The organism is Paraburkholderia sp. SSBN10T (assembly GCF_056619545.1).
The window spans coordinates 57672-113426 of sequence record NZ_JBWQQI010000012.1 but is presented as its reverse complement, the minus strand read 5'-3'; the positions used below and the strand labels follow the sequence as shown (position 1 = coordinate 113426).

At 64.0% G+C, this 55755-nt stretch carries 54 protein-coding genes (1 of these 54 cut by a window edge); 19 read left to right on the top strand and 35 right to left on the bottom strand.

The genetic code is table 11. From position 1 onward, the window contains the following. The 8 genes from AC1ECK_RS19560 to AC1ECK_RS19525 all read right to left on the bottom strand — a co-directional run. On the bottom strand, positions 1–564 hold the start of the coding sequence (locus AC1ECK_RS19560; RefSeq protein WP_480321763.1) for a glutamate-5-semialdehyde dehydrogenase. It extends 708 nt beyond the left edge of the window; only the first 564 of its 1272 coding nucleotides appear in the window; its start codon is at positions 562–564; the stop codon falls past the left edge of the window. Positions 565–656: 92 nt separating this feature from the next. Continuing rightward, positions 657–1775 (bottom strand): DNA polymerase III subunit delta, encoded by a 1119-nt coding sequence (gene holA / locus AC1ECK_RS19555; protein ID WP_480321761.1) that lies wholly within the window; start codon positions 1773–1775, stop codon positions 657–659. 49 nt (positions 1776–1824) lie between these two features. Beyond that, positions 1825–2376, bottom strand: a complete 552-nt coding sequence (locus AC1ECK_RS19550; RefSeq protein WP_480321759.1) for an LPS-assembly lipoprotein LptE — start codon at positions 2374–2376, stop codon at positions 1825–1827. An 87-nt stretch (positions 2377–2463) separates the two neighbouring features. Next, positions 2464–5055 carry a leucine--tRNA ligase gene (gene leuS / locus AC1ECK_RS19545; protein WP_480321757.1) on the bottom strand — a complete coding sequence of 864 codons (2592 nt, stop codon included), beginning with the start codon at positions 5053–5055 and terminating at the stop codon, positions 2464–2466. Positions 5056–5243: 188 nt separating this feature from the next. Beyond that, positions 5244–5675 (bottom strand): ExbD/TolR family protein, encoded by a 432-nt coding sequence (locus AC1ECK_RS19540; protein ID WP_480321755.1) that lies wholly within the window; start codon positions 5673–5675, stop codon positions 5244–5246. 81 nt (positions 5676–5756) lie between these two features. Then, complete coding sequence (locus tag AC1ECK_RS19535) at positions 5757–6419, bottom strand: MotA/TolQ/ExbB proton channel family protein (RefSeq protein ID WP_480321753.1); 663 nt, start codon at positions 6417–6419, stop codon at positions 5757–5759. A 64-nt stretch (positions 6420–6483) separates the two neighbouring features. Then, positions 6484–7281, bottom strand: coding sequence for a 4-hydroxy-tetrahydrodipicolinate reductase (gene dapB, locus AC1ECK_RS19530; RefSeq protein ID WP_480321751.1), 798 nt, complete (start codon positions 7279–7281; stop codon positions 6484–6486). A 182-nt stretch (positions 7282–7463) separates the two neighbouring features. Next, entirely contained in the window at positions 7464–8270 is an 807-nt protein-coding gene (locus AC1ECK_RS19525; protein ID WP_480321749.1) for an outer membrane protein assembly factor BamE, read from the bottom strand. Between the two features lie 162 nt (positions 8271–8432). On the opposite strand from AC1ECK_RS19525, the gene fur reads away from it, so the two are divergent. Further along, positions 8433–8861, top strand: a complete 429-nt coding sequence (fur, locus tag AC1ECK_RS19520; RefSeq protein WP_090686699.1) for a ferric iron uptake transcriptional regulator — start codon at positions 8433–8435, stop codon at positions 8859–8861. A gap of 284 nt (positions 8862–9145) precedes the next feature. On the opposite strand, the gene AC1ECK_RS19515 is transcribed toward fur, so the two are convergent. From AC1ECK_RS19515 to AC1ECK_RS19505, 3 genes are all read right to left on the bottom strand, one after another. Beyond that, a complete protein-coding gene (locus AC1ECK_RS19515) occupies positions 9146–9682 on the bottom strand; it encodes an ureidoglycolate lyase (RefSeq protein ID WP_480321746.1) in 537 nt (178 codons plus the stop codon). A 26-nt stretch (positions 9683–9708) separates the two neighbouring features. Further along, positions 9709–10719 (bottom strand): allantoicase, encoded by a 1011-nt coding sequence (alc, locus tag AC1ECK_RS19510; protein ID WP_480321744.1) that lies wholly within the window; start codon positions 10717–10719, stop codon positions 9709–9711. A gap of 124 nt (positions 10720–10843) precedes the next feature. Next, positions 10844–12172 (bottom strand): C4-dicarboxylate transporter DctA, encoded by a 1329-nt coding sequence (locus AC1ECK_RS19505; protein ID WP_480321742.1) that lies wholly within the window; start codon positions 12170–12172, stop codon positions 10844–10846. Between the two features lie 227 nt (positions 12173–12399). On the opposite strand from AC1ECK_RS19505, the gene AC1ECK_RS19500 reads away from it, so the two are divergent. After that, complete coding sequence (locus AC1ECK_RS19500) at positions 12400–13110, top strand: FadR/GntR family transcriptional regulator (protein WP_480321740.1); 711 nt, start codon at positions 12400–12402, stop codon at positions 13108–13110. Between the two features lie 82 nt (positions 13111–13192). Here the strand turns inward: AC1ECK_RS19500 and gap are convergent, their stop codons facing one another. Both gap and tkt read right to left on the bottom strand, forming a co-directional pair. Next, positions 13193–14203: a type I glyceraldehyde-3-phosphate dehydrogenase gene (gene gap, locus AC1ECK_RS19495; protein WP_480321738.1), complete on the bottom strand. Its 1011-nt coding sequence runs from the start codon at positions 14201–14203 to the stop codon at positions 13193–13195. Between the two features lie 98 nt (positions 14204–14301). Then, positions 14302–16323 (bottom strand): transketolase, encoded by a 2022-nt coding sequence (gene tkt / locus AC1ECK_RS19490; protein WP_480321736.1) that lies wholly within the window; start codon positions 16321–16323, stop codon positions 14302–14304. A 264-nt stretch (positions 16324–16587) separates the two neighbouring features. Here tkt and speE point away from each other — a divergent pair, with 264 nt between their 5' ends. From speE to AC1ECK_RS19475, 3 genes are all read left to right on the top strand, one after another. Next, positions 16588–17457 (top strand): polyamine aminopropyltransferase, encoded by an 870-nt coding sequence (gene speE / locus AC1ECK_RS19485; protein WP_480321734.1) that lies wholly within the window; start codon positions 16588–16590, stop codon positions 17455–17457. A 159-nt stretch (positions 17458–17616) separates the two neighbouring features. Then, positions 17617–18030, top strand: coding sequence for a VOC family protein (locus AC1ECK_RS19480; RefSeq protein WP_480321732.1), 414 nt, complete (start codon positions 17617–17619; stop codon positions 18028–18030). Positions 18031–18049: 19 nt separating this feature from the next. Further along, the gene (locus tag AC1ECK_RS19475; RefSeq protein WP_480321730.1) at positions 18050–18790 is read left to right on the top strand and encodes a 16S rRNA (uracil(1498)-N(3))-methyltransferase; all 741 of its coding nucleotides are present in this window, start codon (positions 18050–18052) and stop codon (positions 18788–18790) included. Positions 18791–19019: 229 nt separating this feature from the next. On the opposite strand, the gene AC1ECK_RS19470 is transcribed toward AC1ECK_RS19475, so the two are convergent. The 3 genes from AC1ECK_RS19470 to AC1ECK_RS19460 all read right to left on the bottom strand — a co-directional run bounded on the left by AC1ECK_RS19470 (position 19020) and on the right by AC1ECK_RS19460 (position 22710). Beyond that, positions 19020–19589, bottom strand: a complete 570-nt coding sequence (locus AC1ECK_RS19470; protein WP_480321728.1) for a barstar family protein — start codon at positions 19587–19589, stop codon at positions 19020–19022. Positions 19590–19596: 7 nt separating this feature from the next. Then, on the bottom strand, positions 19597–20013 hold the full coding sequence (locus AC1ECK_RS19465; protein WP_480321726.1) for a ribonuclease: 417 nt from the start codon (positions 20011–20013) through the stop codon (positions 19597–19599). A gap of 357 nt (positions 20014–20370) precedes the next feature. Continuing rightward, positions 20371–22710, bottom strand: coding sequence for an NADP-dependent malic enzyme (locus AC1ECK_RS19460; protein WP_480321724.1), 2340 nt, complete (start codon positions 22708–22710; stop codon positions 20371–20373). Positions 22711–22886: 176 nt separating this feature from the next. On the opposite strand from AC1ECK_RS19460, the gene thiL reads away from it, so the two are divergent. The 4 genes from thiL (at position 22887) to AC1ECK_RS19440 (ending at position 25576) form a co-directional block, all read left to right on the top strand. After that, positions 22887–23882, top strand: a complete 996-nt coding sequence (gene thiL / locus AC1ECK_RS19455; RefSeq protein WP_480321722.1) for a thiamine-phosphate kinase — start codon at positions 22887–22889, stop codon at positions 23880–23882. Further along, the gene (locus AC1ECK_RS19450) at positions 23872–24465 is read left to right on the top strand and encodes a phosphatidylglycerophosphatase A family protein (protein ID WP_480321720.1); all 594 of its coding nucleotides are present in this window, start codon (positions 23872–23874) and stop codon (positions 24463–24465) included. The genes thiL and AC1ECK_RS19450 overlap by 11 nt, the downstream gene beginning before the upstream one ends. A gap of 26 nt (positions 24466–24491) precedes the next feature. Next, positions 24492–24992: a CinA family protein gene (locus AC1ECK_RS19445; protein ID WP_480321718.1), complete on the top strand. Its 501-nt coding sequence runs from the start codon at positions 24492–24494 to the stop codon at positions 24990–24992. Between the two features lie 65 nt (positions 24993–25057). Further along, positions 25058–25576: a cupin domain-containing protein gene (locus AC1ECK_RS19440; RefSeq protein ID WP_480321716.1), complete on the top strand. Its 519-nt coding sequence runs from the start codon at positions 25058–25060 to the stop codon at positions 25574–25576. Positions 25577–25623: 47 nt separating this feature from the next. Here the strand turns inward: AC1ECK_RS19440 and pyrF are convergent, their stop codons facing one another. The 16 genes from pyrF to mpl form a co-directional block, all read right to left on the bottom strand. Further along, positions 25624–26439: an orotidine-5'-phosphate decarboxylase gene (gene pyrF / locus AC1ECK_RS19435; RefSeq protein ID WP_480321714.1), complete on the bottom strand. Its 816-nt coding sequence runs from the start codon at positions 26437–26439 to the stop codon at positions 25624–25626. 145 nt (positions 26440–26584) lie between these two features. After that, a complete protein-coding gene (locus AC1ECK_RS19430; RefSeq protein WP_480321712.1) occupies positions 26585–27649 on the bottom strand; it encodes an aldose 1-epimerase in 1065 nt (354 codons plus the stop codon). A 220-nt stretch (positions 27650–27869) separates the two neighbouring features. Further along, the gene (locus AC1ECK_RS19425; protein ID WP_480321710.1) at positions 27870–28817 is read right to left on the bottom strand and encodes an SMP-30/gluconolactonase/LRE family protein; all 948 of its coding nucleotides are present in this window, start codon (positions 28815–28817) and stop codon (positions 27870–27872) included. Continuing rightward, positions 28814–29614 (bottom strand): SDR family NAD(P)-dependent oxidoreductase, encoded by an 801-nt coding sequence (locus AC1ECK_RS19420; protein ID WP_480321708.1) that lies wholly within the window; start codon positions 29612–29614, stop codon positions 28814–28816. Before AC1ECK_RS19420 ends, AC1ECK_RS19425 begins: the two co-directional genes overlap by 4 nt. A gap of 40 nt (positions 29615–29654) precedes the next feature. Beyond that, on the bottom strand, positions 29655–30671 hold the full coding sequence (gene araH / locus AC1ECK_RS19415) for an L-arabinose ABC transporter permease AraH (protein WP_480321706.1): 1017 nt from the start codon (positions 30669–30671) through the stop codon (positions 29655–29657). A gap of 64 nt (positions 30672–30735) precedes the next feature. Next, on the bottom strand, positions 30736–32265 hold the full coding sequence (gene araG / locus AC1ECK_RS19410) for an L-arabinose ABC transporter ATP-binding protein AraG (RefSeq protein WP_480321704.1): 1530 nt from the start codon (positions 32263–32265) through the stop codon (positions 30736–30738). 196 nt (positions 32266–32461) lie between these two features. Continuing rightward, positions 32462–33460 (bottom strand): arabinose ABC transporter substrate-binding protein, encoded by a 999-nt coding sequence (locus AC1ECK_RS19405; RefSeq protein WP_480321702.1) that lies wholly within the window; start codon positions 33458–33460, stop codon positions 32462–32464. Positions 33461–33658: 198 nt separating this feature from the next. Next, entirely contained in the window at positions 33659–34435 is a 777-nt protein-coding gene (locus AC1ECK_RS19400; protein ID WP_480321700.1) for an SDR family oxidoreductase, read from the bottom strand. Then, a complete protein-coding gene (locus tag AC1ECK_RS19395) occupies positions 34432–35112 on the bottom strand; it encodes a 2-dehydro-3-deoxy-6-phosphogalactonate aldolase (protein WP_480321698.1) in 681 nt (226 codons plus the stop codon). Before AC1ECK_RS19395 ends, AC1ECK_RS19400 begins: the two co-directional genes overlap by 4 nt. A 35-nt stretch (positions 35113–35147) precedes the next feature. Next, positions 35148–36287, bottom strand: a complete 1140-nt coding sequence (locus AC1ECK_RS19390; RefSeq protein ID WP_480321696.1) for a 2-dehydro-3-deoxygalactonokinase — start codon at positions 36285–36287, stop codon at positions 35148–35150. Next, positions 36284–37231, bottom strand: a complete 948-nt coding sequence (locus AC1ECK_RS19385) for an IclR family transcriptional regulator (protein ID WP_480321694.1) — start codon at positions 37229–37231, stop codon at positions 36284–36286. Before AC1ECK_RS19385 ends, AC1ECK_RS19390 begins: the two co-directional genes overlap by 4 nt. A gap of 1125 nt (positions 37232–38356) precedes the next feature. Beyond that, positions 38357–39079: a monofunctional biosynthetic peptidoglycan transglycosylase gene (mtgA, locus tag AC1ECK_RS19380; protein ID WP_480321692.1), complete on the bottom strand. Its 723-nt coding sequence runs from the start codon at positions 39077–39079 to the stop codon at positions 38357–38359. Positions 39080–39116: 37 nt separating this feature from the next. Continuing rightward, on the bottom strand, positions 39117–39974 hold the full coding sequence (gene aroE, locus AC1ECK_RS19375) for a shikimate dehydrogenase (RefSeq protein ID WP_480321956.1): 858 nt from the start codon (positions 39972–39974) through the stop codon (positions 39117–39119). A gap of 101 nt (positions 39975–40075) precedes the next feature. Continuing rightward, positions 40076–42190 (bottom strand): ribonuclease catalytic domain-containing protein, encoded by a 2115-nt coding sequence (locus AC1ECK_RS19370; RefSeq protein WP_480321690.1) that lies wholly within the window; start codon positions 42188–42190, stop codon positions 40076–40078. A gap of 130 nt (positions 42191–42320) precedes the next feature. Then, complete coding sequence (locus AC1ECK_RS19365; protein WP_480321688.1) at positions 42321–42923, bottom strand: YqiA/YcfP family alpha/beta fold hydrolase; 603 nt, start codon at positions 42921–42923, stop codon at positions 42321–42323. Continuing rightward, a complete protein-coding gene (mpl, locus tag AC1ECK_RS19360) occupies positions 42920–44389 on the bottom strand; it encodes a UDP-N-acetylmuramate:L-alanyl-gamma-D-glutamyl-meso-diaminopimelate ligase (protein ID WP_480321686.1) in 1470 nt (489 codons plus the stop codon). Before mpl ends, AC1ECK_RS19365 begins: the two co-directional genes overlap by 4 nt. Positions 44390–44660: 271 nt before the next feature. Here mpl and AC1ECK_RS19355 point away from each other — a divergent pair, with 271 nt between their 5' ends. From AC1ECK_RS19355 to AC1ECK_RS19310, 10 genes are all read left to right on the top strand, one after another. Beyond that, positions 44661–45314, top strand: a complete 654-nt coding sequence (locus AC1ECK_RS19355; RefSeq protein ID WP_480321684.1) for a UDP-N-acetylmuramate--alanine ligase — start codon at positions 44661–44663, stop codon at positions 45312–45314. Positions 45315–45324: 10 nt separating this feature from the next. Then, positions 45325–45876: a TlpA family protein disulfide reductase gene (locus AC1ECK_RS19350; protein ID WP_480321682.1), complete on the top strand. Its 552-nt coding sequence runs from the start codon at positions 45325–45327 to the stop codon at positions 45874–45876. 194 nt (positions 45877–46070) lie between these two features. Then, on the top strand, positions 46071–46526 hold the full coding sequence (aroQ, locus tag AC1ECK_RS19345; RefSeq protein ID WP_480321680.1) for a type II 3-dehydroquinate dehydratase: 456 nt from the start codon (positions 46071–46073) through the stop codon (positions 46524–46526). A 69-nt stretch (positions 46527–46595) separates the two neighbouring features. Next, positions 46596–47063, top strand: coding sequence for an acetyl-CoA carboxylase biotin carboxyl carrier protein (gene accB, locus AC1ECK_RS19340; RefSeq protein ID WP_480321677.1), 468 nt, complete (start codon positions 46596–46598; stop codon positions 47061–47063). Between the two features lie 221 nt (positions 47064–47284). Then, on the top strand, positions 47285–48652 hold the full coding sequence (gene accC / locus AC1ECK_RS19335) for an acetyl-CoA carboxylase biotin carboxylase subunit (protein ID WP_090686734.1): 1368 nt from the start codon (positions 47285–47287) through the stop codon (positions 48650–48652). Positions 48653–48655: 3 nt separating this feature from the next. Continuing rightward, complete coding sequence (gene prmA / locus AC1ECK_RS19330) at positions 48656–49558, top strand: 50S ribosomal protein L11 methyltransferase (protein ID WP_480321675.1); 903 nt, start codon at positions 48656–48658, stop codon at positions 49556–49558. Between the two features lie 48 nt (positions 49559–49606). Then, a complete protein-coding gene (locus AC1ECK_RS19325; RefSeq protein WP_480321673.1) occupies positions 49607–50812 on the top strand; it encodes a zinc-ribbon and DUF3426 domain-containing protein in 1206 nt (401 codons plus the stop codon). Positions 50813–50892: 80 nt separating this feature from the next. Then, entirely contained in the window at positions 50893–51393 is a 501-nt protein-coding gene (gene tpx / locus AC1ECK_RS19320; RefSeq protein WP_480321671.1) for a thiol peroxidase, read from the top strand. A gap of 112 nt (positions 51394–51505) precedes the next feature. Beyond that, on the top strand, positions 51506–52444 hold the full coding sequence (locus tag AC1ECK_RS19315) for a carbohydrate kinase family protein (protein WP_480321669.1): 939 nt from the start codon (positions 51506–51508) through the stop codon (positions 52442–52444). A 28-nt stretch (positions 52445–52472) separates the two neighbouring features. Beyond that, positions 52473–52949: an outer membrane lipoprotein gene (locus tag AC1ECK_RS19310; protein WP_480321667.1), complete on the top strand. Its 477-nt coding sequence runs from the start codon at positions 52473–52475 to the stop codon at positions 52947–52949. A gap of 258 nt (positions 52950–53207) precedes the next feature. Here the strand turns inward: AC1ECK_RS19310 and AC1ECK_RS19305 are convergent, their stop codons facing one another. The 3 genes from AC1ECK_RS19305 to AC1ECK_RS19295 form a co-directional block, all read right to left on the bottom strand. Continuing rightward, entirely contained in the window at positions 53208–53780 is a 573-nt protein-coding gene (locus tag AC1ECK_RS19305) for a histone H1-like DNA-binding protein (protein ID WP_480321665.1), read from the bottom strand. A gap of 30 nt (positions 53781–53810) precedes the next feature. Beyond that, entirely contained in the window at positions 53811–54128 is a 318-nt protein-coding gene (locus AC1ECK_RS19300; RefSeq protein WP_480321663.1) for a hypothetical protein, read from the bottom strand. Between the two features lie 102 nt (positions 54129–54230). Continuing rightward, positions 54231–55487 carry a ribonucleotide-diphosphate reductase subunit beta gene (locus AC1ECK_RS19295; protein ID WP_480321661.1) on the bottom strand — a complete coding sequence of 419 codons (1257 nt, stop codon included), beginning with the start codon at positions 55485–55487 and terminating at the stop codon, positions 54231–54233. Between the last annotated feature and the right edge of the window lie 268 nt (positions 55488–55755).

Here is a 55755-nt window from a genome sequence, read left to right as displayed (position 1 = left end):
TGCGGCGCGATCCGACGTCCCCACCACTTGCACCGCGTCTTGCGACAAACAGGCCGCTTCGAGACCTTCGCCGATCAGCCTGGCAAGCGCCGTGTTGCATTCGAGCGCTTCCGAACCGCCGCGCAAGATCGTTGCGTTACCGGACTTCAGGCACAACGCGGCCGCATCGATCGTCACGTTCGGACGCGATTCGTAGATGATGCCGATCACCCCCAACGGCACGCGCATCTGCCCGACCTGGATGCCGCTCGGCCGGTACTTGAGATTGCTGATTTCGCCGATCGGATCCGGTAGCGCCGCGACCTGGCGCAGTCCCTCGACCATCGTCTTCAACGCTTTATCGGACAGCGTGAGGCGGTCGATAAAGGCCGCGTCGTGTCCCTTGTCGCGCGCCTTGGCCACGTCACGCGCATTGGCTTCTTTCAGTTGCGCGGCCTCGCGTTCGATCGCGCACGCCACGGCTTCGAGCGCGGCGTTCTTCGCCGCCGTCGACGCCCGCGCCATCGCACGCGAAGCTTGACGGGCGCGGCGACCGAGGTCGGTCATGTACTGGTCGATATCCATGGTGAGTCTCGTGTTGCCGCAGCTTCAAATGCGGCGGACAGGCAAAATTAGCGAATGATCAAACGATTGTAAGCCGGGTTGCGGCTGCCTGCTCAAGCCGGCCGGCGAGCTGGTGCGGCGAAACCGGGCCGCGCCGGCGGCGAAATGGGTGCAGACTTCGAAGGTGAGGCTACCGTCATCGCCAGTTCGAAGAGCCCGTCCCATGGATCGGGCGGCGGATCATTGCGATGGTTGCCCGGCGTGCCGCCGGAGAGCCCCTTCACCTGCCGGTCGAGCTTCGCGGCAAGCGCAAGCCCTTGTTCCAGCGCCGCTTCGGTCACGCGCGAGAGCGCGGGTCCGATCAGCCGTTCACGCGGCCCCCAGACGCGGTTTTCGCGCGTCAGCATGGCGAGCGGCTTGCCCGCCGCGGCACCGCGCTTGATCCGCAACAGCGTGCGCACTTCCTCGACGACCGCCCACAGCACCAGCACCGCGGCCTCGCCTTCGCCGCGCAGGCCGTCGAGCATGCGCGCGAGCCGGCCGACATCGCCCGCCAGCATCGCCTCGTTCAGCTTGAAGACGTCATAGCGTGCAACGTTGAGCACGGCATCCTGAACCTGCTCGAAGCTCAGCGCACCGGCCGGATACAGCAGCCCGAGCTTCTGGATTTCCTGATGGGCCGCGAGCAGGTTGCCTTCCACGCGCTCCGCGATGAACTGCAATGCACGCCGCCCTTCCTCGCCGGCCGCCACGCGCTGGCCCTGCTGCGAGAGTCGCTGACCCACCCAGTTCGGCAACTGCGCGCGCTCGACAGGGTCGATTTTCAGCGCGACGCCAGCCTCGACCAGCGCCGTGAACCACGCGGCCTTTTGCGTGGCCGAATCGAGACGCGGCAACGTGATCATCGTCAGGACATCGGGATTGACCGCGGCAGCGAGTGTCTTCAGCGCATCCGCACCGTCCTTACCCGGCTTGCCCGACGGAATCCGCAGCTCGACCAGTTGCTTATCGCCGAACAGCGACATCGACTGGCTCGCACCAAGCAGCGCGCTCCAGTCGAAGCCTCGCTCGACCGTGAACACCGAGCGATCGGTATAGCCGGCCGCTCGCGCTGCCGCGCGAATCCGGTCGCCCGCTTCCTGCGCGAGCAGGTGCTCGTCACCGTACACGACGTACAGGCCGGCGAGTCCCTTCGCGAGGTGCGTTTCGAGCGCGTCAAGTCGCAGTTGCATGGCTACAGGTCAACAGGAATGGCAGGGGCGCGGCAAGCGCAAAGCGCGCTCAAAGCGGCGGCGGCGGCAACGGTGCGCGTGGCGCAACCGCTGGCGCACCCTGCCCCGGCGCGGGATGCAGCGAGTGCACCACAGACAGACGGCGCGTCAACTGATCGACGGCGTCGTTCTGCATGTCCGCGAACAGCAGGTCCGATTCCGCGGATTTCGCCTGTGAGTACTGGTCGCTATAGGTCATGGCGCGATTCAGGGAGATCACGCTGCCCGGAATCAACACCGTACCGTCCGTGCTAGTGAGCGTGTAGCTCAGCGTGTAGTTCATTTGATACTCTTCGACGACGCCGAGCGAGTTCATCGTCAGCACGCTGGTGCCGCGACCTTCGGACACGCGCAGAATCGCGTCGGCATTCGACGTCGAACTGACGATCACGGTGTCGCTGCCTCCCTGCACCTGGCGGGTGAAACGTCCCAGGAACGAGGGCGGAGCGCCGACCACGGCAAGCCGCTTGAACGGATAGTCCTGCTGGCCGCGTAGCTGGAAGCCACAGGCGGACAGCATCATCACCCCACACGCCAGCGTCAAAAACGATCTGCGAGTCACATTAGCTCCTGGTTCGCAGTAAATCCTGTACTGCCTTGGCGCGCCGCCGCGACTGCCGGCAGCGGCCTGCTCATTTCCAACCGAATCTCAGACCACGACGTTCACGAGACGGCCCGGCACGACGATGATCTTCTTCGGCGCATTGCCTTCGGCGAACTTGACGAACATCTCGTGGGCGAGCGCCGCCTGCTCGATCGCGTCCCGCGGCGCGTCCTTCGCGACCTTGACCGCGCCGCGCACCTTGCCGTTCACCTGCAGCACGAGTTCGATCTCGGCCTGTTCCAGCGCCTTCTCGTCGACCTTCGGCCAGGCTGCGTCGAGCAGCGTACCGAATTCGTCGGCATAGCCGAGTTCCTGCCACAACTGGAACGTGGCGTGCGGCACGACCGGGTACAGCACGCGCAGCAGCACCCCGTAGCATTCGCGCAGCACGGCAGGCTGAGCGCCCTTGGCGCTGTCGAGCGCGTTGAGCATCTTCATCGCCGCCGACACCACCGTGTTGTACTGCAAACGCTGGTAGTCGAAATCGGCCTGCTTCAGCACGCTGTAGATTTCGCGGCGCAGCACCTTGTCGGTTTCCGCGAGCTGCGCGGCGTCGAACGAAGCGCGTTCGCGCAAGGCCGCTTCGTTCGCATGGCCGAAACCCCACACGCGGCGCAGGAAGCGGCTCGCGCCTTCCACGCCCGCGCCCGACCATTCGAGCTGCTGCTCGGGCGGCGCCGCGAACATCACAAACAGCCGCGCGGTGTCGGCGCCGTACTGGTCGATCAGCACCTGCGGGTCGACGCCGTTGTTCTTCGACTTCGACATCTTCTCGACGCCGCCCAGCACCACCGGCTGGCCGTCCGCAATCGCGGTAGCGCCGATCGGGCGGCCCTTGTCGTCATGCGTGACGGTAACCTCGAGCGGGTTGTACCAGGTCTTCTTGCCCGCTTCGTTTTCGCGGTAGTACGTCTCATTGAGCACCATGCCCTGCGTGAGCAGGTTCCTGGCCGGTTCGTCGAACTTCACCAGACCCATGTCGCGCATCACCTTCGCCCAGAAGCGTGAATACAGCAAGTGCAGGATCGCGTGTTCGATGCCGCCGATGTACTGGTCCATCGGCGCCCAGTAATCGGTGCGCTCGTCGACCATCGTCTTCGCATCCGGCGCGGCATAGCGATAGAAATACCACGACGAATCGACAAAAGTGTCCATCGTGTCGGTTTCGCGCTTTGCAGCCGCGCCGCACGTCGGGCACGTGCAGTTCACGAACGCTTCGGACTTCGCGAGCGGGTTGCCCGTGCCGTCCGGCACGAGGTCTTCCGGCAGCACGACCGGCAAGTCCTGCTCCGGCACCGGCACGTCGCCGCAAGCAGGGCAGTGGATGATCGGAATCGGCGTGCCCCAGTAGCGCTGACGCGAAACGCCCCAGTCACGCAGGCGGTAGGTGATCTGCTTGTCGCCGAGGCCGAGATCCTTCAGGTCGCTCGCGATCGCATCGACGGCCTGCGTGTAGGTCATGCCGTCGTACTTGCCGCTGTTGACCAGCGTGCCGTCCTTGTCGCCGTACCATTCCTGCCAGGCTTCGGTCGAGAATTCCTTGCCTTCGACGGCCACCACCTGCCTGACCGGCAGATCGTATTTCTTCACGAACGCGAAATCGCGCTCGTCGTGGGCCGGCACGCCCATCACGGCGCCTTCGCCATAGCTCATCAGCACGTAGTTGCCGATCCACACTTCGACCTGCTCCTGCGTCAGCGGATGCGTGACGTAGAAACCGGTGCCCATGCCCTTCTTTTCCATCGTCGCGACATCCGCCTCGGCGACACCGCCGCGCTTGCATTCTTCGATGAAGGCCTGCAATTCCGGCTTGTCCTGGGCGAGGCGCGTGGCGAGCGGGTGCTCTGCGGCCACCGCGCAAAAGGTCACGCCCATGATCGTGTCGGCCCGCGTGGTGAACACGCGCAGCACTTTCTGCTCGCCGTCGATCTCGTACGGGAAGCCGAAGTTCACGCCGAAGCTCTTGCCAATCCAGTTCTGCTGCATGATCTTGACGCGCTCGGGCCAGCCGAGGCCTTCGAGGTCGTTCAGCAGTTCGTCGGCGTACTGCGTGATCCGCATGTAGTACATCGGGATCTCGCGCTTTTCGACCAGCGCGCCCGAACGCCAGCCGCGCCCGTCGATCACCTGCTCGTTGGCGAGCACGGTCTGGTCGACCGGATCCCAGTTCACCGTGCCGGTCTTCTTGTACGCAATGCCCTTTTCGAGCATCTTCAGGAACAGCCACTGGTTCCACTTGTAGTAATCGGGGCTGCAGGTCGCGACTTCACGCGACCAGTCGATGGCGAGACCCATCGACTGCATCTGCTTCTTCATGTACGCGATGTTGTCGTACGTCCACTTGGCCGGCGGCACGTTGTTGGCCATCGCGGCGTTTTCCGCCGGCATGCCGAACGCGTCCCAACCCATCGGCATCAGCACGTTGTAGCCGTTCATCCGCAGATAGCGGTACATCACGTCATTGATCGTGTAGTTGCGCACGTGTCCCATGTGCAGCTTGCCCGACGGATACGGCAGCATCGAGACGCAGTAGAACTTGGGCTTGTCGGTGGTTTCCGTTGTCTTATAGGCGTCGCTGGCGCGCCATTGCCCTTGCGCGGCGGATTCGACGTCGGAGGGAACGTATTTTTCGTGCATGGTGTGATGGGATCGCTGGGTTCGGTGCTTTCGCACCGGGCCTGGTGCTCTGCTTGATGAAATGGCGTCGTTTCCCCTTTTGCAGGGGAAAACGCTGATTATACCGTTCGCCGCCGGGTCTGCCGCGCGCCGCGCAGCGGGGCTGCGGCGGCTTTTGAGCTCAGGGCCGGCGGTTGCCCAGCATGCGGCTAGTGGCTAAGCACGGGCGGCGGCGGGTCCGTCACGAAGCCGATGCGCTCGAGCCCCGCCTGCTGCGCCGCGCCCATCACCTGGGCGATAACTTCGTAGCGTGTCGAGCGCTCGGCGCGTAGCTGAATCTCCGGCTGCTCCTGCTCTTTGCCCGCAACGACGAAGCGTGCGCGCATCTGCTCGAGCGTCAGGCCATTGCCGTTCCAATAGATCTTTCCGGCGGCGTCGATGGAAAGCGTGATGGTCTGCGGCGTTTGACGCGCCGGCTCAGCGGCGACTTTCGGCAAGTCGAGCCGGATCGCATGGGTGAATAAAGGCGCGGTAATGATGAAGATCACCAGCAGCACCAGCATCACGTCGATCAGCGGCGTCATGTTGATCTCCGCCATCGGCGCCGCGGTTTGCCGTTTTTCGAGTCCGCCGAATGCCATCTCGACCTCCTGCCTGAGTAAGCGCTGAATTGGGCTGAACTGAACCGAGCTGCCTTGACCTGATTCGACCTGCGGCGCCGCTCAGGCGGGCGCGCAGACGTAGGCGTGCAGGTCGTGCGCGAAACCGTCCAGTTCCTCGGACAACTGCCGCACCATGCGGCCGAGCACGTTATAGGCGAGCACCGCAGGAATCGCGACCACGAGGCCGAAAGCCGTCATGATGAGCGCCTCTCCAACCGGCCCGGCGACGTTTTCGATCATCGCCTGGCCGCTTGCGGCAATGCTGCCGAGCGCGTGATAGATGCCCCACACGGTGCCCAGCAAGCCGACAAACGGGGCGGTGCTGCCCACCGACGCCAGCAGCACCTGACCGAACTCGAGCCGCCGCTGCGAGACGGTCAGCGCCTGACGCAGCGCTCGCAGCACCCGTTCGCTGCGCTCGACGCGCGCGAGCAGCGCGCCCGGGATATCCACTTCAGCGGCGTGCAGGGCCGCTTCGGCGAGCGGCGTGAAGACCCGCTCGCTATCCACACGGCGCAGCGCCGCAACGCCGTCCGACAAGGTGGGCGCCTGCCAGAACTGGGCAATGGCGCGCGCCGCCTGGCGCTTTGCGCGGACCAGTATCCAGCTCTTGACGATCAGGAAGCACCAGCTCGCCACCGACATGGCCAGCAGCAGATAGGCTACGGCATGGGTAATCGTATCGCTGGATTGCAGGTAGTGAAGAATGCCGGTGCCTGCCATTGGACCTCGCCGTCGGAAAGGAGGCGCCGCGTGAGTTTGCGGCGCACGCGGGACAGATACGCGCTCAGCGCAGGCCGAGCACGTCCTGCATGTCGAACAGGCCGGTTGCGTGGCCTTCGAGGAAGCGCACTGCGCGCAACGCGCCTTGTGCATAGGACAGCCGGCTCGCCGATTTGTGCGTGATCTCGATGCGCTCGCCGATGCCCGCGAACAGCACGGTATGGTCACCGACAATATCGCCGCCGCGAATCGCCGAGAAACCGATGGTGGACGGATCGCGCTCACCGGTGACGCCTTCGCGGCCGTACACCGCGCAGTCGTCGAGATTGCGGCCGAGCGCCCCGGCGATCACTTCGCCCATCGCCAGCGCGGTTCCGGACGGCGCGTCGACCTTGTGGCGGTGATGCGCCTCGATGATCTCGATGTCGTAGCCGGTCGCAAAGTGGCGCGCAGCGTATTCGAGCAGCTTCAGCGTGACGTTGACGCCCACGCTCATGTTGGCTGCAAACACGATGCCGATCTTCTCGGCAGCGGCGCGCAGTTGCGCCTTCTGCTCATTGTCGAAACCGGTGGTGCCGATCACCATCTTGACGTTGTGGCGCTGCGCAGCCGCGAGATGCTCGAGGGTGCCTGCGGGACGCGTGAAATCGATCAGGTAGTCGGATTCGGCAAACACCTTTTCGATGTCGTCCGTCAGCAGCACGCCTGTCTGCTTGCCGAGGAACGCCCCGGCGTCCTGGCCGAGTTGCGCCGAGCCGGCGCGGCCGAGCGCGCCGGAAAGCTTGACGCCAGAATCGTTCAGTACGGTTTCGATCAGCATCCGGCCCATACGGCCCGATGCACCGGCAATGGCAATGTTCATGGCAGTCAGGTACGAAAAACGACGCAAAAAGCGACGCGAAGCGCGCCGCGGAAAACACCCAAACGGGCGTCAAAACGAGGACCGTAGCGGGCAGCCCCCCCGGACGCCACGAAAGGCGGAAGCCAATACAAATGACGGGCTCGCGCGAAGCACGCGGCCCGTCATTGTCAGGGACAGCGTATTTAGCTACCCGTTCCCGAAGCCGCCGCAGGGGACGACGTCAGCGGTGCGTTGTAGGTCGGTCCGTTGTTGCTCTGCGAGCCAGCCGGTCCAACCGGATTGCTTTCCTGCTCGTTGTTCGGCACGGTAGGCGCCGGCCGCGTGAACTGGAACTGCGGCTGACCCGGCGCGGTAGCGTTTTGCGGCACACCACCGTTCGACGGCGGTGTATTCGCCCGCACCGACGGGGTGATCTTGCCGGTTGGCGCCTGCACGGCGTCGGTCGCGCGGTTGGCCGCCTGAGCGGCTTCAGCGTTCGGGTCCATCGACTGCGCAGCCGCCGCGGCGGGGGTGGCCGGCGGCGTAGCCGCCGCGGCCGATGCGGAAGCCGCGACGGGCGCGCTCGCTGCCGCTACCGGAGCGGCGGCCTTCTTGCCGCGCTTGTCACCGTCGATTTCAGCGAGCAGTTCGAGATTGGACGGCAGGTCGTCGCCGCCCGACCAGCTCGCGACGCGATCACCCGCGAAATTCACGACAAAGTCACGCTGCTGCACGACGCTCGTGTTGCCGCGCTTGAAATAGAACACGTAGTCCCAGCGGTCTGCGTGGAACATGTCTGCGAGAAGCGGCGTGCCAAGCAACTGGCGCACCTGGTCGCGCGACATGCCGACCTGCATCTGGGCAGCCGCCTCAGCCGAGACGAAATTGCCCTGCACAACGGTAATCCGATATGGCGTGATGCTTTGGGCGATTCGCTGCGTTACGCTGTCGTAGGTCGAGCATCCGGCAAGCACCGCGACAGTCGCTGCAGCAATCAAGGTACCCCGCATGCGGCTCCCCCGGTAGATCAATAGAGATTTTGAAATCATTTCACTCACCGTGCGGGCCCTGCCTGTGGCGAGCCGCGCGAGTTTCGTTGCATCGAAGATGACCTGAACAGCGAAAACACATTACTATTAGAACCCTGCATTGTACTCTAGGGATCCCTTGTCATGACCAATCCAACCGATCTGAAAAATATCGGGCTCAAGGCGACCCTACCGCGCCTCAAGATCCTGGAGATTTTCCAGCACAGCCCGGTGCGTCACCTGACCGCTGAAGACGTCTACCGTAACCTGCTGCACGAAGAACTCGATATCGGTCTCGCCACCGTCTATCGCGTGCTGACGCAGTTCGAGCAGGCAGGGTTGCTGTCGCGCAGCAACTTCGAATCCGGCAAAGCCGTATTCGAGCTGAACGAAGGCACCCACCACGATCACCTGGTGTGTATCGATTGCGGGCTGGTCGAGGAGTTCTTCGACCAGGAAATCGAGACCCGCCAGCAGGCTATCGCCAAAGAACGCGGATTCAAGCTGCAGGAGCATGCGCTCGCGCTGTACGGCGCCTGCACGAAGGAAAAATGCCCGCATCGCAAGCATTGATGGGCATTATCGTCGCGTGCCGTAGGGTCCGCGAGCCGCACAGGTAAGAAAGAGAAACCCGGTCATCGAAAGTCGACCGGGTTTTTTTACGCCTGGGCGGACAGAGGTGCTGTTGGGGGCGGTCGGGCGGCTTGCCGCGCAAGGCGACGCCCGGTAAGAAGCGGTAAACGTCGCAAGGGGCCGAACCGTGAGTGATCGTGAGCCGGACCGCAGCCCGAGCAGACGGGCTCATCAGCGCCCGCCGGTTACTGCCCGATTATCGACCGCTAAGCGCGCTCGCCCACTTAGCTCATGATGGCCTGCGCCGGAGCCCGCGCCTCCACACCATCCGGTCCGCCCATGAGCCGCCACGTGTCCGCCAGCACAATCTCGTCGCAATTGGGCTGCTCGCCGCCTCGATCCACCACCACGAAGTCGCTGACTCGCTCGAGCGCGAGCAGCGGGTGGTGCCAGACCCCCTTTGCATAGTTGACGCCCTGCCAGCCCTCGCTCCAGAACGCGCGCATCTGCGCCGGATCGAACTCGCCCGCCGGCGCCACCACCACGAGGTAGCGGGCCGCCGCAAGCGGAAGAAAAGCCTGGCTGCCGAGCGGGTGCCGCTCCATCATGGCAATCTCGACCGGCAGCGCGCGCGGTTGCGCGCGAAACAGGTTGATCAGCGGCCGGCCGCCCTGCTCGACCACGTCGACCCTGGCAAGATCGTGGTAGCGCTCGGTCGTGCCGCCGTTGATCGCGAAGTGGCGCGCGCCGTCCAGTTCGATCACGTCGCCGAACGGCGCGAAGGCCGCGCGCGTCAGGCGTTCCATCTGCAGGATCTTCATCGCAGCGTCTTCCTTGCCATCTGCGGTTACGCCAGTTCGCCCCACAGACGCAGGCGCGACACGCCACCGTCCGGGAAGATATTGAAACGCACATGGGTAACCGGACCAAGCGCGGCCAGTTCGGCTTCAAACGGATGGACATGGTCCATCTGCAGTTTCTGCTCGCCCATCAGCACCGGCCAGAACATGGCTTGGGTAGTCAGCGAATCGTCCGTGCCGCCCGTCACGCTCGCCGCCTGCAGCGAGCAGCGGTCCGGGAAGTTGCCCTTGAAGTAAGCGGTGTCCACTTCGACCTTGCGAATCACGCCCGGCCGCGCCAGCGCGACGATCGCCCAGTCGTCGCCCGGCTCGCGGCGGCGGCGCGTTTCCCAGCCGTCGCCCATGTTGACGCCGCGTCCCGGCATCAGCATCTGCGAGGCCGCGCCGAAATGCTGGTTGTTCGCGGCGACGAGGTAAGCGCCGTTTTCGATCGCCGCCAGGTCGACGAGGCTGCCGCGCTCGACGCGCTCCCAGTCGCGCTTCGGCTGTCCATAGACACGCAGGCGCGCCAGACCGCCGTCCGGATACAGGTTCACGCGCAAGTGGGTGAAAGCGCGCGTATCGCTGACTTCGACGTAATGGTGTTGATTGCCTTGCAGCGTCATCGCCGGCACGACCACTTGCCAGTCGGCGTTGTCGGGCGGCATCTCGCCGTCGGCGTAGCACCCCTCCAGGGAAGCGGCGGGCGGGAAATTGCCGGTGAAGTGGCTCGTGTCCAGATCCACGCCATGGATCACTCCCGGCCGCGCGAGCCGGACAACGCAATAGTCGTGTCCGGTGGTACGCTTGCGGCGCGTCTCCCAGCCGTCCATCCATTTGCCGTGATCGTCGTACTTGCCGGGAATGAACACGGCCGGCTGCGGATCGAGCATGCGCTCCTTGGGTGCGAAGAATTCGTCGCTGGCGTAGAGCGCCTGCGCGCCGAGCCGCGGGTCGGCCAGATTCATGTAACGGCGAGTAAAGGCGGGAGCGTTGGGGTCGAGGATTGGGGTAGCCATGATCTCGGTCTAACGGTAAGAGGATGAAAGCCGGCGGGCGCGACTGCGGCTATCGCCTGTACTGCATGCAGTGCTGAGCCTGCCGGGCGGACGGATGGCGCGTTAGGTTGGATCGCGCCGTGAATCAGATTGCGTGCACGGGATCGGCGGAAACCTCCGGGACATTCGTTTCTTCGCCGGCAGGAACATAGAGGTACGCGGCTTCCCGGTTCAACACGCTGCGGGCGCGAGCCTTGTCGATGTCGTTTTCCCAGGCGGCCACCACTACCGTGGCGACGCAGTTGCCGATCAGGTTGGTCAACGCACGGGCAATGCCGACGAACCAGTCCACCGGCAGGATCAGCACCAGACCCAGCACCGGGATCGCAGGAATCGCGGAGAGCGTCGCGGCGAGAATCACGATCGCCGAACCGGGAATACCGTGCGCGCCCTTCGAGGTCACAAGCGACACCAGCACCACCACAATCAGGTCGTGCAACGAAAGCGGCGTATTGGTGGCCTGGGCGATGAAGATCACCGCGAGCGTCAGATAGATCGAGAAGCCGTCCAGATTGAACGAGTAGCCGGTGGGGATCACGAGGCCGACGGTCGAATCCTTCACGCCCATCCATTCGAGCTTGCGCATCACCTGCGGCAACACGGCATCGGACGATGCGGTGCCAAGCACGATCGACATCTCTTCGCGCAGATAGCGGATCAGCTTGAAGACGCTGAAGCCGGCCAGACGCATGACAAGGCCCAGCACAACCACGACGAACACGATGCAGCTTGCGTAGAACACGACCACCAGCAAGCCCAGTTGCTCGAGCGAGGCAACGCCATAGGTACCGGTGGTGAAGGCGATCGCACCGAGCACGCCGAGCGGCGCCAGCTTGATGATGAAGCTCATCACGCGGAAGAACACCTGCGCCAGTTCGTCGATCAGGCTGCTGACCTTCTGCGCCTTGCCGCCGAGTAACGACAGCGCCGAGCCGAACAGCACCGAGAACACGAGGATCTGCAGGATGTCGCCGGTGGCGAACGCGTTGAATGCCGTGTCGGGAATAATCTTCAGCAGAAACCCTGCGGTGTCCTTCAGATCTTTGGTGTGCTCGGTGTAGGTGGTCAGCGATGCGGCATCGAGCGAATGCAGATCGATGTTCATGCCGGCACCGGGACGCGTGACATACGCCAGCACCGCGCCGATCAGCAGCGCGATCGTCGTCATGAACTCGAAGTAGACCACCGCCTTCAGGCCGACCCGGCCTACTTTCCTCAGATCGCCCGCGTGCGCCATGCCGCTCACCACCACGCAAAACACGATCGGACCGATCACCATCTTGATGAGCTTGAGAAAGCCGTCGCCGAGCGGCCGCAACGATTGGGCGAAATGCGGAAACAGCGCGCCGATCACGATGCCCGCTACAAGAGCGATCACCACCCGGCCAAACAGCGAATTGAAAAACTTCAACACGGCCTTCTCCCGGTTACGAATTTCATCTGTTCATACTGGTCCGACCAGTACTGTTATGGCGAATAGTAGGAAGCCGATATAGTCGCGTCAAGGCGGAAATTAATAGTGTTTACCCGCCTGATCTCCCGGTGTTTTGGCGGTTTTATGTCAGACGATTGATTCCGCAATGCGGGCGCTGGAAGCGAGGATTACAATGCCGGTCAGACCACGCGATTCAGCCGAGGATCATGAAGAACGTCCCGCACACCGTCACCGACTCCGCCATTGCCACGATCCGCGAACGGATTGAGGGCGGCGTGTATCCGGTAGGCAGTCTGTTACCCGCGCAACGTCAGCTCTCCGAAGAACTCGCGATTAGCCGCGCATCGCTGCGTGAGGCGCTCTCGACGCTCGAGGCGCTCGGCATGCTGATGATCCGCCCCGGCAAGGGTGTGTACGTCGAAAGCGCGCAGGCGTCCGCCGCGAACCCGTGGCGTTTCGCGGAACAGTCGTCCCTGCCGGATACGTATCAGATGCGCTTCGCGCTCGAAGGCTTCGTGGCACGCATGGCGGCACTGGCAGTCAGCGACGCCGACCTTGCGTGGTTCGAGCAGAACATCGACGCGATGCACGGTGCGCTCGCCAGCGACGAGCTCGACGAAGCGGCGCAACTCGACTTCGACTTCCACATGCGCATTGTGAGCATCGCCGGCAATGCGGCGATCGAGTCGATCCTGCGCAGCAGTTCGGACATCATGAAAGAGAGTCAGCGCATGCCGTTCTTCAAGCGCGAACTGGTGCTCTCCACTTACCGCGAGCATCGCGAGATTCTCGATGCGCTAAAGGCACGTGATTCCGCTGCTGCCGGCAAAGCAATCGAGATGCATATCACCAATGCCGCGCAGCGCGCAGGCGTGTACTTTCCGGTGCCGAAGGCCGACAACGCCCGGCAACTGTAGAAGCACGCAAGAAATCGCAGGCAAAAAAACCGCTCCGAAGAGCGGTTTTTCATGTGCGGCGCGCGAGGCGCAGCGGTACGGATTACTTCGCGTTGGCGAGCGCGACAGCCGTGTCCAACATGCGGTTCGAGAAACCCCACTCGTTGTCGTACCAGCTCGACACCTTCACCAGACGGCCCGACACCTTGGTCAGCGTCGCGTCGAACGTCGACGAAGCCGGGTTGTGGTTGAAGTCGATCGACACCAGCGGCGCCTTGTTATAGCCGAGGATACCCTTCAGCGCGCCTTCCGAGGCTTCCTTCATGATCGCGTTGACTTCATCCACGGTCGTGTCGCGCGAAGCGATGAACGACAGATCGACGATCGACACGTTGATGGTCGGAACGCGAATCGCATAGCCGTCCAGCTTGCCGTTCAGTTCCGGCAGCACGAGGCCGACAGCCGATGCGGCACCCGTCTTCGTCGGGATCTGGCTGTGCGTGGCCGAGCGCGCGCGGCGCAGATCTTCGTGATACACGTCGGTCAGCACCTGGTCGTTCGTGTACGCGTGGATCGTGGTCATCAGACCGTTTTCCAGACCGATCTTGTCGTTCAGCGGCTTGACGAGCGGCGCCAGGCAGTTGGTCGTGCACGAGGCGTTCGAAATGACCGTGTCCGATGCCTTCAGCACGTGATGGTTCACGCCGTAGACGATCGTTGCGTCCACATCCTTGCCGCCCGGTGCGGAAATGATGACCTTCTTGGCGCCGCCCTTGATGTGCGCGCTGGCCTTTTCCTTGGTCGTGAAAAAGCCCGTGCATTCCATCACGACGTCGACGCCCAGCTCGCCCCACGGCAGTTCGGCCGGGTTACGGTTAGCCAGCACGCGGATGCGGTCACCGTTGACGACGAGGTAGTCGCCGTCCACCGACACTTCGCCCGGGAACTTGCCGTGGGCTGTGTCGTATTGCGTCAGGTGGGCATTGGTGTTGGCATCGCCCAGGTCGTTGATGGCGACGATCTGGATGTCGTGCTTCTTGCCGTTTTCATAGAAGGCGCGCAGCGTGTTGCGGCCGATCCGGCCGTAGCCGTTGATTGCGACGCGAATCGTCATGGTCTATCTCCTGATGGCAGAAAAAAATACGTCCATGTTGGTCTGCTGGGCCGGTTCCCGCCGGGCGTGGGGCGCACGCGGCGGGAGCCGGACACGCATCAGCCCAGTGCGGCTTTAGCCGTCTCTACGACATGCTCGACGGTGAAGCCGAAATGCTTGAACAGCACGCCAGCCGGGGCCGATTCGCCGAACGTGTCGATGCCGACCACGCCGCCTTCCAGACCCACGTACTTGCGCCAGAAATCCGTCACGCCCGCTTCGATCGCGACGCGGCGCACGCCCTTCGGCAGCACGCGTTCGCGGTATTCGGCGTCCTGCTTGTCGAACACGGTCGTGGCCGGCATCGACACCACACGCGCGGCGATTCCTTCACGCGCCAGCGGCTCGACCGCCTTCAGCGCCAGTTCGACTTCCGAGCCGGTGGCGATCAGGATGATCTTGCGCGCGACGATCTCGTCGTTCCAGTCGCGCAGCACGTAGCCGCCCTTGGCGATGTTGACGATCTGCGCGTCGGTGCGCTCCGAGAACGGCAGGTTCTGACGGCTGAAGATCAGGCACGACGGGCCGTGATATTCGACCGCCTGGGTCCAGGACACGGCGGTTTCGACCGTGTCGGCCGGACGCCAGACGTTCAGATGCGGAATCAGACGCAGGCTGGCGACATGTTCGATGGACTGGTGAGTCGGGCCGTCTTCGCCGAGGCCGATCGAGTCGTGCGTGAACACGAAGATCGACGGCGCTTTCATCAGCGCGGCGACGCGCAGCGCATTGCGGCTGTAGTCCGAGAACGTCAGGAAGGTGCCGCCGAATGCCTTGAAGCCGCCGTGCACCGCCACGCCGTTGATCGCGGCGCTCATGCCGAACTCGCGCACGCCGTAGTTGACGTAGTTACCGGCTGCGTGGCCTTCCGCGTTGACGCGCACCGGCTTGGCGGCCTTCCAGTTGGTCAGGTTCGAACCGGTCAGGTCGGCCGAGCCGCCGAGCAGTTCGGGCAGAACGGTCGAGAGGCCTTCGATGGCTTGCTGCGATGCTTTACGGGTCGCGACGGTTTCCGCGCGCTCGTTCGCGCCGGCGATGATGGCCTGCGCCTTCTCCGCCCAATCGGCCGGCAGTTGCTTGGCCATACGGCGCGTGAATTCGGCGGCTTCTTGCGGATACTTGGCCTGGTACGCCGCGAACGCCTTGTTCCACTCGGACTCATTGCGCGCGCCCACTTCCTTCGCGTCCCATGCCGCATAGACTTCCTGCGGAATCACGAACGGCTCCCACTTCCAGCCGATCGCCTCGCGCGTGGCGGCGATTTCCTTGTCGCCGAGCGGCGCGCCGTGCGAATCGTGGCTGCCGGCCTTGGTCGGCGCGCCTTCGCCGATCACGGTCTTGCAGCAGATCAGCGTCGGCTTGTCCGACAGCTTGGCTTGCTTGATGGCCGCGTCCACGGCGTCGACGTTATGACCGACCACGTTCGGGATCACGTTCCAACCGTATGCCTCGAAGCGCTTGGGCGTGTCGTCGTGGAACCAGTGCACCACTTCGCCGTCGATCGAGATGCCGTTGTCGTCGTAGAACGCGATCAGCTTGTTCAGCTTCAGCACCCCTGCGAGCGAGCAGGCTTCGTGCGAGATGCCTTCCATCAGGCAGCCGTCGCCGACGAACACGTACGTGTGGTGGTCGACGATCTTCGCGTCCGGCTTGTTGAATTCCGTGGCGAGCAGCGACTCGGCGAGCGCCATGCCAACCGCATTGGCGAGACCCTGGCCGAGCGGGCCAGTGGTCGTCTCGACGCCCGGCGTGATGCCGTATTCCGGGTGGCCCGGCGTCTTCGAGTGCATTTGACGGAAGTTCTTCAACTCTTCCATCGGCAGGTCGTAGCCGGTCAGATGCAGCAGCGAATACAGCAGCATCGAGCCGTGGCCGTTCGACAGCACGAAGCGGTCGCGGTCGGCCCATTGCGGGTTTTTCGGGTTGTGGCGCAGATGGCGCGACCACAGCGCAACGCCGATCTCGGCCATGCCCATCGGCATGCCGGGGTGGCCGGAATTCGCTTGTTGAACAGCATCCATCGCCAGCGCGCGGATCGCGTTGGCCATCAGGGAGGTGGGGGCGGGAGACGAGGTCGTCATGTCGAGTCCGGAGAACGAGTCCAAAAAGCGGGGCGCGGGCGGCGGGTCCGGAAGCTCGGCGGCCAGTCTGCTACGGCGCACGGTGCGGCGCCAGGAGACGCGATACGGGCAGAGCAAACGGACAAGGCTGCAAAGCGTCACATTCTAGCAGATGGTTGTGGCCTTTCCGGCTGCGAACCGCACGGGCGGCGGGGTTCGGATCATCTCCAGACTCTATAATCCGGGCATCGCCAACTCGCCGCGCCAGCCCGCGCACCGCCCATCGTGAGCGCCCCGCTGCTTTTCCAGCCGACCCCGTACGCCCTGTACGGCTTCCCGAACGCACGGCGCCTCGCGAGCGTCACGTCACCCTATCAACTTATCGAGGTCTGGGATACGCCGCAGCTCGGGCGGCTCTTCACGCTCGACGGCCGCCCGATGACTTCCGTCGGCGACGAGTTCATCTATCACGAATGCATGGTCCACCCGAACGCGCTGGCCCATCCGGCCCCCCGGACCGCGCTGGTGCTGGGCGGCGGCGACGGCGGCGCGGCGCGGCAACTGCTCCGGCATCCGGGCATCGGGCGGATCGTGGTGGCCGAACTCGATGCGGAAGTCGTGAGGCTGACGCGGGAATATCTGCCGCAGGTGCATGGCGGCGCCTTCGACGATCCGCGCGTAGAACTGGTGATCGGCGACGCCGCCGGGTTCGTCGCCGCCACGGAGGAACGCTTCGATCTGGTCGTATTCGACCTGACGCCGCCCGACTCGCCGGCAGCCGGCCTCTACACCCCGGCGTTCTACGCGCAACTCAAGCGCGTCATGACGGCGGACGCGGCCTTGTCGCTGCACCTCGGCGCGCCGTATTTCCACGCCGCGCGGGCCGCCACGCTGCTCGACGGTCTGCGCGGCGCCTTTGCCGTGGTGCGCACGATGGGCGCATTCGTGCCGCTATACGGCTCGCTATGGATGATGGCCACCGCCAGCGATTCGCTCGACCCCGCCGCGCTCACGCCGGACGTCCTCGCGGAGCGCCTCGCCGCGCGTGAAATCGCCGGACTCGGCTGGTACGACGAGCACGCGCATGCCGGTCTCTTCTCCGCATCTCGCGCAGTGCGCGATAAACTAAGTCAATTCTTAAAGCCAGTACGGTAACGCGGCGGCAGAATGAGCAGTTTGGTCGGCGCGGAAATCCCGTGCGTCGGCCGCCTCCTCGTTGTACTGCACGCGCCCTGCTGACCTTGGCCAGATCCGCTTTGCATGGGACCAGGGTAGCGCGCTAAAGCGCTAACTCTGGTCGACAGGAGAAACTCCATGACCGCCTCTCGACCAGCCGGTGTGCCCTGGTTGACCCCCTATCTGACGGTACGCGACGCGCGGGCCGCCATCGCATTCTTTGAAACGGCATTCGGCTTCGAGGTGCGCGACAGCGTCCAGGACGACGGTGTTGTCATGCATGTCGAAATGGTCTATCAAGGCCAGTTGATCGTGATGTTCGCGCCGGAAGGCGCGTTCGGCTCGACGGCGAAAACACCTAAAAGCGCCGGCGCGATTGCACCGCAATCGTTCTATGTTTATGTCGACGATGTCGACGCGGTTTATGCGCGGGCCTTGGCGGCCGGTGCGAAGTCGCTGAGCGAGCCGCAGGATCAGTTCTGGGGTGACCGTTTTGCGCAGGTCGAAGACCTGGACGGCTACCGCTGGGCGCTCGCTCGCCACCTTTCCTGAACTAATGAGTATTTCCCTGATGCCTCGCTTCTTCGTCGGTACGTCCCTCAAACCCGACGACATCATGCAGCTTCCCGATGACGTCACACGGCACGTGCTGGTCCTGCGCCTCCAACCCGGCGACTCGATCCTGCTTTTCAACGGCGAAGGCGGTGAATACAGCGCCGAACTCGTCGAAGTCGAACGCCGCTCGGCCACCGTCAAGGTTCGCGAATTCCGCGATATCGAGGTGGAACCGCCTTATCACCTGACGCTTGCGCAAGGCATTGCCGGCGGCGACAAGATGGACTGGCTGATCGAAAAGGCCGTCGAACTGGGCGCCTCCAGTTTCGTACCGCTTACCACCACGCGCAGCGTCGTGCGTCTGTCCGGCGAGCGCGCGCAACGGCGCCACTTGCACTGGCAAGGAATCGTGCGCTCGTCGTGCGAACAGTGCGGACGCAACCGCCTGCCGGAGGTCGCACCGGTACGCGAAATCGCCACCTGGCTCGGCGCGCTGCCGCGCGCGCCCGAAGAAGGCGAGTTGCGTTTGCTGCTGTCGCCACGCGCGAACATCGGCTTTACCGCGCTTCCGACGCAACCGCCGCAAGGGCGCATCACCTTGCTGATCGGACCGGAAGGTGGCTTTTCGGCGGCCGAAGAAGCGGCGGCGACCAATCAAGGCTTTACCGCCGTGGGTCTCGGCCCGCGCGTATTGCGGACCGAAACGGCGGGGATCGCCGTGCTCGCCGCGTTGGCTGCGCGCTGGGGCGGGTGGTGACACCAGGCGGGTAAGTGTGGACAACTGACCGCCTTTGAGCTCGGAACTCCCGTGGTTCCACGCCGAAGTTCCGTAAAGAAGCTGCACTGAAGGCACAGCAAAGACGCTCCCCAAAAGCAAAAGCCCGCCAATTGGCGGGCTTTTGCTTTGTTCAGTCATCCGTACCGGCGTGCCCAGGACTCCTTAACGGCCAGGTCAGATTGACCCAACCCGCATACCACCGACAAACTCAGGCGAACGAATAAAACACGCGGAACGCCACCTTGCGCTCGGCCCAGAATTCCGCGGCCTCGCGGAACACGTCGAGCAGCGTTTCGCGGCCTTCCTTGTCGAATTTCTGCGCTACCGGCAAGGCCTCCAGCACGATCACGAAGCCCGGTTGCGCACCCGCCTTGGCGACCAGATCGGTCAGGCAATCGTAGAGGGCGTCGTAATTCTTGCCGAAATGTTTCGGAAACAGAAAGGAAGTCGCAATCGTTTCGAGGACTTCTTGTTTGGACTGCGCATTCGCGCAGAATGCATACAGGAAGTGCTGGCCGAGCTGGCTGGCCTCGTCAGCGAGATCCTGCACGCGAAACGCGCGGATCGACTGTACGATATTCGGTCGTACGGTCTTGAAAAGACTCATAGGCCCCTCGTTCGATGAAAGCACAGTGCTGGCTTCGCTCTGGGTGTCCCGTCCGTCACCGGCGGTGCGCATCTGCATGACACGCTGAAACAGATTGCCGTCGCCGGCCGCGAAAAGATCCGTCGCGACTCCGGAGTCGTGCGCGTAGACGTTGTCGCTCATGCCGTTCATCCCGATGTCATTCAACAATACGATTAAAACTGGTGTAGTGGTCGTCCGAGTAGTAGCAGTTATCGGTACGCTGGAGCGGACCCCCACAGACAATGCGACGCGCGCCGCGATTGTGGGCACGCGGCGTAGGAACGGTGTATTCGTGATAATAGCCGCGCCGATGCGGTGGCAGCAGCCGTTCGCGGTTGCCGAATACGATCCCGTCCTTCTCATACGGGTAAGGCCCGCCTGCGGCAATCAAGTTCAAAGTATTGACTGCTTCACGCGGTAATTGCGCGACCGCGATGGTGCCTTGCACCTGATTGTCGCTATTGCCGGGCGCCGTATAGTCCCGCGCGAATGCGCCGGTAACCGGACTCCCGCACAAACTGCCAAACGCCAGGGCGCCGAGAAGCACGCCGTTGCGGAGCCACTTGCGTGCCATGAATCAGGGTTCCCGCTGTTAGATCACGAGTTTGACGACCATGAAAGACGTAAGGGTATCGCTAATGGCCCCTGGAATCAACGTTCGTTCGGCAAACGAAAGGTTCCATTGTTGTCGTAAAGCGCCATCGACACAGCCTTTACAACTCTTGACAGATTATTTTATCCCAATCGAGCTAAAATTAACTCGGCGGCGTAGCCTGGGGCAAGCGAGCGAGGCTTGTTCTATTTTCGGGCTATCTGAGGTGGGTGCCGTCGATCCAGGCTTTTATTGGGTGGCAATCCCCTGCTCACCCAGCGGCGTGCCCGTTGCGGGCACGCCTTTTTTTCGCCTGTCGGCTTTGGTGTGGGTGGCCGTTTAGCGCGTGGCTATCACGTCGGCGACCAGCAGCGCCGTCATATTGACGATCCGGCGTACCGTAGCCGAAGAAGTCAGCACGTGCACCGGCTTGGCCGCGCCCAGCAGAATCGGGCCAATCGCAATGTTATTGCCGGCAGCCGTCTTCAGCAGGTTGTACGAAATGTTGGCCGAGTCGATATTCGGCATCACCAGCAGGTTCGCATCGCCTTCGAGCGTCGATTCCGGCAGCACTTCGCGGCGCAGGTTGTGGTCGAGTGCGACGTCGCCGTGCATTTCGCCGTCCACTTCCAGATCCGGCGCGCGCTCACGCAGGATCTCGAGCGTATCGCGCATTTTCTGGGCGGTGGGCGCATTGCTCGTGCCGAAGTTCGAATGCGACACCAGCGCAATCTTCGGCTCAATGCCGAAGCGGCGCACTTCTTCGGCCGCCATGATGGTGATCTCGGCGAGCTGCTCGGGCGTCGGATCGACGTTCACGTGCGTGTCGACGAGGAAAATCTGCCGGCCCGGCAGCACCAGGCCATTCATCGCCGCGTAGACATTGCGGCCTTCCTTCTTGCCGATCACCTGATCGATGAAGTGCAGGTGGCGGTGCGTCGTGCTGACCGTGCCGCAGATCATGCCGTCCGCTTCGCCCTTCTTCACCAGCATCGCGCCGATCAGCGTGGTGCGGCGGCGCATTTCGAGCTTGGCCATCTGTTCGCTGATGCCCTTACGTGCCATCAGCTTGTGATACGACTGCCAGAAGTCGCGATAGCGCTCGTCGTGGTCCGTGTTGACAACCGTGTAGTCCTGACCGTTCACCAGACGCAGGCCGTAACGTGCAATACGCTGCTCGATGACCGCCGGACGGCCGATCAGGATCGGCTTCGCCAGCTTTTCGTCGACGATGATCTGCAGGGCGCGCAGCACGCGCTCTTCTTCGCCTTCCGCGAACACAATGCGCTTCTTCTCCGGCTCGACACCGCGTGCGAGCTGGAAAATCGGCTTCATGGTCGTGCCGCTGTGGTACACGAACTGCTGCAGATGCTGCTCGTAGGCGTCCATGTCTTCGATCGGACGCTGCGCCACGCCCGAATCCATCGCCGCCTTCGCCACGGCCGGCGCGACCTTGACGATCAGGCGCGGGTCGAACGGCTTCGGAATCAGATAGGCCGGCCCGAACGAAAGATCCTGGATGCCGTAAGCCGTCGCAACGATGTCGCTCTGCTCCTGGCGCGCCAGTTCGGCAATCGCGTTGACCGCGGCGATTTCCATTTCCCGCGTCACCGTCGTGGCGCCCGCATCGAGCGCGCCGCGGAACAGGAACGGGAACACCAGAACGTTGTTCACCTGGTTCGGGTAGTCGGTGCGGCCGGTGCACAGCACGGCGTCCGGGCGCACTTCGAGCGCCAGTTCCGGCAGGATTTCCGGGGTCGGGTTAGCCAGCGCCAGAATCAGCGGACGCTCGGCCATCTGCTTGACCATCTCCTGCTTGAGCACGCCGCCGGCCGACAGGCCAAGGAAAATGTCCGCGCCGCCAATCGCTTCGGCCAGCGAACGGGCGTCGGTTTCGCGTGCGAAGCGCTCCTTGTCCGGGTCCATCAGTTCGGTGCGGCCCTTGTAGACCACGCCGGCCAGGTCCGTCACGATGATGTTCTCGAGCGGCAGGCCGATGTCGACCAGCAGGTCCAGACAGGCGAGCGCCGCGGCGCCCGCACCCGAGGCGACCAGCTTGACCGATTTGATGTCTTTGCCCACGACCTTCAGGCCGTTGGTGATGGCTGCCGCGACGACGATGGCCGTGCCGTGCTGATCGTCGTGGAACACCGGAATCTTCATGCGCTTGCGGCATTCGCGTTCGACGATGAAGCAGTCCGGCGCCTTGATGTCTTCGAGGTTGATGCCGCCGAAGGTGGGTTCGAGCGCGGCGATCACGTCGACCAGCTTGTGCGGATCCGATTCGTTCAGCTCGATATCGAACACGTCGATGCCGGCGAACTTCTTGAACAGCACCGCCTTGCCTTCCATGACTGGCTTGGAAGCGAGCGGGCCGATATTGCCGAGCCCCAGCACCGCGGTGCCGTTCGTCACGACCCCCACCAGGTTGCTGCGCGCGGTGAAGCGGGCGGCATTCAGCGGGTTTTCGACGATTTCCTCGCAAGCGAACGCGACGCCCGGCGAGTACGCCAGCGCGAGGTCGCGCTGGTTGATCATCTGCTTGGTCGGCGCGATCGCGATCTTCCCTGGGGTCGGGAACTCGTGATAATCGAGAGCGGCTTCGCGGAGTTTGCTATTGACGGGATTCGACATAAGGCGGGCTTGGGAGTGCGGATTAGAATAGGTGTTCGACCGCATTGTAGCGCCATTACCTTGCGCGATTCCTTCAATCAGGGTGTAGCTGCCGCGACTGAAATAGCGCGAAAGATTGCAAGTCCGCTCGCCCGGACCGATTGCGGCGTCGCAGCATTTTCGCCGTAAAATGCGCGCCGTTTGCAGCCGCTCAGGCGCTTTTGCGCGCACGGACCTCCAATATGCTCTCCGAATTTTCACTGATCGACCGCTTTTTCGCGCGCCGCGCCGGTGAGGCGCGCCGCCCTGACGACGGCTCACTCGGCATAGGCGACGATTGCGCCTTGCTTGCGCCGCGTCCCGGCGAAATCCTGGCAATTTCGACGGATATGCTGGTAGAAGGCCGCCATTTCTTCCCGGATATAGATCCCCATACCTTGGGTCACAAGGCCCTCGCCGTGAACCTGTCGGACCTGGCGGCGATGGGCGCGCAACCGCAGGCTTTCACACTGGCGTTCGCGCTGCCGCAAGCCCGTGAGGATTGGCTGGCGGCGTTCAGCGATGGGCTCTTCGAACTCGCCGAACGCTACGGCTGCAACCTGGTTGGCGGCGATACGACCGCCGGGCCGCTCAACCTGTGCCTCACCGTGTTCGGCAGCGTGCCGCCGCAACTGGCGTTGCGCCGCGACGCGGCCAAAGCCGGCGACGACATCTGGATTTCCGGCACGCTCGGCGACGCACGCGCCGGACTTGGCGTGCTGCGCGGCGAGTGGCCGGCCGACGAAAACGACACTGCGACATTTCGCCGCGCCCTTGAGCGCCCCGAGCCGCGCATCCAGTTGGGCCTCGCGCTGCGCGGTATTGCGCATGCGGCGCTGGACCTGTCCGACGGGCTCGCCGGCGATCTGCTGCATATTCTTGAACGCTCGCAGCTTGCGGCGCAGGTCGACGTCGACGCGGTGCCACGCTCCGCCGCGCTGCGCAGGCTGTCCACCGAGGTGCAACGGCGCTGCACGCTGGCCGGCGGCGACGACTATGAATTGTGCTTCACCGCGCCGGCAGTGGCACGCGCGGCGGTCGAGGCGGCCGGCCGCGAGGCCAATATTCCGGTGACGCGGATCGGTACAATAACCCCTCTCGAATCGGCGGCGAGCAAGCCTGCAATCAGTTGGCATGACGCAGCCGGCACCCCGCTCACCTTGACCTTGCAAGGCTTCGACCACTTCCATGCAGACTGAACCCTCGCTCGGCCCCGCCGACGAATTCGCGAAGGGCGCCTCACAGGACACCCCGTCGCGGGGCGGCCCGCCGGACTCCCCCGAGCCGCGCCCGGTGCGGCCGCGCCGCGCGACAGCACGCTTCATGCTGTCGCATCCGCTGCATCTGCTTTCACTCGGCTTCGGCAGCGGCTTGTCGCCGATCATGCCGGGCACGGTCGGCACGCTGTTCGCGTGGGCGTCGTTCGCCGTGCTCAACCGCTATCTGACCGTGCTCGACTGGGGCCTGCTGATCGTGGTGGGATTCCTCGCCGGCATCCCGATCAGCGGCTTCACCGCGAAGAAGCTCGGTATCGACGATCCGTCGCCCGTCGTATGGGACGAGATCGTCGCGTTCTGGCTGGTGCTGCTGATGGTGTCGCCGGTCACGTTCACCGGCCAGGTGTGGGCCTTCGTCGTGTTCCGCTTCTTCGACATGGTGAAACCGCCGCCGATCCGTTACTTCGACCGCAGACTGAAAGGTGGTTTTGGCATCATGTTCGATGACCTGGTCGCGGCGTTTTTCACCTTGCTGGTGATCGCGCTCTGGCGCATGACGGTCTGACCGTCCCACGTTCTTCGGACATACGCATGGCTACCGATTCCGTCGTTCACCAACTCGCTATCCGCGTGAGCAACAAGTTGCGCGACGAACGTCTGATGCTCGCGACCGCCGAGTCCTGCACGGGCGGCATGGTCGCGACGGCGATCACCGATATCTCCGGCAGCAGCGGCTGGTTCGAGCGCGGTTTCGTCACTTATTCGAATCAGGCCAAAAGCGAGATGATCGGCGTGCCGGCCGACCTGATCGAAAAGCATGGCGCAGTCAGCGAACCGGTGGCCCGCGCGATGGCCGAAGGCGCGCTGCGCAACAGCCGCGCGCAGGTTGCGTTGTCGATTACCGGGGTGGCGGGACCGAGCGGCGGGACTGAAACGAAGCCGGTGGGAACGGTGTCGTTCGGCTGGAGCAACCGGCTGCATACGTCGGTGGAAACGATGGTGTTCAAGGGCGACCGCGAAAGGATCCGCGTGCAGGCTGCAGCGCATGCGCTGCGCGGGCTGCTGGCGTTGCTTGACGAGCAGGAGCGCTAAGGCGCCTTGGTTCGGTTTTATCCTCGGGGCGGCATCGCCCTTTACATCGAGTCAGCGCACCGCCTATGTCCACTTCCGAGTCAGGCAGAGACGATCTGATTGGCCGCTTCGATCTGCAACCCCATCCCGAAGGCGGCTTTTTTCGCGAAACCTACCGCTCGGCGGCGACGGTGTCTCGCGAGGGGTCCGGCGAGGCGCGCTCGGCGTCGACCGCCATTTACTACCTGCTATGCGACGGCGCGCATTCCGCGTGGCATCGGATCAAATCCGACGAAGTCTGGCACTTCTATGCGGGCGAGCCGCTGCTGATCCACGTGCTCGATGAGACCGGGAAGCTGACGAGCCACCGGCTCGGCAATCCGCTGACGCATCCGGGTACTGTGTTTCAGGCGGTGGTGCCGGCCGGGCTGTGGTTTGCCGCGGAATGCGAAGATCCGGCGACGTTCGCGCTGGTCGGCTGCACGGTGGCGCCGGGATTCGAGTTCAGTGAGTTCGAGCTGGCGGATATCGATGCGCTGCGCAGCGCCTGTCCGGCGCATGCGGAATTCATCGCACGGCTGGGACCGATGGCCGGTCCACGATAGAAAACAGCAAGCGGCTACGTTCATTGAAGAACGTAGCCGCTTGTCCATCACCGGTACGCGTTGATCCGGTCGCGCGTGTCCTGTGCGGCCTTCGCCGCGGCCTGCGCGTAGTCCTCACCCTTACCGGCGTAAATGATCGCGCGCGACGAGTTGATCAGCATGCCGGTGCCTGCCGCAGTGCGGCCGGCGTTCACGGTTGCCTCGACATCCCCGCCCTGCGCGCCGATACCCGGAATCAGCAGCGGCATGTCGCCGACCATCCCGCGCACCACTTCGATTTCCTTCGGGAACGTCGCGCCGACCACCAGTCCGAGCTGGCCGCTCGCGTTCCATTTTTGCGCCGCCAGTTGCGCGACCACCTGATACAGCGGCCGCCCGCCTGTCTCGAGGAACTGCAGGTCGGAGCCGCCCGGGTTCGAAGTCCGGCACAGCACGATCACGCCCTTACCCTCGTGCTCCAGATACGGCTCGATCGAATCGAAGCCCATGTACGGGTTCACCGTCACGGCGTCGGCCTGATACCGCTCGAATGCCTCGCGGGCGTACTGCTCGGCGGTGCTGCCGATATCGCCGCGCTTTGCGTCGAGAATCACCGGCAGGCCAGGATGGTTGCGGTGAATGTGCGCAATCAGTTGCTCAAGCTGGTCTTCCGCGCGATGCGCGGCGAAGTACGCAATTTGCGGCTTGAACGACGACGCATACGGCGCGGTCGCGTCGACGATCGTGCGGCAAAACTCGAAAATCGCATCGGCGCGGCCGGCGAGTGCGCCGGGGAATTTCGCAGGCTCGGGGTCGAGGCCGACACACAGCAGCGAGTTCGTACGCTGCCATGCATCGTTGAGTGTCTGGATAAAAGTGGACATGGAAGGCTCGCGGCGGGCTGATTGGGGCTGATTGGAGAAGTGGCGCGTATTTTACCCGTCCTCGCAACGAGGGCGGGTCGCGCACCAGCCGCCGGCCTCGGCCGGCCGGAGCGCCCCTAGCCGGCAGGCCGCCGTTCACCCGCGCCTACGGTCGCCGCGAACTCCGCGCTCCAGCCGCTGCGCGCAAACCGGTCCGCTCGACGGTAAACCGGAACGACCGCCTCAAGCGCTCGCCGCGCGCCAGCATGGTCATGCCATGCGCGGCCGCGCCGCCCGGCAGGTTCACCGCATTGATCGGATGATCGACCGGCTCGAAGCAGAAAAAGTCTTCACCCGGCGGCGTGTAAAGCACGTAGTAGTCGGTATCGGCGGCGACCGTCAGCGACAGCCGGCGCTTCGGCCAGACCACCGCCGCTTGCCCGCTCCAACCGGTAAAGGCATGATTGACGATGGTCTGCGGCAGCGGATACGCCACGCCGAACTGCCACGCCGGCGGCGCCGGCACGTGACGCACCGGCAGCCAGTCGTCCCCCTGCAACCAGAGGCCCGCGGCGGCGGCCGACAACTCGGTCTGCGCGTCGCGCACCAGGAACGGATGGATGCCGAGCCCGAATGGCAGCGGCTCGCGGCCGGTGTTTTCGATCTCGAGCGTGATCACGAGGCTCGGACCTTCGAGCGCATAGGTTTGTGTTGCGCGGTACGCGTAGGGCTTGCCGTCACTACGGTCAAGCGTCAGGCGCACGCTGTCCTGACCGCTCTCTGCTACGTGCCAGTGCGCCAGCCAGCCGTCGCCGTGGATCGGCAGCGGTTCGGCGGCGCGATTGCGCGGCACCTCGATCCTCCGCCCGCCGACGCCGAAATGGCCGCCGCCGATGCGGTTCGAATACGGCAGCAGCGGATAGCAGGCCAACTGGTTCGGGTCGGTATCGGCGGCGACATGCCGGCAGCGGCGGAAGATCGGCACCAGCGCGCCGTCGCTGCGCCAGTCGAAGCGGGTAATGCCACCGCCAAGCGACGGCGCCACGTCGAGCCGCAGATGCGTGTTGGCGAGCGTGACGCACGCCACGTCGCCCGCGCTCGTCTCGCCGACAGCCACCGCCGAGGTGCTGGGCCCCGCCAGCACCGGATGGGCGGCCGCCGCCAGCCGGGCGCGGCGCGTCTGCGCAGCCTGGGAACTCTGGGAAGAGGAAACGAGATTCGCGACAGTCATTTCAGGCTCCATCGAGAGGCGTGAGACGTTCCCGTCATCGCTGACGAATGTTTGTGCGGGCGCCTGAATGGGCCGCCTCTTTGAATTCTGGATCTTCGAATCCTCGACTCCTTGAGTCTTGCAGTGCGCGGGCTAGGCACACAGTGCAATCCGCGACCTGCAACGACCCAACGTGCTAACAGCACCACGGCCCGCATCTGCGTGCCACAAAAAACCTGGCTTACTCGCTCGCCCCATGCGGCAGCGGCGCGCCCTGAAATAGCGCTTCCGGCAAACCGTGCGGTCCGGGCACCGCGACGAACACCCCGCCGGCGCCCGAATCGTTCGCGAGGGCAGCCGCATCCAGATCGACGCGCGCACTCGTGATGTACAGCGTAGCCAGTTGCTCGTGCTCTGCAGGAACCCCCCTGACGGGGCCGCCCAGCGCCACGCAACTCGGTTGCGCGGTGGGTACGTGGACGCGCGCCGTTTCGACCCCATCCGGGCCATAACGCACCACGCGGCTGCCGCCCCATTGCGCATTCCACAGCCCGCCGTCGCGGTCCACGGTCGAGCCGTCCGGCTCGCCGGTCGCATCCACAAGCGTCGTGAACACACGGTCGTTGGCGATGCTGCCGTCTGCACCGTAATCGCACGCCCGGATCTCCCGGGTCGGCGAATCGCAGTAGTACATCGTCGTGCCGTCCGGACTGAAGGCGATGCTGTTCGAGATGGCGGGCGCCGGCAACGGCAGGCGCTCGAGCGACAGATCGCGATTCAGACGGTAGAACCCGCCCACTGCGCGCAAGGGCGAACCCTCATCCTTCGTACCGAACACGAAGCGCCCCTGACGGTCGCAGCGGCCGTCGTTGACGCGCGTGTTCATGCCCGGCTCGACATCGACAATACGCTGAGTCTCGCCGCTTGCAAGGTCGAAAAACGCGAGATGCGTGGCGAGTCCGAGTAAAAGGTAGTGCGGATCGGCGCAGAGCGCAAACGTCGCAAGCCGTTCGGGCATCGTCCAGAACGTGCAGCCCCCGTCCCGCGGGTCATAGCGCCACAGCCTCGCACCTTCGATATCGGTCCAGTAAAAGCGGCCGCTGCGGGCGCACCAGGTCGCGCCCTCACCGAGCGTGCATTTCGCATCGATCAACAAAGTCGCGCTTGTGCCGCCCACCGCTTCGCTCACGCCCAGCCTCCGTCGACGATGATGTCCTGCGCCGTAATCAGCCGGCTGTCGTCCGCAGCGAGGAAAAGCGCCATGCGCGCCAGATCCTCGGGCATCAACTCGGCATCGATGCACTGGCCCTCCTTGATCGACCGGCGGCCGGCATCGTCGAGCCACAGGCGCTTTTGCTTTTCGGTCATCACCCAGCCCGGCGCCAGCGTATTGACGCGGATGTTGAAGTGGCCGAGATCGCGCGCGAGACCGCGCGTGAGCCCCTGGACCGCGGATTTCGACATCACGTAGACCGGGTAGCCGCCGTTCTTCAGCATCCAGCTGATCGAGCCGAGATTGATGATCGAACCGCGCCCGGCCGCTTTCATGTCGCCCATCACGGCCTGCGCCGCGAAGAACTGATGGCGGATGTTGACGGCGATACCGGCATCGAACGATTCGGGCGTGACCTCTTCGATCTGGTGGCGCTTGTCATTCGCGGCGTTGTTGACCAGCGCTTCGATCGGACCCAAGGCCGCCTTGACGTCGGCGATCGCCTTGCGCAGCGCGTCGATATTGGTCAGGTCGCAAGGCAGGAACAGCGGCTTGTGGCGCGAATCGCCCAGTTCATCGGCGAGCGCTTCGCCCGCGCTCGCGTCGATATCGAAGAACGCGACGCGCGAGCCCTGCGCCGCGAAGTGCTCGACAAACGACGCGCCGATCCCGGTCGCGCCGCCCGTGATCAGCACAGTGCGGTCTTCAAGGCTCGGATAACGCGCATAGACGCTGTTCGCCTGGCGGGCGTTGGCATTAGCGGGAGACGACATCGTTCGATTCCTCCTCAGATATTTGATCAGGCGCCGCGCGTCAGTCGCGCGAGCCGCGGTTCTTCAACTGGTCGAGCAGCACGGCCGCGAGCAGAATCGCGCCACGCACGAGGTACTGATAGAACGCGTCGATATTCAACAGGTTCATCACGTTCTCGACCGTGCCCATGATCAGCACGCCGATCACCACGCCGGAAATCGTCGCGCGGCCGCCGAGCAGCGACACGCCACCCAGCACGCACGCGGAAATCACGTTCAGTTCGAAGCCTTCGGCGGCGTTCGGCTGGCCCGAGGTGATGCGCGAAGCGAGAATCACGCCGGCCAGCGCCGTCACCGCGCCCTGCACGAGGAAAATATAGACGCGGGTGCGCTCGACGTTGATACCGGCCAGGCGCGAGGCCTCCGGATTGCCGCCGATCGCCAGCGTATTGCGGCCGTACACGGTCTGGTTGAGCATCACGCCGAACACGATGAAACACAGCAGCGTGACCCAGATCGGCAGCGAAACGCCGAACATCGACAAGCCGCCCAGCGCGATAAACGTATCCGAGGACACGCCCACCGCCTGGCCGTGCGACACGATAAAGCCAAAGCCGCGCACGATTTCCATGGTCGCGAGCGTGGTAATCAGCGCATTGATGCGCAGGTACGCGATCACCGCACCGTTCACGAAGCCGATCACCGCACCGGCAGCCACCGCCGCGACGATGGCAATGAACGTATTGCCGGTCGCGTTGAGCACCATCGCGCACAGCACGCCGGCAAACGCCACGGTGGAACCCACTGACAAATCGAAGTCGCGCGAGGCGAGACAGAACATCATCGTGCAGGCCACCATGCCGATCTGCGAAATCGACAGTGCGAGGCCGAGCATGTTTTCGATCGAGAAGAAGTGATCGACGGTCAGCGACATCGTGATGAACATGATCGCGAAGATCACGATCAGGCTGTAGTCGGTGACCTGCTGCCACCATTTCTGCTTGTCGCTGGCCTGCGGAATCAGCGCGTCGACAGCACTCTTGGCGGCCTGTTGCGTGAGGTTTTCTCTGGCTTGCATTTGAATACTCCTCCCGTTTTCGTCACGGGCTGACGGGTTATTGAGGACTCGCGTCCGGTCAGTGTCAGGCCGCCTGCGGCGCGGCGGCTCGCGGTGCGGTCGAGCTTTGCGGCAAGGCAAGGCTCAGCACCGCCTGTTCAGTCGCTTTGCTGCGCGGCAGTTCGCCGGAGATACGGCCCTGCCGCATCACCACGATCCGGTCCGATACGCCGAGCACTTCCGGCAGTTCCGACGAAATCATCACGATCGCGCAACCGCGTTCCGCGAGCTGATAGATCACGTTATAGATCTCGTGCTTCGCACCGACGTCGATACCGCGGGTCGGCTCGTCGAGAATCACCACTTTCAGATCCGGCTCCGCGAGCCAGCGCGACAGGATCGCTTTCTGCTGGTTGCCGCCGGAGAGAAAACGAATCTTCTGGCGGCGGCTCGGCGTCTTGATCTTCAGCAGCTTGATAAAACTGTCCGCTGTCTCCGCTTCTTTCCTGCGATTCAGAAAGAAGCCCGCGCGCAGATAGTGGCGGCGGCAACTGATGTTGATGTTCTCGGAGACCGTCGCCATGGCGACGATGCCTTCTTCCTTGCGATCTTCCGGGCACAGCACGATGCCGTGACGAATCGCCTCGCCAGCGCTGCGCACCTTGATCGGCTTGCCGTCGAGCACGATTTCACCGCTCTTCTTGTGATCGGCGCCATACACAAGGTGCATCAATTCGCTGCGGCCCGCGCCTACCAGACCGAAGAAGCCGACAATCTCGCCGCGCCGCACTTCGAAGTTGGCCGGCTCCTTGAGCGCGTGCCCTTCGATCGCCTTGGCGGCAAAACGCACTTCGCCAAGTTCGCGCGGCTTGTAGCTATAGATATCCGAGATCTCGCGGCCCACCATTTCGCTCACGATCGTCTCGCGCTTCACGCCTTCGAGAGACGGATGCGACGCCACCTTGCGACCGTCACGGAAAATCGTGCACGCATCGCACAACTCGTAGATCTCGTCCATGCGGTGCGAGATATAGATCATCGCCCGGTTGTCGGCGCGCAGATCGCGCACCAGCTTGAACAGCACTTCGGTTTCGCTATGGGACAGCGAACTGGTCGGCTCGTCCAGCGCAATCACGCGCGCATTGCGCAGCAGCGCCTTGCAGATTTCCACCATCTGGCGCTGCGCGATCGAGAGCTTGCGCAGCTTCGCATTCGGATCGAGCGCCACGCCCATCGCTTCCAGCCGCTCGCGCACGAAACGTTTGGCCTCGCGCTTGTTGACCCAGCCGAGCGAGTTCGGCAACTGGCCGAGCAGCAGATTTTCCGCGACCGTGAGATCGGGCACGTATTGCAGTTCCTGGTGAATCACCGCGATGCCGGCTGCAATCGACGCGGCCGCGCTGCCGAAGCGCACCTCGTTGCCATCGATCATCACGTGGCCCGAATCCGGCTGGTATTCACCGCCGAGAATCTTCAGCAGGGTCGATTTCCCTGCGCCGTTCTCGCCCATCAGGCCGTGCACCTGGCCGACGTTCACGTCGAAGGACACGCCGTCGAGCGCACGCACGCCTGGAAAGACCTTACCGATATTGTCAAAACGCAGCGTCGCTGACACTTCGCCTCCTGTTGCATCCTGTGAACCGTACGGTCCGGCACGGCTTGGCGCCGTGCCGGCACATCGGTCTGTCTCAACTGTTGTTGCGCCTGCCGGCACGCGCGCGCCACTCACGTCCTGCGCACGCTGCCTGCGCGGTCAGCCGCCGCGACCCGGAGGTCCGGCGGCCAACCGCTGCACATCTGTTGCCAACTGCTTACTTCGATGCCAGACCCATCTTTTCACGCACGTCCGTGACGTTGTCACGCGTCGCCAGCATGCCGGTCGTCAGCGTGAGCGCCGGCGGTTCCTTGCCTTGCGTGATCCAGTCGTACATCAGCGTCGAGGTTTCTTCGCCGTGACGCTTCGGGCTGATGATGACCGTGCCGTAGAAGCCCGTCGGGGTCGGCTTCTTGAACTCGTTCAAAGCCGAATCCGAACCGCCGATACCGATACCGATCATGTTGTCCGCCTTGAAGCCGCGGCCTTCCGCTGCGCGCACCGTGCCGAGCACGGCTTCGTCGTTCAGGCCGTAGGCGATCCAGTGCTTGAACTGCGGGTTCTTGGTCAGCGCGATGTTGGCGGCGTTGAAAGCGTTTTCCGTGTCGGTCTTCGCTTGCGGCGCTTCAACCACGTTGGCCTTCGGGAAACCGGCGGCGACCAGCGCGTCGGTTGCGCCGGTGGTGCGGTCGACTGCGGTAGGCAACTGGTTGTAGGTCACGTCGATCGCGCCGACGTCCTTCATGTCCCAGCCACGCTTCTTGATTTCCGCAGCCAGGCCTTCGCCGACCTGCTTGCCGATGTTGTAGGCCGAAATGCCCATGTGCGGCACGCTTGCGATCGGCTTGCCGGCGCCGTCGACGAGGCGGTCGTCGACCGTCATCATCTTCAGTCCGTCGGCCTTCGCCTTGGCGACGATGCCCGGCCCGAGCTTGACGTCAGGCGTGCAGATAATGAAACCTTGCGCCTTTTGCGCCGCCAGGTTGTCGATTGCGCTCATCACCTTCTCGCCCGAGGGTGCGCCGATTTTCACCAGCGTGAAGCCCTTCTGCTTGGCCGCAATCTCGGCAAACTTCCATTCGTCCTGGAACCACGGTTCTTCCGGCTGCTTCACCAGAAAGCCGATCTTGACCTCGTCAGCGGCCTGGGCGACCGGTGCGTTGAACAACACACCTGCTGCCGCAGCGGCCAGCGTGAGGAAAATTCTACGTTTCATGTTGCAGTCTCCTGACTAATTAGTAGATAACGAGAAGGTATCGGCCGCGTCTTCTTATCCGGTCCTGACACACGCGGCCAGCGCGTCAACCGGTTCAAACTGGGCGGGGCGCTCCATGGCGCTTCGCGTTGCTTCGTTCTGCTGCCTTGCGGTGCGCGTTCCACGGCACATCGCAGGGTATTTCTGTCCTGAGGCGGTTCAGTCGTGGTACAGCGCCGAGCGCCCGCCATCCACCGTGATACAGCTCGCGTTGATGAACGGCGCCTCGTCCGAGGCGAGGAACACCGCCGTCATCGCCACTTCTTCCGGGCGGCCGATGCGCTTCATCGGCTGCAGGTCGAGCGTCGCCTGCTTCGCCGCAGCGGGATCGGGCTGGCCGTTCCACCAGTCGTGCGTCAACTGCGTTTCGATGTAGCCCGGCGCAATTGCATTGACGCGCACATTGCGCGGCGCGTATTCGATGCCAAGCGCCCGGGTCAGTCCGATCACGCCGTGCTTCGCGACCGGATACGGAAAGCAGCCCGGAATGATCTTGAACGCGTGCGTCGAGGCGATATTCACGATGCTGCCCGCGCCGCGCTCGACCATCCCCGGCAACACCGCGCGGCAACCGTTCCAGACGCCGTCCAGATCGACCGCGAAGCAGCGCCGCCAGTCGTCGTCGGTCATCGTCAGCGGGTCGCAGAACACGTTGATGCCGGCGTTGTTCACCAGTACATCGACGGCGCCGAATGCCGTTTCGGCCTCGCGCACCGCATGCTGGACCGAAGCGGATTGCGTCACGTCGGTCTGCACCGCGAGCACCTTCGCGCCACACGCCGCCTCGATCTCCCGCGCGGTGCGCTGCGCGGTTGCAAGATCCATTTCCGCCAGCACGAGCGCCGCGCCCTCGCGCGCAAACGCCAGCGCAATGGCTGCACCGATGCCGCGACCGGCGCCAGTGATCACCGCGACCTTGTCGGCAAGCCGCTTCATTTCTTCGCGCCCGCTCGAGCGATCCGCAAGCCGTTGATATAGGCACGCGCATGCGAGGCCGTCGTCGCCGCGCTCTGGCCGGGCTTGTAGAGCGCCGAGCCGAGGCCGAAACCGTTCGCGCCGGCGGTGAGGAAAGGCCCCATGTTGTCCGGCGTGATGCCGCCGACCGGCACCAGCGGCACCTCGGCGGCAATCACCGCGCGCCATGCTTTCACGACCTGGCAGCCGAGCTGTTCAGCCGGGAACATCTTCAGCACGTCGGCGCCGTTTTTCAGCGCGAGAAACGCTTCGTTCGGCGTGGCGACGCCCGGCGCGCAAGCCAGGCCTTGAGCCTTCGCCGCGCCGACCACTTCCGCATCGCTGTGCGGCATCACGATCAGTTCGCCACCCGCAGACTTCACCTCGTGGACGAAGCTCGCATGCAGCACGGTACCCGCGCCGACGATCGCATCGGCCGGCAGCGCCTTGCGGATCGCCGCGATGCTGTCGAACGGCTGCGGCGAATTGAGCGGCACCTCGACGATCCGAAAGCCCGCTTCGTACAACGCCTGGCCATGCTCGGCGGCGTCCGCCGGCGTGACGCCGCGCAGAATCGCAATCAGCGGGCACGCCGCGAACGCGGCCATCAAACCCGCATGCGGCAGATACGGGGCGGGCAAGTTGATGTGAGGTTGCATGTCGGTTCCTTGTCTATGTCGTGCGCGGCGCCGGCTCAACTGGCGCGCGCAGCGCCGGAGGCCGGCGTCAGCGCAGGCGCTGCCGTTTGCGATGCGCTTGCCAGCAGGCCTGCCTGCGTCGCAATGCGCCACAAGCCGCGTTCGGTCGCCTGCCGGACCAGCTTCGCCTCGGTACAGCCGAATTGCGTCAGCGCGAGCTGATAACGCTCGCACAACGCTTCGTTGCCGATCAGGCGCAATGCATGTCCCGCGAGGCCGGTTTGATGCTGCGCAAGCACCGTGCCGAGGCCGGCGAGTTCGTGGCCGATCAGCAGGCCTGACAGATAGTCGGGTTGCTGCTGGCCGGCAAGCTGTCCGGTCAGGCCGAGGGTGCGCGTGCTGAACACCGTCGCGAGCACGCCTGCCTGCCCTTTCAGACGCGCGATGTTCACGCCGCGCAGAAATGCATCGGTATCCAGACGATCGGGCGTCACCATCGTGCGGCCGAGAATCGTGTGTTCGCGCAGCGCTGCGAACACCTCGCCGGTCATGAAGGTATGAAACCGCTCGATGCGGCGGGCGCGCACCACCACCCATTTCGCGTGAGTGCCCGGCAGTCCGATCAACTCGGGACTCGAGTCGTCCGCTGCGGCTGGGCCGTCGCCGAGCGCACCGAAGATCTGCGTTTCCTCGCCGCGCATGACGTTCGGCAGTTCGCCGCGCTCGAGCACGCCCGGCACGATATGCAGCGTCACGCCGCGGGCGGTCCGCACCCGCACGATGCCGGCGACCAGCGCCTCGGCGTTCGCGGGCGCATCGACGTACGGCGCTTCGAGCCAGCCTTGCGCGCTGCCGACCATTCCCGCTGCGATCACCGGCAGACCGGGGACACGCGCGAGCCACGCGCCGCACGCCGACTCGAAGGCGGCGTCGAAGCCGCCCTCGGCGGCCGCGCGCGGCAGGTTCATGATGCCCGCGGTCGACTCGCGCGTCGCCAGCACGTTGCCGGCGGCATCGAACAGGTAGGCCCGCAGCGACGTCGTGCCCCAGTCGAGCGCGAGCAGCGCGGCCTGATCGAGGCTGGAGGTATGCGCTTGCGGTACGGCGCTTGCGGCATCCTCGGAGCTCGCTGCGCTCGTGGAGTTGCCGACGCTCGTTATCGTATTGACCGGCATGGGAGAACCCGCTTGCGTCATCGTTTGATCCTGCGCGTCGCCGGCTGCGGCACCCGCCAGCCGAGTTCCTCCGAGATGGCGCGCGCTTCGCGCTGCACCACCGGAATCAGCTCGTCCATCCGTTCGAGCGACATATACGGAATCGTGCTCGCCACCGACAGCGCCGCCACGATCGCGCCGGAGGCGTCGCGCACGGGCGCCGCAACGCAGCGGATCGACGCTTCGTTTTCTTCGAGGTCGAACGTGTAGCCGCCTGCCGCATAGTTGGTCATGCGCTGCATGAAGGTCGGCAGATCGGGACGGTTATCGGGCTTGAAGCTCACGCCCGCGAGCGCGCGGCGCGACGCATCGAACAGCGACTGCCAGGAATCCGGCTTGAGGTCGAGCATCATCGCCTTGCCGATGCCGGTCGACGCCAACGGCATGCGATGCCCCACCCGCGAGCGCATTTCCAGACCACGCGTGCCGGGAATCTTGTCGATGTAGAGCACGTCGTCGCCATCGCGCACGCCGAGGTGGATCGTGTCGAGCGTCTGTTCGGCGAGCGATTCGAGATGCTGGTGCGCCACCGTGGTGAGCGGCATCTGTTCGAGCGCGATGGTGCCGAGTTCGATCAGCTTCGGCCCGAGCAGATAGCCGCCCTGCACCTGACGCAGATAGCGCGCCTGCACGAGGCTGCTGACCAGCCGGTGGGTGGTGCTGCGGGTCGTACCGAGCGTGGCACCGAAGGTGCGCAGATCCCGCACGCCGCTGGCAGCCGCTTCGAGGATCGCGAGGCCGCGCAACAGCGTTTGCGTGCCGGCTTGCTGCGGCGTGACGTCGAGCAGCGTGCTCGGCAGGGCGATTTCGTCGGCGGGCGCGGGTGAACCTGCAGCGCCGTTCAGGTTGCGGGCGCGCGGCTGCAGCGCGGCTTCATCACCGGTGTGGGGGCCGGCGGCGGCGTGAGTGGACATCGCTTTGTTCATGGCGATTGGGGGCATCTAAGGGGTATTACTGCGCGGAGCCGGCTTGGCGACCGGCAAAACGGGACGGAACACGACGTGTACGCGCTTGCTGCCTGACGGTGATGGGCATGGCTGAATGTCTCCGTTTGTTCGGTCCGCGCCGGCCGCACGGTGGTCGTGCGGGGGGGTGTGGCCTTTTTTTGCCTCGCTGGCGGCTGGTGGCTTTTTTGCCTTGCAGCTTTTTGCCTTGCGGGCTTGGTGTTTCGGATTGTAGGGCGGTTTTTTTGAAATCTCCAATATGTGAGTGTTGGATTCAGATAATGGGATTTTGGGCTGCGCTGGGCTTTGTGGGGTTTGCCTGCGGCGCCTTGTGCTTTGGTGGTTGTTCCTGGGGTGTTGGCCTTTCCTTGCTTTCTTATCGGTCTATTGGCGTTGCCCCTGTGCGGGGCGGCACCTACTTTTCTTTGCCGCCGCAAAGAAAAGTAGGCAAAAGAAAGCGGGCTGACAACCGCCAGCCTGTAGGTGTCCGCCACCTAGGCCAACACGGAGTGGTCCGCACGAGGACCTGCCCTCGCATATCCCCCGCTAGTGACACAGCGCTCATCCACCCCACTCCGCACTGCGTGCGTCGCGGATGGGTATGCCAGGGAAACCAGCGGCCACAAGATTGCCACTGCTAACGAAATTGGGCGTTGCGCAATAAAGATTGGAACTACCCGAAATTTATGGCGTTACCAGTTAAAACAGAGGACGAGTAGCGGTGGACTACCAGGAAGGGAATGCTAATAGCGCGATCTTGCGCACAAGCACCAACCCAACATAGTTAGAATACCTGTGGAATTTGCAGGGGGAGTTGTGCCCGACAGCGGGGCGCGCAGCGCAACGCTGGAACGGATGACGGCCTTGTCACTACCGCGGATGGTGCGAGACCAGCTCCTCGTGCGGACCACTCTGCGGCGGCCTAAGTGGTGGACACCTACAAGCTGGCGGTTGTCAGCCCGCTTTCTTTTGCCTACTTTTCTTTGCGGCGGCAAAGAAAAGTAGGTGCCGCCCCGCACAGGGGCAACGCTAATAGACCAATAACACAGCAAGGAAAGGCCAACACCCCAGGAACAACAACCAAAGCGCCGCGCAGGCAAAAAAAACTTATTCCGGCAACTCAGCCGCCCCCATCCGATGAGCAATCACCCCCGCACGCTGCGCGAGATACGCCAAACTCCGGTGCTCATCGAAATACTTGGGCCTCGGCAACATCACCGCCAACCGCGCTGACTGCCAGCCAGTCAGCTTCGCCGCAGAAGTCTTGTAGTAATAGTGCGCCGCGGCCTCCGCCCCATACACCCCATTGCCCCATTCGACAGAATTGAGATAAATCTCGTAGATGCGTTCCTTATCCATCAAGGTCTCCAGCATCCACGTGATGATCAGCTCCTGCCCCTTGCGGATATAGCTCTTCTGCCGCGACAGAAACAGATTGCGCGCCAGTTGCTGCGAAATGGTCGAGCCGCCCGCGACAATCTTGCCGCGCGCCTTGTTCTTCTCCCATGCCTGCAGGATCGCGTCCGTTTCGTAGCCGTTGTTATTGACGAAATTCGCATCTTCCGAAGCAATGATCGCGCGTTTCAGGTTGCGCGAAATCTGCTCGTACGGCACCCATGTATGCTGGATCGACAGATCGGGCCGGTCGCTCGAAAGCGTCCACTCATCGGAACGCATGAACGCCGTCGAGCGCGGATTCACGTAGTTCCAGACGGCAATCTGCGCGAAGTAGAACAATTGAGTGGCGACCCAGGCAATCGCGACCACCGCGCCCACATAAAGCATCCAGCGGGTCGGTCCCGGCCGGCCTGCGCGCTTCGTTCCCGTCATTGTCGTCACGGTCCCCGGTTCAGTAGGTTCTGCAACCTCAGGCCGCGCCCGGCGCCGCCAGCATCCGGCGCAATTCGGCCAGCACCGGCGCGCCGTCGGGACGCACGCCCCGCCATATGTAGAACGATTCGGCGGCCTGCTCGACCAGCATGCCAAGACCGTCCGCGGCGCGTGCGCCCAAGGTCTGCGCGTGCTGCATGAATACCGTCGGCTGGGCGCCGTACATCATGTCGTAGGCCAGCGTGCCGCTGCCGAAAGCGCCGTCGTCGCACTCGGGAAGCGCGGCATCGAGACTGCCGGCGGTCGCGTTGACGATGACGTCGTAAGCACCCAGCTCGATGACCGCCGCGCCGCCGCCTGTCAGGCGGCAACCGCCGGCTTGCGCCGCCTCGCCGAACTGGCTCACCAGTTCCTGCGCTTTCGCAGCGGTCCGGTTGACGATAGTCACCGTATGCGGCGCACGCTCCAGCAGCGGCAGCACCACGCCGCGTGCGGCGCCGCCGGCGCCCAGCAGCAGGATGCGTGCGCCCTTGAGCGGCGTCGCCAAGTTCACCTCGATATCGCGCACGAGGCCGAAGCCATCCGTGTTGTCGCCGTGGATTTCGCCTGCGTCGAAACGCAGCGTGTTCACCGCTCCGGCAGCCGCCGCGCGCGGCGACAGCCGGGTGGCGAGCGCATGCGCCTCCAGCTTGAACGGCACCGTCACGTTGAGCCCGCGGCCACCGGACTCGATGAAGGCCCGCACGTACGGCACGAACGCGTCGAGCGGCGCCAGCAGATGCGTGTACTCGATCGGCTCGCCGGTTTGCGCAGCAAAGCGCGCGTGAATGAATGGCGACTTGCTATGGCCGACCGGATTGCCGATCACCGCATAGCGGTCGCGCGGGCCGGACACTGTGGCAGATCCGGCCGCTGGGGTTGCCGGCTGCGCAGGCGTGCCCGGCTTTGCCTGAGCACCGGTCTCGTCGAGCCGATTAGCCGCGTCGGACGTTTGGCTCATTGTCCCGGCTCCGCGACGTGCTGGTCGGCAGGCGCCGCCTCATGGCCTTCGCCGCCGCCGTCCGCGGAGTCGACTGCGCCCTCGGCATTACCGTCGGCCGAGGCTTCCGCCTGAGCCTCCACTTCGCTCTCGGCGGAATCGTCCGCGACGTCGAGCAATTCTTCTTCGCCCTCGTCGACTTCTTGCGCTTCGGTACCGCTCGCGACCGTCGGCGCATCGAGCACGTGCAGCATGCGCACGGACGCTTCCACGGTCAGTTCGTCGATCGACATCACTTCCATCAGCAAGCGCGTGCCGCGCGCATGCACGCCGAGCGCCGGCACGTGCAGCAGCAACGGAATCTCCTCGAGCCGCACCAGATCGTCCTTCACCACCGACGCCACCACCTGCTTCCGGTTCTCCTGTTTCAGCCAGCGCAGGCACCAGAAGTACTCCATGCGGCGCTGGTGATCGGCATACGCCGAGTAGGTATCGTCGAAACCCTGGACCACCGCAAACAGGTCGGCGTCCTTCGGCTTGAACGGCGCGGCCAGCTTGGCGGTGACGCCGTGCTGCACGCACGCGAGCAGTTGCCATTGATTGACCAGGTCGACGTAGCGGCGCAGCGGCGAGGTGCTCCACGCATATTGCGTGACGCCGAGCCCCTCGTGCGGCGCCGCATTGGTCTGCATGCGGGTGCGCTTCGGCCCCGACGGCGCGCCGAACGCCCGCTGGGTGCGGTAAATCCCCGGCACACCGTGGTCGTGCAGGAACGCGCCCCATGATGAGTTGGCGAGAATCGCCAGCTCCGCGACGATCGTGTCGAGCGGCGAACCGCGGCGACGCGGCGTGATGGTGATGTGCTCGCCGTCCACATAGAAATTGAAATCGGTATTGCGCTGCACTTCGCGCCGCAGGCCATAGCCGGCCCGCGCCTGCTGGCGCTTCTCGAACAACGCCAGCGCGAACGGCCACAGCACCGCGATATCGTCCTTATGCGGGTATTCGCCGCTGCCGGCCGCCAGCGCCTCTTCGGTCACCAGTTCGTCGAGCGTGTTGTGGCGCAGGTTGTTCTTCACGAACACACGCTCGGCGCGCGTTTCGCTGGCGACGATTTCCTGGGTCTCGCGATTGACGATCACATACAGCGACAGGGCCGGCCGCAAGCCGCCCTCGGCAAGCGTGAACGCTTCGACGACGCTGTCCGGCAACATCGTGATCTTGTCTCCCGGCATATAAACCGTCGACAGACGCGTGCGCGCAATATCGTCCACCTGGTCGCCGCGCTGGATGCCGAGCGCCGGCGCCGCGATGTGCACACCGATCCGCACGCGGCCATCGGCGAGATGCTCGACAGAGAACGCGTCGTCGATCTCGGTGGTGGTCACGTCGTCGATCGAGAAGGCTTCGACATCGGCTTGCGGCAGATCCTCAGGCAGCGCGCCCGGCGTCACCGGCGGAAAACCGATACCGTGCGGGAAGAATTCGGAGAGAAAACGCGCTTCATGCAGCGCGCGCGCCGATGGAATCCCACCGCATTCGAGCATCAGACGCGCCTGCGAAATGCCGCGCGCCGCGGCGGCCGCTTCGAGCGCCTTGTATTCGATGGTGTTCTTGTCCGGCTTCGTCAGCAGGCCCAACGCCTTGCCGACCAGCGCTTCGGGCAGGCGGCCGGCCTTCAGCTCTTCCTCGTACTGCGCCTGCACCAGCCCCTGCTGACGCTTGCGCTCGAGCGCGGCGAGCGCCATCTGGAGCTGCTCTTGCGGCGCGCGCTGATACTGGCCACGGCCCTTGCGGCGGAAGTACACGGGCGCGCTGTGCATGCGCAGCACCAGCGCCGCCCGCTCCACCGGACCGAACGAAGCGCCGAAATAGTCGGCGCCGAGCGTGGCAAACGGGAATTCATCGTCGGGCGCGCATTCCCACAGGAAGTCCAGATCGATCTCTTGCGCAGCGGCGTCGGCCTGCTGGATCAGATCGCCGGCGCTCGGCTTTTCGAATTCGATCAGCACGTCTTTCGCACGCACCTTGGTGCGCCGGCCGCCCGGCAGCTCGACCTGGAATGCATCGCCCTGGCGCGACAGCACGCTGCCCGCCTTGAAACTGCCCGATTCCTCAAAGAAAACGTTCACTCAATACTCTCGTTCTGACTTGCATCTGCCGCGGCGCCTGGCGGTGGAATCCGGCTCGCGCGTCGGCAACGTGTTCGTGGTGGTAGGTCCGCTGCGCCCATGCCGGGCGCGGGCGGTATGAATCAACGAATCAGGCCGCCGCGCATGGCGCCGGCGGTTCTAAATCCTTTGCGTCGCAAAAGGCGAGCACGTCGTCGACATACTGCTCGAACTCGCTGATCGCGTGGTCGCTGCCTTCAATCAGCGTGGTGCGGGCGCCCGGATAGTGCGCGAGCATCTCGCGGTAGTCGAGCACTTCGTCGCCAGTCGCTGCTAACAAATAATAGCGTTCGGGCCGCGTGATCGATGCGACCCCGAGCGAGCGCAACTCATCCAAGTGATGCCGCTCGACCACGATGCTGCCGCCGCCGTGCCACAGCGGCTGTTCGCCGAGATACTGGCTGAGATCGCGCTGCGGCACGACCGCCGGATTCAGCAGCGCCGCTTGCCAGCCGTGCTTTTCGGCCAGGTGCGTGGCGAAATAGCCGCCCAGCGAACTGCCGATCACGGTGACGCGCTCGCCCGCCGCTGCGGCGACCAGCGATTCAGCCAGCGCGATCGTCTCGAGTGGCGACACCGGCAACATCGGGCAGCACCACTCCGCCGAGCGGCCGAGTTCCGCCAGGCGCGCCGCCATCACGCGCGCCTTGAACGAATTCGGCGACGAGCGGAAGCCATGCAGATAGAGGATCACGCTGCGCCCCGCCCGGGTGACGCCGCTTGCGCGCCAGCTTTTGGCGCCTCGGCCGAGCGCTCCTGAGCCGGCCGCACCTCAGCCGGTCGCACCGAAAGCGCATCGAGCAGCTTCTGATGAACGCCGCCAAAGCCGCCATTGCTCATCACCAGCACCTGGTCGCCGGGCTGTGCCGCCGCCACGACCGCTTTGACGAGCGCATCGAGATTGTCAAAGGCCTTCGCCTTGGCGCCGAGCGGCGCCAGCGCTTCGCCGAGATCCCAGCCCAGCGCGTCGCGCCCGGTGGGTGCGCCATAGCCGAACACGAGGTCCGCGTCAGCGAGGCTGCCGGGTAATTGCGCTTTCATCACACCCAGTTTCATCGTGTTCGAGCGCGGTTCCAGCACCGCAAGAATGCGTGTGCGTTCGCGCCCGACCCGCGTGCGCAGACCGGCGACGGTCGTTTCGATCGCGGTGGGATGGTGCGCGAAGTCGTCGTACACGGTCACGCCGTCGACGCTGCCGCGCACTTCCATGCGGCGCTTCACATTGCGAAAGCTCGCCAGCGACTGCGCGGCCTGGGCCGGCGGCACGCCGACACTGCGCGCCGCCGCGATCGCCGCGATTGCGTTCATGCGGTTGTGCTCGCCCTGCACCTGCCACTCGACCACGCCCACGCGCATACCGTTGTGATACACCGCAAAGCGTTCGTCGACGGGCACGCCGTCTTCGGCCGGCAGCGCCTGCCAGCCGCCCTGCACGCCGAAGCGCTCCACTTCGCTCCAGCAGCCGCGCGTGAGCACCCGTTCGAGCGCGTCCTCACGGCCGTTGGTCACGATCCGCCCAATCCCGGGCACGGTACGAACCAGATGGTGGAACTGGGTCTCGATAGCGGCGAGATCGGGGAAAATGTCGGCGTGATCGAATTCGAGGTTGTTGAGGATCGCCGTGCGCGGCCGGTAGTGGACGAACTTCGAGCGCTTGTCGAAGAACGCCGTGTCGTACTCGTCGGCTTCGATCACGAAGAAGCTCGAATCGGTCAGCCGCGCCGAGACGCCAAAGTTAAGCGGTACGCCGCCGATCAGAAAGCCCGGGTTCAGGCCGGCGTCCTCGAGCAGCCAGGTGAGCATCGAGCTGGTGGTCGTCTTGCCGTGCGTGCCGGCTACCGCCAGCACCCACTTGCCGTTCAGCACATGCTCGCCGAGCCATTGCGGGCCCGACACATAGGGCAGGCCGCGGTCGAGAATCGCCTCCATCAGCGGATTGCCGCGCGACACCACATTGCCGATCACGAACAGATCGGGGTTCAGATCGAGCTGCTCCGCGCCGTAACCCTCTATAAGACGGATCCCCTGGGCCTCGAGTTGCGTGCTCATGGGCGGGTAGACACCTGCGTCACAGCCGGTCACCGTGTGCCCGGCGCCGCGCGCGAGTACCGCGAGACCGCCCATGAACGTGCCGCAGATGCCGAGGATGTGGATGTGCATAAGCCTGTCGTGCCGCGCGGGCGAATTTTTGCGTGGGAGGAGGTGCGCAGGAGGGGCCGAAAAGGCCCGTCTGCGAAGGACGCTATTGTAACCGACACCCTTCGATCGCCCTACGCAGCAAGGGAGCGCCCCGGCCCGTCCGGGGTCGGCGAACACCACATGCGCAGCAGCGGGTAGCCTGGAAAGCGCAGCCCGGATGCCCCCCGGCAGCCCGGTGCGCGGACGACCGCCCCCATAAAGGGCGCCCTTCAATCTCTAGTATGATTGTGAGATGGTTCGCAAATCACATTTCGATCCGCAGCGGGTGCGCGAGGAAATCGCCATCGCCGCTGCGCGGATGATCGCCGAGGACGGTCTGGACTACTCCACGGCCAAGCGCAAGGCTGCGCGGCAGGTCGTCGGGGAGACGCGCGTGGCTGGCGAATGGCTGCCGGATAACGACCAGATCGAAGAGGAAATCCGCGAATACCAGTCGCTCTTCCAGGGCGACAGCCAGCCGGCCGTGCTGCGCCGCCTGCGCGGCGTCGCGCTCGACTGGATGCAGCGGCTCGCCCCGTTCAACCCGTATCTGACCGGCGCCGTGCTGAACGGCACGGCGGGCGAACACTCGGATGTGTATCTGCAGGCGTTCTGCGACAACCCTAAAGACGTCGCGATCTATTTCCTCAACGCCAACGTGCAATACGATGTCTCGGAGACGCGCCATTTCGCCGGCCGCGGCTATGTCGAGACGCTCAGCTTCATGTGGCGGCCCGAGCGCGAGGCGCAGGGCGCCGAGCCGGTCGGCGTGCATGTCGCGCTATACGGCACCGACGACTTGCGCGGCGCGGTGCGCGCCGACGCCCGCGGCCGTCACGCGCGGGCCAGCGCCCAGGCCGTGCAGGCGCTGCTCGACGAGAGCAGCGTGACTTCCCCCAACAATTGATCGGATAGCAATGAAGACCAAGCGGATACTCGCCATTGCAGTTGTAGCGATGATCGCGGCAAGCGTGGGCGCACTCACCGGCCACAGCGTGCTGAACGCGGATGGCGTGGAGCTCGCGCAGGCTGCCCAGCCGGCGCCGCAAAGCGCCGTAGCGCAGTTGTGGGCGGCGCCCGTCACTAGTCCCGATGGCAAGCCGCAGTCGCTGAGCCTGTTCAAAGGGCACCCGGTGGTGATCAACTTCTGGGCCTCATGGTGCGGACCATGTGTAGAGGAAATGCCGTCGCTCGCGCAGTTGCATCGCGAGTATGCAAAGAAAGGCATTGAATTCGTCGGACTTGGCGTCGATTCCGACAAAAATGTAAAAGCCTTCCTCGAGAAGGTGCGGGTCGACTACCCGGTCTATGTGATCGGCTTCGGCGGCGCGGACCTCGCCCGGACCTTCGGCAATAATGCGGGCGGACTGCCGTTTACGGTCGTCATCGACGCAAAAGGCAACGTTCGGTCGACAAAATTAGGTCAAATTCAGCCGAACGAGCTAAAACGGACGCTCGACGCGCTGTAAATTTCACATTGTCCTAAGGTTTAATTGTGGTCGGAACAGGCCGGATTACGCGCAAATTGCATAAAATTGCGAGAAGATGCGTGTCCCGGCGCCTGGCCGAAAGCCAGCGGAATCATTCCTTCTGCGCGTGAAACTAGACAAGTTTCTCTAATCAGCGCTAAAGTGCGGCCAATTCCACGGAAATAGAAGCGACCATGACGCGACTGCTGGTACTGCACGGACCTAACCTCAACCTTCTCGGCACCCGGGAACCGGAGGTCTATGGTCACGTGACGCTGCCGCAGATCGATCAGGCGCTGGCCGACCGCGCAGCGGACGCCGGCGTCGAATTGGCGTCGTTCCAGAGCAACCATGAAGGCGCCCTGGTCGATCGCATCCAGTCCGCACGGATCGAAAAAACCGCTTTCATTCTGATCAATCCCGCCGCGTACACGCACACCAGCGTGGCGATTCGGGACGCACTGGCGGGGGTCGGCATCCCGTTCGTCGAGATTCATCTGTCGAACGTGCATCGTCGCGAACCGTTCAGGCACCACTCGTATTTCTCCGACCAGGCAGAGGGCGTGATTTGCGGCCTCGGCTGGAAGGGATATCTGTACGCACTCGAATTCGCGCTCGACCGGCTTGCCGCCGGCTCGTCGCGCGGCTGATTCCAACAAACTCATTCTGGGCCGGCAGGCAGCGCCGCCGGCACTTCACGCATTGAAAGGGGATGCCCAATGGATCTACGTAAACTGAAGACTCTGATCGACCTCGTCTCCGAGTCCGGCATTTCGGAACTGGAAGTGACCGAAGGCGAAGGCAAGGTCCGCATCGTCAAGAATGCGCCGCCGGTTTACGTCCAGCCGTCCGCTTCCTACGCGCCGCAGTACGCCGCGCCCGCACCGGTTGCGGCGGCTCCCGCAGACGCACCGGCTGTCGCTGCACCGGTCGCGCCGGCCGCCGCACCGCAGGGCCATGTGGTGACCTCGCCGATGGTCGGCACGTTCTACCGTGCGCCGTCGCCGGGCGCCGAGCCGTTCGTCCAAGTGGGCGATACGGTCAAGGAAGGCCAGACGATCTGCATCATCGAAGCCATGAAGCTGCTCAACGAAATCGAGTCGGACAAGTCCGGCGTGATCAAGGAAATCCTCGTCGACAACGGGCAAGCCGTCGAATACGGTCAACCGCTGTTCGTGGTCGGCTAACGCGGCACGCTTTGCGTTTGCCGTCCGCGCGCCTGCCAGACCCGGGGCGCGCGACCGATCCTCGCTAGAAAACGCCGGGCCGCCCCAAGTTTTCCGCCCCGGAGGAAGTCCCCTGGGGGGATTGCTCCCCTCGGGGGGCCTGGCGCGAAGCGCCGGGTCGGGGCCCCTGAGGCGGCCGCGTTGTGATCAACCGGCGCCCATTGATGAGTCGAAAACCCGCTATGTTTGAAAAAATTCTCATTGCCAATCGTGGCGAGATCGCACTCCGGATCCAGCGCGCGTGCCGCGAGCTCGGCGTCAAGACGGTCGTCGTCTATTCCGAAGCCGACAAGGAAGCCAAGTATGTGAAGCTCGCCGACGAGGCCGTCTGTATCGGCCCGGCGCCTTCGAACCTGAGCTACCTGAACATGCCGGCGCTGATCAGCGCGGCCGAAGTCACCGACGCCGAGGCGATTCACCCCGGCTACGGCTTCCTCTCCGAGAACGCCGACTTCGCCGAGCGCGTCGAGCAGTCCGGCTTCACCTTCATCGGCCCGCGCCCGGAAACGATCCGGATGATGGGCGACAAGGTGACCGCCAAGCAGACCATGATCAAGACCGGCGTGCCGTGCGTGCCGGGTTCTGAAGGCGCGTTGCCGGACGATCCGAAAGAGATCGTGAAAATTGCCCGCCAGGTCGGCTATCCGGTGATCATCAAGGCGGCCGGTGGTGGCGGCGGCCGCGGCATGCGCGTGGTCCACACGGAAGCGGCGCTCGTCAACGCGGTCAACATGACGCGTGAAGAAGCCGGCCGTGCCTTCGGCAACCCGCAGGTCTACATGGAGAAATTCCTGGAGAACCCGCGGCACATCGAAATCCAGGTGCTGTCCGACTCGTTCAAGAACGCGGTGTGGCTGGGCGAGCGCGATTGTTCGATGCAGCGCCGTCACCAGAAGGTGATCGAAGAAGCGCCGGCGCCGGGGATTGCGCGCCGTCTGATCGACCGCATCGGCGATCGCTGCGCGGATGCCTGCAAAAAGATGGGCTATCTCGGCGCGGGCACGTTCGAATTTCTCTACGAAAACGGCGAGTTCTACTTCATCGAGATGAACACGCGCGTGCAGGTCGAACACCCTGTGACCGAGCTGATTACCGGCGTCGACATTGTTCAGGAACAGATCCGCATTGCGGCCGGCGAAAAGCTCGCCTTCCGTCAGCGCGACATCGTGTTCAAGGGCCATGCAATCGAATGCCGGATCAACGCCGAAGATCCGTTCAAGTTCACCCCGTCGCCGGGACGCCTGACGTCGTGGCATATGCCGGGCGGCCCCGGCATCCGCGTCGATTCGCACGCTTACAACGGCTATTTCGTGCCGCCGAACTACGATTCGATGATCGGCAAGCTGATCGCTTACGGCGCAACCCGCGAGCAGGCCATCAAGCGGATGCGTATCGCGCTCTCGGAGATGGTGGTGGAAGGCATTCAGACCAACATCCCGCTGCATCGCGAGCTGATGCTCGACGCCAAGTTCGTCGAGGGCGGCACCAGCATTCACTACCTCGAAAACCGGCTGGCTGCAAAGCTGCAGGCCGCACCGGAAGAAGCGTAAGTCATGAGTTACCGGGAACTGATCGTCGAGCTGGCACGTGAGCACGCAGAGGAGCTATCCGATGCGCTGCTCGAGCTGGGTGCCTTGTCCGTGTCGGTGGAAGACGCGGATGCCGATACGCCCGACGAGCAGCCGCTCTTCGGCGAGCCCGGTCTTACGCCTGATCGCACAGCCTGGCAGCACTCGCGCGTGATCGCGCTGCTCGCGCCCGAACACGACCCCGCCGTGCTGTTGACGGCGGCGGCCAACGAACTGGGCCTCTCCCCCGCCCCGGCATTCAGCGTACGAGAAGTGGAAGAGCAGGATTGGGTGCGGCTCACGCAGTCGCAGTTCGATCCGATTCCGATCGGCCAGCGCATCTGGGTTGTGCCGTCGTGGCACGACGCGCCGGACCCCGACGCCCTCGTGCTCGAACTTGACCCTGGCCTCGCCTTCGGCACCGGCAGCCATCCGACCACGCGCCTGTGCATGGAGTGGCTGGAGCAGGCGGTCGTACCGAACCAGTCGGTGCTCGACTACGGCTGCGGCTCGGGCATCCTCGCCATTCTCGCGAAGAAGTGCGGCGCGAACCCGGTCTACGGGATCGACATCGATCCGCAAGCGGTCGAGTCCGCCCGTCACAACAGCGAGCGCAACCGCGCCGAGGTCACCTACGGCCTGCCTGACGATTGCCCGGCCGGCGAGTTCGATATTGTTGTCGCCAATATTCTGTCCAACCCGCTCAAGCTGATGGCCTCGATGCTGTCCTCGAAGGTGAAACCGGGCGGCCGCCTCGCGCTGTCGGGCATCCTCGCGCGTCAGGCGGAGGAAGTTGCACGGGTTTATCAACAGTGGATCGACATCGCCGTCTGGCGCGAACACGAAGGTTGGGTGTGCCTGACGGGAACGCGTCGGGAAAGCCATTAGAATAAGACGTATTGTCCAACCAACGGCCCCGCGGCCAACCGGCTCAATATGCTCCTGGCGACCCGCTGTCCTTTCTGCGAAACGGTCTTCCGGCTCCAGCCCGCGCAGCTCTCGCTGCGCCGCGGCCTTGTGCGCTGCGGGCATTGCCAGGAAGTGTTCGACGCTTCGAGCAGTCTGTACGAAACCGCCGAGGGCGCCGATTTCTCCACCGCCAGCCCGGTTTCCCCGGCAGCCGTCAGCGCGCTGAGCGCGGACAGTAGCGCCAGTGCGCCGCCCAAAGCACTGGATTTCAGCGCCGAGGCCTGGAACCCGTGGGCTCCGCAGCCTGACGCCACCATCGACCAGAGCTTGCTCCACAACGCGACCAACCTACCGCTCGCGCCCGTTGCCGCCAGCGTCGCGGTCATGCCGCAGCATGCCGACGAACGGCAGACGCGGGCGGCAAGCGCCGAAGCGGATGCGGCTCCCGAGCGGGAAGCCGCGTTTGCGGCCGGCGCCGAGCCGCTCGGCAAAGCGAGCCAGCAAGCGGCCGAAGCCGCACCTGAAGTCGCCTCCGCGGCGGCGCCGCAACCAGGGCGGCCGCTGGAACATCCCAAGAACGAACCCGCGTTGGAAGAAGAGGCACAAGCGGCCGCCGCCCTGCTGCGCAGCGCCCCGGATCCCGAGCCGCACTTCGGCGCGGCGGCAGCGGCCCCTCCTTTCGCCGTCAATCCGCCCGCGGGAGAAGCCGATCCGTTTCCGGTCGTCCGCGAAACCCGTGCACCCGCGCCGCGCCGCCTCGGCTGGCGCATCGTCGGCGCGCTCGTCGCGTTGCTGCTGTTGCTCGGACTGCTGGCGCAACTCGCGTGGTGGCAACGCGAAACGGTCATGGTAGATTGGCCGGACTCGCAAACGCTCTACGCGCAGGCCTGCGCGCCGCTTGGCTGCACGGTCGCGCCGCCACACGCGATCGACGGCCTGCAGGTCGAGCCGTCCGATCTGCGGCAGATCGACGGCCCGCACAAGCTCGAACTGAAGATGCCGCTGCGCAATCGCTATAACGTGGCGCTCGCCTACCCGGCCATCGAGCTCACGCTGCTCGACGACCAGAACAACGTCGCCGTGCGCCGCGTGCTGTGGCCGCAGGACTACGTGAAGCCCGGCACGCCGATCGCGGCCGGACTACCCGCTCGCACGACCCAAACCATGATCGTGCATCTGGATACCGGCAACACAGTCGCAACGAATTTCCGGGTACAGATTTTTTACCCTTGAATACAAGCAGCAGCATTCTTGCGCGCCTGGTCCGCCGGGCGCATTTACCGTCAATCCCTGACGAATCTTCGGAGCACAACATGAGTCAAGTCACGCTGGGTGGCAACCCGATCGAAGTAGCCGGCACGTTCCCGAGCACAGGCCAGAAGGCGCCCGCCTTCTCGCTGATCGGCAAGGATCTCAAGCCGGTCACGCTCGCCGATTTCGCCGGCAAGCGCAAAGTACTGAACATCGTGCCGAGCCTCGACACGCCGACCTGCGCAACCTCCACGCGCAAGTTCAACGAAGCCGCCGGCAAGCTGTCGAACACGGCCGTGATCGTCGTGTCGGGCGACCTGCCGTTTGCGGCCACGCGCTTCTGCACGACTGAAGGCATCGAAAACGTCCTGACCGCATCGACGTTCCGCGGCCATGAATTCGCGCAAGCCTATGGCGTCGACGTCACGAGCGGCCCGCTGACCGGCCTGACGGCGCGCGCCGTGGTCGTCATCGACGAAAACGACAACGTGGTTCACGCCGAACTCGTCAGCGAAATCAAGAACGAGCCGAACTACGAGGCAGCGCTCGCCGCACTGAAGTAAGCGTCTCGCGCCCGCTGCAGCGCCGCGCCTCGAGCGCGGCGCTTTTGCATCGTGGCCTGCTTTACCTTTGTTAAGTGTTTTACCCAGTTCGACTTCTAGAGGACTACTCGCCTTGGCTACGCTGATTTGCGGTTCGCTCGCCTACGACAACATCATGACCTTTGAGGGCCGCTTTCGGGAGCACATCCTGCCGGAGCAGGTCCATATCCTGAACGTGAGCTTCCTTGTGCCGACGATGCGCCGCGAGTTCGGCGGCTGCGCGGGCAACATGGCTTACTCGCTGCACCTGCTGGGCGGCGACGCGCGCATCATGGGCACGCTCGGCGCCGTCGACGCGCAACTCTATCTCGACCGCTTCGACCAGCTCGGCCTCTCGCGCGAACACGTCCTCGTCCTGCCGGACACGTATTCGGCGCAGGCGATGATCACCACCGATCTCGAAAACAACCAGATCACCGCCTTCCACCCGGGTGCGATGATGCAGGCGCACCTCAACCACGCTGACGAGGCGAAAGACATCACGCTCGCCATCGTGGGACCGGACGGCTACCAAGGCATGATCCAGCACTCCGAACGGTTGGCGGCCGCCGGCGTGCCGTTTATCTTCGATCCGGGCCAAGGCTTGCCGCTGTTCGACGGCGCGGCGCTGCGGCGCACGATTGAACTTGCTACTTACGTGGCTGTCAACGATTACGAAGCCAAACTGGTGAGCGACAAAACGGGTTGGTCGGTCGAAGAGATCGCCAGCCGGGTCGAAGCGCTGATCGTGACGCGCGGCGAGCATGGTTCGCAAATCCACCATGCAAACGGCATCGAAGAGATTCCCGCCGTTAAGGCCAAGCAGGTGCTCGACCCGACCGGTTGCGGCGACGCCTTCCGCGGCGGCCTGCTCTACGGTATCGAGAAGCAGCTTGGCTGGGCCACCACGGGCCGTCTGGCGAGCCTGATGGGCGCGCTCAAGATCGAGCATCAGGGGCCGCAAAACTACGCGCCCACGCGGGCGGAGATCAACGAACGGTTCAAGCAGGCGTTTGGATACGACCTGCCGTAATGCCGAAAAGCTAATTGGGAGTAAGGGAATGAAAACAACAAATCGCCTCGTAGTCGCCACCTTGATCGTCGGTTCGCTAGTTATGTCGGGCTGTGCGTATAACAGCAGTTCGGCCGACGTCTACACGGCGTCGCAGGCGCAGCGCGAAGAAACGGTCCGCATGGGCACCGTCGATAGCGTGCGCGCCGTGAAGATCAGTTCGAACAACGGCCAGCCGAGCGGCCTCGGCGCCATCGGCGGCGGTGCGTTGGGTGCCGTGGCCGGCAGCGCGATCGGCGGCGGCCGCGGCTCGATCGTCACGGGCATCATCGGCGGTATCGCCGGCGCGGTGGCCGGTAATGCAGTCGAGAACGGCGTCGCCATGCGCGACGGTCTCGAGATTACCGTGCGTCTCGATAACGGCGACATCCGCGCCATCACGCAAAGCGCGACCGGCGAGATATTCCAGGCCGGCGACCGGGTGCGGCTGCTCTCCAGCGGCGGCGTGACGCGCGTCACGCACTAGGTTTCCCCTGTACCGCTTGCGCCGCTCGTCGGCGCCGCGGCGACCTCAAACGCATGCGCTTCCCTGCAGATTGCTGCGGTGCATGCGTTTTTTTTCGCCCACAGCAAATGCACATAGGCAACGCACCTGAGCCCACGCAGCAGGCAAAAAAAATCCCGCCGCCGGAAACCCAGCGACGGGACGGTGATTGAGCAGCGTGACTGGCGAGCTACTCAATCATCGGACACATCAAGATGTGCCTAACGACTCGTCAGCCTATTACGGACGGCTGCCGGTCGGGAACGGCCATGCTGCAGCCGGGTTCAACGCGGTCTTCACCGTAGCTGCCGGTGCTGCGCTCGTTGCGGCGGGAGCAGCAGGTGCCGGTGCAGCCTTCTTCGCAACAGCCTTCTTCGGAGCAGCAGCCTTCTTCGCAGGGGCAGCGGGGGCCTTGGCGGCCTTCTTCGCAGGGGCCTTGGCAGCCTTCTTCGCAGCAGGAGCCTTGGCAGCCTTCTTCGCAGGCGCCTTCTTGGCAGCGGCCTTCTTAGCCGGTGCTGCCTTCTTGGCAACCTTCTTCGCTGCAACCTTCTTCACTGCAACTTTCTTGGCTGCGACCTTCTTTGCCGGCGCTGCCTTCTTCGCCGCAACCTTCTTCACTGCGACTTTCTTGGCTGCAACCTTCTTAGCCGGTGCTGCCTTCTTCGCTGCAACCTTCTTCACAGCGACTTTCTTGGCTGCGACCTTCTTCACTGCGACTTTCTTAGCAGCGACTTTCTTTGCCGGTGCTGCTTTCTTCGCTGCAACCTTCTTCACAGCGACTTTCTTAGCGGCGGCTTTCTTTGCAGTTGCCATCATTTTCTCCTTCAGGTTTTCAGATGAGAGTCAGTTCAAACTACACCCTTCGTCAAAACCCGCTTCCCGCGGACGCTTCTCAGGGCGCGCGCTACGAAGCGGGCTATTCATCGGCGTACGCAGTTGCTGCGCGCTTACGCTAATGAATACGGTAAGGCGCGCCGTGCCATTGGGCACCGCGCGCCAAGTCCAGTCGGCGTCGGATTCCGACGCCGGCAATCGTTTGATCGGGCCGCCGGCCTTGGGGCCAGCGGCTTTTTCCGGGGGGAAGTTTGCCCATCCCACTGAAGGGTTCGCAAAGTGCCTGTCATGTTTGTGGGCCGCTAAGGCACCGGGCACGCTTTGCATCAGGCGGTTCTGCTCCTAACCATAATTGCCGCGGCCTCGGCCGGCGGCATCCCCATCAAAGAGTTCGCATTCCAACTGCGTTCAACCGCAGCGCACCCGGGATCACTCCCAGCTCAGCGCACCGCCGGTCTGATATTCAATCACTCGCGTCTCGAAGAAGTTGCGTTCCTTCTTCAGGTCGATCATCTCGCTCATCCACGGGAACGGGTTTTCCTCGTTCGGGTACAGCGGATCGAGGCCGATCTGCTGGCAACGGCGGTTGCAGATGAAGCGCAGATAGCTCTTGAACATCGACGCATTGAGGCCGAGCACCCCGCGCGGCATCGTGTCTTCTGCGTAACGATATTCAAGGTCGACCGCTTGCTTGAAGATTTCGCGGATTTCCGCGCGGAACTCAGCCGTCCACAAGTGCGGATTTTCGAGTTTGATCTGGTTGATCAGGTCGATGCCGAAATTGCAGTGCATCGACTCGTCGCGCAGGATGTACTGGTACTGTTCCGCCGCGCCGGTCATCTTGTTCTGGCGGCCGAGCGCCAGGATTTGGGTAAAGCCGACGTAGAAGAACAGCCCTTCCATCACACAGGCGAACACGATCAGCGAGCGCAGCAGCGTCTGGTCTGCCTCGACGGTCCCGGTCTTGAAGGCCGGATCGGTCAGCACGTGGATGTACGGAATCAGGAATTCGTCTTTCGCGCGGATCGAGGAAACCTCGTGGTACGCGTTGAAGATCTCGCCTTCGTCGAGACCCAGCGATTCGACGATGTACTGGTAGGCGTGCGTGTGGATCGCCTCTTCGAACGCCTGGCGCAGCAGGAACTGGCGGCATTCGGGCGCCGTGATGTGGCGGTAGGTGCCCAGCACGATGTTGTTGGCGGCGAGCGAATCTGCGGTAACGAAGAAACCGAGGTTGCGCTTGACGATGCGGCGCTCGTCTTCGGTCAGGCCGTTCGGGTCTTTCCACAGGGCGATGTCGCGGGACATGTTGATTTCCTGCGGCATCCAGTGGTTCGCGCAACCGGACAGATACTTCTCCCACGCCCACTTGTACTTGAACGGCACGAGCTGATTGACGTCAGTCTGGCCGTTGATGATGCGCTTGTCGGCGACATTCACGCGCGCTTCGGAGACGGCGGCCGGAACGGCAGCGGCGCCTTGAGCGGCAGATTGGGTAGCGGCACGGACAGCGACGGGAGCGACAGCGATGTCGTTCGCGAAGATTTCCTGAGCCGAGGGAGTGTGAAGAGCGGGACGCGTTCCGACTTGCGTACCGACAGCCGATCCCGAGGCGTTGCGCAACTCGTTCAGTTGCGTCGCGCTCGAGGGAGTTACGGCAGTGATCTCGTCATCCCAGTTGAGCATAAATGTCACCATCAATTTAGAACGGTTTGTACCATCTTTTCACGAGCGATAAAAGAGTTCGCTGATGAAAAATCCTGTTTTCGATTCGCGTTGCGACCTTCATACAACACTTTGGTCAACAGACTGTCTCTGACGCCTCATGTGAAGCGATCAAAACGTGTGTTGCGTGGCTTCTGTGCGTCGCCCTGGCTGTTGCTGTTTCGTCGGCACGAGCAAGGCGACGTTCAATGTGCCGCAAGATCTGGCGAGCTTGAGTGGCTCGCATGCT

What these genes read in the sequence shown, in the direction of transcription:
- fur (WP_090686699.1), top strand. Translation starts at nt 8,433, where the DNA reads ATGACCAATCCAACCGATCTGAAAAATATCGGGCTCAAGGCGACCCTA.
- leuS (WP_480321757.1), bottom strand. Translation starts at nt 5,055, where the DNA reads ATGCACGAAAAATACGTTCCCTCCGACGTCGAATCCGCCGCGCAAGGG.
- AC1ECK_RS19350 (WP_480321682.1), top strand. Translation starts at nt 45,325, where the DNA reads ATGAAGACCAAGCGGATACTCGCCATTGCAGTTGTAGCGATGATCGCG.
- AC1ECK_RS19540 (WP_480321755.1), bottom strand. Translation starts at nt 5,675, where the DNA reads ATGGCATTCGGCGGACTCGAAAAACGGCAAACCGCGGCGCCGATGGCG.
- alc (WP_480321744.1), bottom strand. Translation starts at nt 10,719, where the DNA reads ATGGCTACCCCAATCCTCGACCCCAACGCTCCCGCCTTTACTCGCCGT.
- AC1ECK_RS19480 (WP_480321732.1), top strand. Translation starts at nt 17,617, where the DNA reads ATGACCGCCTCTCGACCAGCCGGTGTGCCCTGGTTGACCCCCTATCTG.
- accB (WP_480321677.1), top strand. Translation starts at nt 46,596, where the DNA reads ATGGATCTACGTAAACTGAAGACTCTGATCGACCTCGTCTCCGAGTCC.
- AC1ECK_RS19310 (WP_480321667.1), top strand. Translation starts at nt 52,473, where the DNA reads ATGAAAACAACAAATCGCCTCGTAGTCGCCACCTTGATCGTCGGTTCG.
- AC1ECK_RS19470 (WP_480321728.1), bottom strand. Translation starts at nt 19,589, where the DNA reads ATGAACGGCATGAGCGACAACGTCTACGCGCACGACTCCGGAGTCGCG.
- AC1ECK_RS19450 (WP_480321720.1), top strand. Translation starts at nt 23,872, where the DNA reads ATGCAGACTGAACCCTCGCTCGGCCCCGCCGACGAATTCGCGAAGGGC.
- AC1ECK_RS19385 (WP_480321694.1), bottom strand. Translation starts at nt 37,231, where the DNA reads ATGAACAAAGCGATGTCCACTCACGCCGCCGCCGGCCCCCACACCGGT.
- AC1ECK_RS19475 (WP_480321730.1), top strand. Translation starts at nt 18,050, where the DNA reads ATGCCTCGCTTCTTCGTCGGTACGTCCCTCAAACCCGACGACATCATG.
- accC (WP_090686734.1), top strand. Translation starts at nt 47,285, where the DNA reads ATGTTTGAAAAAATTCTCATTGCCAATCGTGGCGAGATCGCACTCCGG.
- AC1ECK_RS19325 (WP_480321673.1), top strand. Translation starts at nt 49,607, where the DNA reads ATGCTCCTGGCGACCCGCTGTCCTTTCTGCGAAACGGTCTTCCGGCTC.
- AC1ECK_RS19300 (WP_480321663.1), bottom strand. Translation starts at nt 54,128, where the DNA reads ATGCAAAGCGTGCCCGGTGCCTTAGCGGCCCACAAACATGACAGGCAC.
- AC1ECK_RS19395 (WP_480321698.1), bottom strand. Translation starts at nt 35,112, where the DNA reads ATGCAACCTCACATCAACTTGCCCGCCCCGTATCTGCCGCATGCGGGT.
- AC1ECK_RS19440 (WP_480321716.1), top strand. Translation starts at nt 25,058, where the DNA reads ATGTCCACTTCCGAGTCAGGCAGAGACGATCTGATTGGCCGCTTCGAT.
- AC1ECK_RS19400 (WP_480321700.1), bottom strand. Translation starts at nt 34,435, where the DNA reads ATGAAGCGGCTTGCCGACAAGGTCGCGGTGATCACTGGCGCCGGTCGC.
- AC1ECK_RS19525 (WP_480321749.1), bottom strand. Translation starts at nt 8,270, where the DNA reads ATGCGGGGTACCTTGATTGCTGCAGCGACTGTCGCGGTGCTTGCCGGA.
- aroQ (WP_480321680.1), top strand. Translation starts at nt 46,071, where the DNA reads ATGACGCGACTGCTGGTACTGCACGGACCTAACCTCAACCTTCTCGGC.
- pyrF (WP_480321714.1), bottom strand. Translation starts at nt 26,439, where the DNA reads ATGTCCACTTTTATCCAGACACTCAACGATGCATGGCAGCGTACGAAC.
- tpx (WP_480321671.1), top strand. Translation starts at nt 50,893, where the DNA reads ATGAGTCAAGTCACGCTGGGTGGCAACCCGATCGAAGTAGCCGGCACG.
- AC1ECK_RS19305 (WP_480321665.1), bottom strand. Translation starts at nt 53,780, where the DNA reads ATGGCAACTGCAAAGAAAGCCGCCGCTAAGAAAGTCGCTGTGAAGAAG.
- AC1ECK_RS19535 (WP_480321753.1), bottom strand. Translation starts at nt 6,419, where the DNA reads ATGGCAGGCACCGGCATTCTTCACTACCTGCAATCCAGCGATACGATT.
- AC1ECK_RS19390 (WP_480321696.1), bottom strand. Translation starts at nt 36,287, where the DNA reads ATGACGCAAGCGGGTTCTCCCATGCCGGTCAATACGATAACGAGCGTC.
- AC1ECK_RS19460 (WP_480321724.1), bottom strand. Translation starts at nt 22,710, where the DNA reads ATGCGGTCGAACACCTATTCTAATCCGCACTCCCAAGCCCGCCTTATG.
- tkt (WP_480321736.1), bottom strand. Translation starts at nt 16,323, where the DNA reads ATGACGACCTCGTCTCCCGCCCCCACCTCCCTGATGGCCAACGCGATC.
- mtgA (WP_480321692.1), bottom strand. Translation starts at nt 39,079, where the DNA reads ATGACGGGAACGAAGCGCGCAGGCCGGCCGGGACCGACCCGCTGGATG.
- prmA (WP_480321675.1), top strand. Translation starts at nt 48,656, where the DNA reads ATGAGTTACCGGGAACTGATCGTCGAGCTGGCACGTGAGCACGCAGAG.
- AC1ECK_RS19445 (WP_480321718.1), top strand. Translation starts at nt 24,492, where the DNA reads ATGGCTACCGATTCCGTCGTTCACCAACTCGCTATCCGCGTGAGCAAC.
- AC1ECK_RS19430 (WP_480321712.1), bottom strand. Translation starts at nt 27,649, where the DNA reads ATGACTGTCGCGAATCTCGTTTCCTCTTCCCAGAGTTCCCAGGCTGCG.
- AC1ECK_RS19355 (WP_480321684.1), top strand. Translation starts at nt 44,661, where the DNA reads ATGGTTCGCAAATCACATTTCGATCCGCAGCGGGTGCGCGAGGAAATC.
- mpl (WP_480321686.1), bottom strand. Translation starts at nt 44,389, where the DNA reads ATGCACATCCACATCCTCGGCATCTGCGGCACGTTCATGGGCGGTCTC.
- gap (WP_480321738.1), bottom strand. Translation starts at nt 14,203, where the DNA reads ATGACGATTCGCGTCGCAATCAACGGCTACGGCCGGATCGGCCGCAAC.
- AC1ECK_RS19465 (WP_480321726.1), bottom strand. Translation starts at nt 20,013, where the DNA reads ATGGCACGCAAGTGGCTCCGCAACGGCGTGCTTCTCGGCGCCCTGGCG.
- AC1ECK_RS19405 (WP_480321702.1), bottom strand. Translation starts at nt 33,460, where the DNA reads ATGAAACGTAGAATTTTCCTCACGCTGGCCGCTGCGGCAGCAGGTGTG.
- holA (WP_480321761.1), bottom strand. Translation starts at nt 1,775, where the DNA reads ATGCAACTGCGACTTGACGCGCTCGAAACGCACCTCGCGAAGGGACTC.
- araH (WP_480321706.1), bottom strand. Translation starts at nt 30,671, where the DNA reads ATGCAAGCCAGAGAAAACCTCACGCAACAGGCCGCCAAGAGTGCTGTC.
- AC1ECK_RS19500 (WP_480321740.1), top strand. Translation starts at nt 12,400, where the DNA reads ATGAAGAACGTCCCGCACACCGTCACCGACTCCGCCATTGCCACGATC.
- AC1ECK_RS19515 (WP_480321746.1), bottom strand. Translation starts at nt 9,682, where the DNA reads ATGAAGATCCTGCAGATGGAACGCCTGACGCGCGCGGCCTTCGCGCCG.
- thiL (WP_480321722.1), top strand. Translation starts at nt 22,887, where the DNA reads ATGCTCTCCGAATTTTCACTGATCGACCGCTTTTTCGCGCGCCGCGCC.
- dapB (WP_480321751.1), bottom strand. Translation starts at nt 7,281, where the DNA reads ATGAACATTGCCATTGCCGGTGCATCGGGCCGTATGGGCCGGATGCTG.
- AC1ECK_RS19295 (WP_480321661.1), bottom strand. Translation starts at nt 55,487, where the DNA reads ATGCTCAACTGGGATGACGAGATCACTGCCGTAACTCCCTCGAGCGCG.
- AC1ECK_RS19420 (WP_480321708.1), bottom strand. Translation starts at nt 29,614, where the DNA reads ATGTCGTCTCCCGCTAATGCCAACGCCCGCCAGGCGAACAGCGTCTAT.